Consider the following 57,671-nt stretch of genomic DNA (forward strand, 5'->3'; position numbering starts at 1 on the left):
AGTCAGCAGCATTAAATAGCTCATTACGCCAAAAAAGCAAGCTATGAATAAGGCATGTGCCAATGCAATATATAAATTCTGTCTGGAAAAAATAATAAAGGCTCCAGCGGTAACTTGTAAAAAAACGAGAATGAATGCAGAAATCCAACCGCCATATATTACTTTTTGATGTTTGTAATATTTATGTGCAATAAACGCCACGTAAGATACCCAAATGAATAATGCCCCAGCAATGGATCTGTGACCCATCTGAATCCATTCATAAAGGTTGGAAGGGAGTGCAAGGTTGTCATTTACACATAAAGGCCAATCCTTACAGATTAAACTAGATTCTGTATGTCTCACAAGTGCACCCGTATATACGACTATTAGGGTGAAAATTAGTATACCAATAATATGAAAGCTCATTCGCTTATCAACTATAAGTTTTTCAGCTTCGAACTTCTTGTCGACTTCAAAAATCAAAAGTGTTAATAAAAAGACAGAAGCAAAGGAAATTAGTGATATACCAAAATGGAGAGCCAGAACGAAATCAGATTGTGACCAAAGAACCGCTGCTGCTCCAATAAGCCCTTGAAGAACTAGAAAACTAAAAGAAATAACAGATAAAAAGCGTGCTTCACGTATATGCCCTATTTTTCTCCAAGACATATAAGATAAAATTAAAACCATGAATCCTCCAGCACCTGAAACAAGTCGATGGGAAAGCTCAATAACTAATTCAAGCGTAATTTTGTCAGGGATCAATTGACCATTACACAGTGGCCAGGACCTGCCACATCCCATGCCTGAATCCGTCTTAGTGACTAAAGCTCCACCAAGTAAGATGAAAAGCATTACAATCGTAGTTAAAACAGCAAACCATTTAAGAGACGATTTCACTAGAAGTCCCACCTTTTTCTCTGGAGCCAAATTAGTTAGTTCCATAAATTTCATAATTTAATAATAGCATAAGATATTACATAAATATTTGTCGAACTTTCTTGATATTACACAAAATAGAATGATTTTACAAGTTCAGTTAAAATTATACCTATTAAATAAAACGCCTGAAATAGTTGAAAGTTACAAGAGACTTTGATAGAAATAAAGGGAGTGTAAATCTTTAAGTAGGAGCAAAATAGAGATATAGCCTAGGGGATGATGATAATAACTGACTTTGTATGTTATTAATAAAAGACATGAAACACCAGCAAACACAGTAAAATTCATGCGACACAAATTGGTCAAAAATTATCCGAAAAAATTTCACAAAAGCTTCCAAAAATGTGTTTTAATATATTGAAGAAATGATTTTACTAAATTTTACTGTTATTAAGCATGATATAAAGAATAAAAGCTCTCAAAGGATTCCATTGACAACGGTCATTGGTAAATAGTTTACTTTTTGTTTACGCTTCCTTGGTTACAAATATCGAAAAGTATGAAATAATGTTCTATAGTATCGTAAGTAACTTTTTTTACATTTGCGTCTTTGGTGAATGATTTAAAGGAGGAAAACAAATGTCAGAAACAAGGGGTATGTCAGAAGCTGTCATGAAGGACAGTAAAGCCGCCCTTCAATCGGATATACCGGAAACAACAGTTTGGAAGGATTTTCTCTCACTTATTAAAGTGGGGATTGTCAATTCAAATATAATTACAGCTTTTACCGGCGTATGGTTAGCCCTTCATTTTTCAGGGCTTAGCTTCTTAAGTAATCTTGATGTAGTGTTTTATACGCTTGCAGGCTCGGCGCTCATTATGGCTGGATCTTGCAGTTTTAATAATTACTATGATCGTGATATCGATCATTTAATGGAAAGAACGAAAAATCGGCCAACAGTAACTGGGAAAGTACAGCCTTCAAAGGTATTGGTGTTAAGCTTTGGCTTGATTGCTGCTGGACTAATTTTACTCGCTTTGACTAATATGACAACTGCCATAATCGGTGCATTTGGCGTATTTGCCTATGTTGTCTTATATACTATGGTTTTTAAGCGGAGATTTGTCTCAAATACAATTATAGGCAGCATTTCCGGTGCTGTTCCTCCACTTATTGGCTGGGCTGCCGTTGATCCTGGTCTTGATACTATGGCGTGGGTTTTGTTCGCTATTATGTTTTTGTGGCAGCCTCCTCATTTTTATGCACTTGCAATGAGACGTGTTGAAGAATACCGTGCAGCGGGAGTACCAATGCTTCCAGTTGTGAAAGGGTTCAAGGCCGCAAAAAAATCGATTATGTTATGGATTATTGCATTAATGTTTATTCCTTTCTTTTTAACACCTTTAGGTACTCCGTTAGTTGTTCTGGCTGCTTTATTGAGCACAGGTTGGCTTATTTTGGGAATAAAAGGGTATAGAAAGAAAGATGATGTTAAATGGGCAACATCCATGTTTGTATATTCTTTAAACTATATGACCATTTTATTTGTAGCGATGGTTATTGTCACACTCATTTAGTATTAGTTAAATAATGTATATTGCAGCCTGTTCTTTGACAGGCTGCAGCTTACTTATCAATAATTGTCCACTAACCGCTAACCATACATATAAAATGAGAACGCATCAAGAGAGTACTTCATAAGAGCGGTTACATGTGCTATTTTAATAATTCCTTAGATTAGGGATTCTTTCTTTTTTTTAGAAATTGACATAGAGAGAATATTCGCAATTGCGCCCATTTTTATTTTTGTGAGAAAATTTTGACGAAAGAGGGGTTTCTGAAGCTATGAAAAAAAGGCTGCACAAATGGCGCCTAATTGCTTTGCTGGGTATTGTAGGACTTGTCCTTTCGGGCTGCGGCGAACCATTCCTATCCGCGCTGAAGCCAGCTGGCAATGTTGCGCAATCTCAGTATGATTTACTGATATTGAGTACGTTAATCATGGTACTGGTTATTATTGTTGTGGTTATTTTGTTCGTTGTAGTGTTACTACGCTTCCGCCGAAAGGAAGGCGACGAAACAATACCAAAACAAATTGAAGGAAGTCATAAACTTGAAATTATCTGGACTGTTATTCCTATCCTTCTTTTAATTGTTCTGGCTGTTCCAACTGTCGTCACAACTTTTGACTTAGCTGACACAAAAGCAATGGATAAGAAAGATAAGGATGGAAAGACGAAGGACGCACTTGTAGTAAATGTTAGAGCGAACCTTTATTGGTGGGAGTTTGAATATCCAGACCTTGGTGTTGTTACAAGTCAGGATTTGGTCGTACCAACTGACCAAAAGGTATATTTCAATTTAACTGCTTCAGATGTTAAGCATTCATTCTGGGTACCGGCTGCCGGAGGAAAGATGGATACAAATACAGATGGAGTTAATCAGTTTTTCTTAGAATTCGATAGTAAAAAGGCAGAAGATTCGAACAATTTATTTTACGGGAAATGTGCTGAGCTTTGCGGACCTTCCCATGCTTTGATGGATTTTAAGGTGGTAACAAAATCTAAATCCGACTTTGAAGCATGGACTAAAGATATGAAGTCTGCAAAAGAACCCACTGTTACTGGTGATTTAGCAAAACAGGGTGAAGACGTCTTTAATCAAAGCTGTATCGGTTGTCATGCGGTTACGCCTAATGACAGTAGACCTGAGGCTGCCCGTCAAGCTCCGAATCTGGCTACATTTGGTGAACGTGAGAAAGTAGCTGGAGTTTTGGATCATACTGAACAAAATGTGAAAAATTGGATCAAGGATCCTGAGAAGTATAAACCGGGTAACACGATGACCGGTACTTACGGTGAACTTTCAGATTCACAAATTAATGCACTTGCAGCTTATCTTTTACAGCTGAAGGTGGAAGGAAAATAGAACATTGATTAAGGAGGTTAAATCGTGAGTACGTACGCTAATAAAAAAGGATTTGGCGCTACGATTTGGGATTATCTGACAACGGTAGACCATAAGAAAATCGCCATCTTATATCTTATTTCTGGCGGATTGTTCTTTGTGATCGGCGGTTTGGAAGCGATGTTTATTCGTATCCAGCTTGCAATCCCAAATAATGACTTTGTAAGTGCCGGATTTTATAATGAAATTTTGACCATGCACGGCACGACGATGATTTTCCTGGCAGCCATGCCATTAGTATTCGCTGTAATGAATGCAGTTGTGCCATTACAAATAGGGGCTCGTGATGTTGCGTTCCCATTTTTAAACTCATTAGGTTTTTGGTTATTTTTCTTTGGAGGTATATTCTTAAATCTTTCATGGTTTCTAGGAGGGGCACCTGATGCGGGCTGGACATCGTATGCATCACTTTCTTTGCACTCTGAAGGCCATGGTATTGATTTTTACGTCCTAGGATTACAGATATCCGGACTGGGAACATTAATTGCAGGGATCAACTTCCTTGTAACCATTATAAATATGCGTACGCCTGGTATGACCTACATGCGTATGCCGCTGTTTACATGGTCAACGTTTGTTGTTTCTGCATTAATATTATTTGCTTTTCCTCCACTTACTGTAGGATTAGTGTTAATGATGTTTGACCGGATGTTTGGCTCGAATTTCTTTGATGTAGCAGCTGGAGGTAATACGATTATTTGGGAGCATTTATTCTGGATATTCGGTCACCCAGAAGTATATATTCTGATTCTTCCGGCGTTTGGTATTTTTTCTGAAATTTTTGCGACATTCTCTCGAAAAAGATTATTTGGTTATTCATCGATGGTATTTGCTACCGTTTTAATCGGTTTCTTAGGTTTCATGGTTTGGGCCCATCATATGTTTACAACTGGTTTAGGTCCTATCGCAAATGCAATCTTTGCGGTGGCTACCATGGCTATCGCTGTACCAACAGGTATTAAGATATTCAACTGGATTTTTACGATGTGGGGAGGAAGCGTCAAGTTCACGGTTCCAATGCTTTATGCAGTTGCCTTTATTCCTACATTTACCATGGGTGGCGTAACAGGTATCATGCTCGCATCCGCACCTGCTGATTATCAATACCATGATAGTTATTTCGTTGTTGCCCATTTCCACTATGTAATTGTCGGTGGGGTTGTATTAGGTTTATTGGCTGGAATCAATTTCTATTGGCCGAAGATGTTTGGAACTATGTTAAATGAAAAATTGGGGCAAATCACATTTTGGACGTTCTTGATTGGTTTCCATCTAACATTCTTTATTCAACATTTCTTAGGGCTGATGGGGATGCCTCGTCGCGTATTTACATTCTTGGACAATCAAGGTCTCAATACAGGTAATATGATTAGTACCGTTGGAGCCTTCTTAATGGCATTTGGTGTCTTGGTAATGGTCATCAATATAATCATTACATCTGTGAAAAATGAAAAAGTAGGCAATGATCCATGGGGAGATGGTCGTACGCTTGAATGGGCAATTCCATCACCACCGCCATTTTATAATTTCAAACAACTTCCGCTTGTGCGTGGTTTAGATCCTTACTGGGTTGAAAAAATGGAAGGGAAAACGGAAATGACTCCTGCAGAACCACTTGGGGATATCCATATGCCAAATTCATCTATTCTTCCTCTAACGATTGCTTTCGGTTTATTTGTAGCCGCATTCGGTGCTTTATATAATATGGATGATAAGACATGGACCCTACCTATAATCATTGTTGGACTTTTGATTACATTTGGTTCAATGTTAATTCGTTCCGTTAAAGACGATCATGGATACCATATTCATAAAGAAGACCTTATGGACGATAAAGATAAGGGAGGTAAGGCATAATGCAATCAGATGAAAGATTCACGGATGCTACTTGGCCTGCTTCTCCCGAGAAAGCGACTTTAGAAGGTAAAAATAAGTATTTGGGATTCTGGTTGTTTCTTGGTGGAGAGACGGTATTATTCGCCTCACTATTTGCAACTTACCTTGCTTTAAAGGATAAAGTTCCAAATGGTGATGCAGCCCTAGCAAAAGATTTATTCGAATTACCACTTACTTTTGTTGCGACTATGCTGTTATTGACTAGTTCATTAACTAGTGTGTATGCAATGTATCATATGAAAAATAATCACTTTAAACAAATGCAGGCTTGGCTTGTGATTACGGTTGCACTTGGTTTTGCTTTCCTAGGTCTTGAGATTTATGAATTTAATCACTATGTTCATGAATATCATCATACTTTTACGAGTAGTGCGTTCGGCTCCGCTTTCTATACGTTAGTCGGCTTTCACGGAGGACACGTTGCTTTCGGTTTGATGTGGATCATTTCGCTGATGGTTCGTAATGCAAGAAGGGGCTTGAATTTATATAATGCGCCTAAATTTTATGTTGCGAGTCTATATTGGCATTTCATTGACGTAGTCTGGGTGTTTATCTTTACAGTCGTATACTTAATGGGAATGGTGGGATAACTGATGGCGAATGAACAATCAAATTCAGCGAACCCGAATGTCGATTTAAAATATCGCCGTAAGAAAAATGCTGAAGAGATGAAACATCAAGTGATATCATTTACACTTATGATTTTCTTTACATTAATTGCTTTTGCTGCAGTAGGAATTGAAGGATTTTCACATTGGTTCATTAAACCAGTCATTTTGCTACTGGCAGCCGTACAAGTGGTTTTCCAATTGTATTATTTTATGCATATGAAGCACAAAGGGCATGGTACTATTGCATTGTTTTTATTCTCTGGACTTGCAGTCGGCTTAATAACTGTTCTTGTTTTCACAACGATTGTTTGGTTATAAACCATAAAGAAAATCGGCTATTGATTAATAGCCGGTTTTCTTATGTCTTGTTCATTTGTTAGGAAAATAATCCAAGTTTATCTATATTTGTTACTAAGTTTTATTTTAGGTATAATGGAAGTAAGAAAAAGTTTATGACGAGGTGATTTTTTGTCTATTGATATTTTCGGCTTTCGTGCTTTGTGGAGTCCATACTATTTTGCCGCCCTCGTACTTATAACGGTTGGATATTTTTGGTTGGTGACAAAATACAGAGGGAAGTTTCCGGGTGGTTCATCGCTTTCCGTAAAGCAGGTAACTTATTTCTTAATAGCAATGTTCCTTCTTTATATGGTAAAGGGTTCCCCGCTGGATTTATTGAGTCATATCATGTTCAGTGCCCATATGTTTCAAATGGCTCTGCTTTACTTGGTGATTCCGCCATTATTTATCATTGCGATACCAGACTGGTTCTGGAGATCTTTCATAGGTTCAAGGGGAGTGAAACCGTTATTTCAGTATTTCACGAAACCCCTCGTGGCTCTTTTACTATTTAATGTCCTTTTCTCGTTGTACCATATCCCGTTAGTTTTTGACTTTATTAAAACGGGGATGTGGTTTCATGCTGGCTACACGGCGATCTTATTTACGACAGCAGTTCTGATGTGGTTTCCTCTTGTTAATCAACTTCCAGAACAAGAAAGTCTATCAGGTGTTAAAAAAGTAGCTTATATTTTTGGCAGTGGTATTTTAATGACACCAGCTTGTGCATTAATCATTTTTGCTGATTATCCGATGTATGATACGTTTACGAATGCTGAATCATGGGCCAGTGCGATGGAGCTTTGCGTGCCTGCTTCAGCATTGTCCAATTTATCACTCAGTGGTCCAGAAATGTTTAATGGGCTGCCGTTGCTTGAAGACCAGCAGCTTGGCGGGGTACTTATGAAGGTTATTCAAGAAATCGTTTTAGGATATGTTTTAGGAGTCATTTTCTTTGCATGGTTCAAAAAGGAAAATGGAGAGCAAAATGGGATCGATCCGATTCCTTCAGAATTTCAGACTGTAGAATAGTCGTATCATAAAGGACTTGTCTAGTAACGGACAAGTTTTTTATGATGTTATCGCCATTACGGTAATGCCTAACGAAGACTTTAATAGGGAAAAGTGGCCACCTTTTTTTAAAATCGTAAAAGCTAGTGATTAGTCTTAGCTTTTCTATAAAAGTGAGCATTCTGTTAATAATCTTTGATTTTATTGTATTTTATGATTACCTCTTATAAAATGGTAGTTGATTAATAAATATAGAGAGGACTACAATTCTTATGTCTTTACCAATCCTTCCAACGATAAGTACAGCTTTCATTGTATTAAGTGCCATCACTGTTGCAATAGGCTGGTATCAAATTAAACAGCGCAAAATCGAGACCCATAAGAAGACAATGATGGTAGCTGCGGTTTTTGCGGTAATCTTTTTCACTATCTACCTTTCACGAACAGTCTTTATTGGTAGTACGTCATTTGGTGGACCTGATGACATTAAAATTTACTATACGATTTTTTTGATTTTCCATATAACGCTTGCTACGACAGGAGCTGTTCTTGGAATTATTATGCTTACCACTGGGTTTAAAGGCAATTTTGCCATCCATAAAAAAATTGGGCCTACGACAAGTATTATTTGGTTTTTCACTGGAATCACTGGAGTAGCCGTTTATATTCTGCTTTATGTCATTTATCACGGTGGAGAAACAACATCTTTAATAAAGGCAATTCTAGGGTTTTAAAACAAAGAAAAAGCCTGGTGCAAAAAAGCATCAGGCTTTTGTTATAGGTATTTAAAAAAGAGAGAGCATCTATAGACACCCTCTTTTTTCACTGTATTTTTTGCTAAAGGCATTTACAGGCCATTAAATTGTGTGAGTTCTTCTTTGATCTGAGCCAGGATTTTTTCACTTTGCTTCACTAATGAAGCAGGGAAGTCCTCTCCTTCGCCGTATTCAACGCCGTGTGGATAATAGTGTTTTCCTAATAGAGGAACCATTAGTTTGATGACGGCTCTGTGAGCGCCTACATCGCCTTCTGTAGCAAAGCCAAGTATTCGCAGATAGAACGTGCCTTCTTTTATTTCAAATTTACGATCGTAACTAACTCTTTCGTAATCCCATTGTTCTGCACGTATTAAACCATATTGCGGCATTAGGTCATCTAGTCGGTTTAAGTCGGCTGTGATGTTCTCGATTCCAAAGCTTTCAAATTTCACGAGTAGTACCTCCTATGTTTACATTTGAGAATTAAAATGACATACCAGGAAAATGTTATGTACATAAAATATTTAAATAATTCTCCAGTATGTTTATAATATACCATTTTATCCTATATTTTATAATAGTACGAAATGGTGGAAGTTGCAATGAACTCAAACATGGTATTTTCATCATTCACAAAAGTTACACTTTTTAATAATAAATTAAATGAAGTGGCATTCCATTGTAAATTAGAAAATTATGATTGAACAATGATATAATCAGAAAAGAAAGATGTGAGCATTGTATACATAAATTAGATAGAGAGAGGGAGTGTTCCTCTGCGCGGGTTAGGTAAGGTAACGGTATTAATTATTATCTTTTTTGTAATCGGTATTTATCTTAATATCGGCGGTGAAGATGAAGGTAATCCCCTAATTGATGGTAACAAAGGTGTTAACCCTAATGAACATATAAATGAGAAAAGTACTTCTTCTGAAAAAGAGGTGACTGAAGCTACAGAAGGTTTGGCAGTTACAATTGGGAAAAATACGAAAGAGATAGAAAAAGAATTCGGAGAACCTGATCGAATTGATATGTCCGCTTATGGCTATGATTGGTGGGTTTATAAAAAAGACTATAGTAATTATTTTCAATTAGCCGTTGAAAATGAAAAAGTGATATCTGCATATGGTATAGGTGATAAGGTTAATGTTGCGCCATTTAAAATCGGACAATCCATTGATGCCATCTATTCTAGTTTGTATGTAGAACCAACTGTTGATATTGAGGTTGGAGATAGTTCCTATCGTTTTGAATTGTCGGAGGAAGATATGAACATGAGGCCTTTGATTGAACTTGGGGATATTCATGTACAGTTGTATTTAGATAAATTCTCAGGAACGGTTTCAAGTGTTCGGTTTTTGAATGATTCTACCCTTTTAAAACAACAGCCTTATGAGTTGACCTACCATGGTAAGCTTGTGAAGGTTGAGGATCTATCTGAGAAAGACTGGGAAAAGGTGGAGGAAGGCAACGAACAGCAAATATTCGATATTACGAATATCATGCGTAGCAGATTTGATTTGAAGCCTCTAGAATGGGATGATTCTGCAGCTGAAGTTGCTTACCTTCATAGCCGTGAAATGGCGGATATTCCTGAAGGAACAAACGTCCCTGAAACAAAAGGGGATTTGGAAAAGCGTCTGAACGCAGGTCACGTTAAATACAGCTCTGCAGGTGAAAATATTGCTAAAGATTATGTGGATGCAGCGGCAGTCATGGAAGGCTGGCTAAATAGTAAGGGCCATCGGGATGCGATGCTGAATGAGGACTTTACAGGCTTGGGTGTTGGGGTTTATAAAAAGTATTATACACAGAATTTCATAAGAAAATAAAAATGGATCCCTTATGGGATCCGTTTTTATTTTCTAATTATTATATTTTCAAGATGAAAAAGTTGCCTGTCGATACCGCGCAAAGTTCGCCATCATCGCGGTATACCTTTCCTTCGACGATTATCGTTTTATTGCCTCTATGTATTAACTCACACTTACATGTCAAATGATCACCAATAGCGGGTTTTACATACCGAACTTGTATATCTGTCGTTACTGTAGCGTACCCTTCTGGAACTGTTGAGTTGGCAAGGATTCCCATGCCTGAATCTATCAAGGTAGCAATCATTCCGCCGTGGGTAATCTTCAATTCATTATGTACAAGTGGTGTGTTAGGCATGGTCATTGTAAGTGAGGTATCCTGTTGGCTTACATCCTTATTTAACTGCAATAGGCTTGAAATATAGGAATACTTCTTTTGTTCTCTTTTTGCTTGTATTCCTGAGATTATTCCCGATAAAACGGCTAACTCTGTTTCATCTGCTGACTTTGCCAGTTTTTGAAAGTCTTCGACTAAATCCCTGAAATCTATCATGAAAATACCCCCTCATTTTCTAATATTATACTATAAGGAAATGCAATTAAATTCGGAATAGAAATGCCATGCACTTTTTATTTCATTTTAGCATATGGTGAACATAGGCGATGTCTTAGTGTGAGGTGAGAGTAATGGCAAAAAAAAAGCGCCCCTCCGTCGATGGATTTCGGGAGTTTGTCAAGGAGCATCCTTATTTAGTAAATGAAGTGAGAAACAAGCAAGCAACATGGCAGGAACTTTTTGAAGAATGGTACTTACTCGGAGAAGATCATTCACGCTGGCAGGCTGACGGCAGTGTGAATGAATCTATAGTGAAGTCTGAACCTCAATCACAGCCGGTAGAAAAGGGAGATCAAAGTACGGAGTTGATAGGTTCGTTAATGAGTGCAGTTAAAAATATGGATATGGGTCAGATACAACAATATATTACAAATGCCAATCAGGCAATTGGGGCAATACAGGGAGTGCTATCGGCTTTCCAAGGGAATAAATCAGGAGGTGATTCCAATCCGCCCCCGAAGGATAAAGGGCAGAGAACGAATCCATTCATATTTAACAAAGATTAAGTAGTGAAGAGGGGAGGGCTTTTCATGCGCCAGAATGTATATGAATTTATTCAAACAAATGAAGATATGCGTAATTACTTGAGGGTTCAACCTGCATGGTACAAAAGGTTAATGCGGAATCCTCATGAAGTGGACGTATTCGAAACGGAAGCGAAATACTATTTTGAGAAGTCGATACCACATCGGGTTTCTAAATTTTCAGAAAGCGTTCAGGTTGCTTCCATGATGCTTCATATGTTTCAAGCGATGAATACTCCAGGCGAATGAAGAAAAAAAGAGTAAATTACTCCTTTTGGCGAACAATAAAGGCAAAAGGGGGACGATGATATGAAAAGATTCATTATGGTTCTAACAGTGTTGATGGCAGCGACAGGTTGTGGAAAGAAAATACCGGAACCTGAAAATTTAGGAGCAGCTCTACAAAATGTTTCTAACTTAAAAGCTGCCACCACTGTATCAACCGTCCAAAATTTGGATGAGGACTTTCAGGTGAAAACTTTTGTGAAAGGGAACTCTGTATATGTTGAATGCTACCTAAAGGATTATGGTTTTTCTGAAACAAATCCTAAACAATTGGCAACTGTGTCGGTATCTATTGATAATCAAAAGAAAAAAGATATGCGGACAGCGGCTTTTATCTTAAAGGATGTTCCAAATGGCATGCATAAGATTAAGCTGGAGATTTTAAATGGTTCAGGTAAAAAAACAGGATTACAAAAAGAGTTTGAGGTACATATCACTTCCTCTATTTAATCAAACCATTAGCATCTGATAGGAAGAAATGTTAAAATGATGGTGGAGGTGAGCTTGTTTATGCTTGCTACTATGGAAATTATCGACATTTTACAACAGGCTGACGGATTAGCTGAAATAATCCTTCATTCTGAAATAGGAGAAGAATATCTCCTTAGTTTATATAAATTACAGAGCGACAAAGTGGCACAGCAGAAGATTTCAAAGTTTACCTCTTTAAAGGATCTGTTTGAAGATGTTCAAAGGTTCGGTAAATATCATCCGGACTACAAACGTATCAATTTAGAGACTAGAGAAGCTAAACGAGATATGGATATGCATTCTACCGTTGCCCAGTTTAAGAGGGCAGAGACGGAATTGCAATCCGTTCTTGACGAAATCAGCGGTCGAATTGGCCGGGCAGTTTCTGAGCAGGTTAAAACCCCTGCGGGAAATCCATTTTTTGTATCTTCAGGTGGATGCTCAACTGGAAGTTGCGGTACTGGTGGAAGTTGTGGATGCTCTGCTTAATAGGAAAAAGCCTGGTCCTTCCAGGCTTTTTTTTTATAGCAGTGTTAACTTCTAAACAAGATGCAGTCCGGACAGAGATTCCCACAGCAAAACATCTTTTGTTGTGGTACATAAAAACGGTGACGGAATACAAATAATTGGTTTTCCTGCCGGACGAAAATGGTTTCGCAATGGAGTTGCTTGCCTCGCATTGAACGGCTTGCTGCTTTTTTTATTAAGAGAAAGAGATTATTTTTTTCGTTTTCCTTCTGAGAATAATGAATATATATAAATGGAATGCCCGTAATTTTTTTTAGCGAGGCTTGGCTTATCTCTTCATTATCTACTAGATGTCCGATAAATTGATTCCAGATTGGGTCTAAATCCATCTCTTTTTCGGCTCCTTTCTTATTATCTATATTCATAATAGTAAGAGAATTTAGTTTATAATCTTTTTTTCTTGGTTGAAAGTACAGATTCTGCTATGCTAAACTTAGTTAAAACCTTTATAAAAGGGAGTTATTGATATGCTTGGAGCGAGACAAGGAATTATCGTCTATTTACATACATTAAAACAAGCCAAAATGCTTAGGAAATTCGGGAATATCCATTATGTTTCAAAAAAATTGAAATATGTAGTCCTTTATACAAACATGGATGAAGTCGAACCACTGGTAGAAAAGCTGAATAATTATTCGTTTGTAAAAAAAGTGGACCTATCTTATAAGCCTTTTTTGAAAGTGGAATTTGAAAACTCCAAACCAGATAAAGCGAAAGAATATGATTATAAGATGGGAATTTAAAAAAAGCTGACTCATGCCGAGTCAGCTTTTTTAATTCGGGACATTTATTTTTCTTCAACCTAATGGAGGCAGATATCTATTCATTCGTAATATACCAATCAAATGCTGATAGTATAACTCGATTTCTGCAAAGAGGACCGAAGATTTTACATCGATTTCAATAATGGATTTATCTAGTTCCTCTGCTAGTTTCTCAAAAAGCTCATAGCGTTTGTTTACGGTAACATGAGGGTTCGGAATTCCTTCACGGCAAATATAAAGCGGCTGGAATTTCCCTGGATCTGTAGGTTGCATGACAATAACTAATGAAGTTACCTTTTTATCATTTATCGTAGTGTGTAGAGACAAAAGCCTTGCAACACGATGCTTTTGATTGCGTCCTACTTCAAGCAGCTCATATATATCAGAATATCCTTGTCCAAGTTCAATAAAACGTTGAATCAATTAAACCTCTCCTAACTAACTTATTATTCATTACTTTATCATTATCTCCTTTAAAAGAGAAGGACAATTTCATTGTCTAATCATGACAAAGCCCCACGAGTAATGGAGGTTTATCAAAAAAAAAGCCCTGCAAAAATCTGCAGGGTCCTTCTATGTCTAACTTAGGACTAGAAGGCAAAGGGAGAGGAGAAACCGGAGGAAGAACTTATGGGGAAACGTAAGCCTTCTCCGCGGTTGGCAACAACACCTAATAAGGAATGTTGTTATTCACATTATTGCCAAATACAACTTAAATATTCAAAATGTAAGAGATTTATAAAAAGAATGGATGAAGAATAGGTGTTGTAATTGGGTGTAGGAAAATATAATTTGATGTTTGACTTAGGAAGAAGGAATTGGCTTTTATTATTGGCTAGCTTTTTCTAATATGTTAGGATAGGAAAGTAACAGAAATTTGTCATAAAATGTGGTGAGAATGATGAGGGTCGTTTCTGGAATTTGTAAAGGAAGACCACTAAAGGCTGTACCGGGAACAGGAACCCGGCCGACTACGGATAAAGTTAAAGAATCCATTTTTAATATGATTGGTCCTTATTTCGAAGGTGGGCTCGTACTTGACTTGTTTGCTGGTAGCGGTGGACTAGGAATTGAAGCATTAAGCAGGGGAATGGATAAAGCCATATTTGTAGACCGAGACTTTAAAGCAAATCAAACGGTTAAGGCAAATTTGGAGATATGTAAGTTTTCAGACCGTGCAGAGGTTTACAAAAATGATTCAGAACGTGCATTGAAAGCTTTGGTGAAAAGGGAAATAACTTTTCAATTAATCTTTCTTGATCCACCTTATAAGAAACAAAAGCTTGTAGATTTACTTGAAGAAATACATAAAAACCGATTGCTAAGCAATACGGGGTATATTGTTTGTGAGCATGGCCATGATGTTACATTGCCTGAGCAAGTTGGCGACTTTACTGTTAAGAGAAAAGAAGTTTATGGTGTCATTGCTGTTACGATTTATCATTGGGGGAACGTAAACGAACAGGGGGAACTATGAATGTCAAAAATAGCGATTTGTCCGGGAAGTTTTGATCCAATCACATTTGGTCATCTTGATATCATTCAGAGGGGAGCGAATGTGTTTGATGAGGTATATGTGGTCATTGTGAACAATTCAGCAAAAAATTCATTGTTTACTGTAGAAGAAAGGCTGGAGTTAATTACAGAAGCAACGGCTCATATGCCAAATGTTAAGGTGGATTTCTATCAGGGACTGACGGTCGATTATGCTGAAAGCGTTTCCGCGAATGCGATTATCCGAGGATTACGGGCGACTTCTGACTTTGAATATGAAATGCAGGGAACTTCAATGAACCGTTTCCTGAACAATAACATAGAATCGTTCTTTATCATGACGAAAAATCAATATTCTTTCTTGAGTTCAAGTATCGTGAAAGAGGTTGCGAAATATGGCGGTGATATTTCTGAACTAGTGCCTCCTGTCGTCCAAAAAGCCTTGACTAAGAAGTATGAGCAACAAAAAGAATAGAAAAAAGAGCATTGCCGACCTAGGCAATGCTCTTTTTTCTATTTAAGAAAGTCCTTTGAATAGTCGTTTGGCGAATATCATGATGTAAAGGGTTAAAAAAGCGAGGGTTAACAACGGGCCAAAATCAAGCATATTCTGATAAAGAGAGCTTGCACGTTCACCTGTCGATCCACTGACTGGGAAGGCATTGAATGGGTTGCCGCTGTAATTATTGCCTTTATAGAATGGCCCCCAAAGTAATACAGTGAAAATGGATGCAAGAAAACCATGTGCAATTCTAGCTAGAAAAAATGGCATGAACCGAATGTCTGATGCGGCTATAATACTGGCTACTTGCGCCTGAATGCTGAATCCATTGAAAGCTAGGATGAAACTTGTCATTACAGTCTGCTGAAGGAGGCTCGCATTTTCGACTGAACTGGTTAATTTTGAGCCAAGAGTCATTTCAAACAACCCTGAAATAAACGGGAGGCTTAAAGAATCAGGGAAATTCATAATATGTAATATTCCTCCGACCCACGAGGCTAGCAGTCCGGTAATATTCATATGAAATAAAAGTTTATTGACTACCGAAAAAAGAATGATGAATCCACCGATCATTAGAAGAGTTTGGATGGAGGATAGAACAGCATCTCCAAGCAAACTTCCAAATGGTCTCGTTTCTTTTAGCCTGGTTCGATGCATCTGGCTAAAGGCTTGTCTAATGGAAGGTAGTTTGGTGATTCCTTTCGACTGGGACTTTTCCTCTTTCCAACGGTAAAAGCGCATTAAAATTCCTACACAAAAATTTCCTAGGTAATGGGAGAGTGCAAGGATGATACCTAATTGAGGATTATGGAAGAACCCTACAGCAACGGCAACAAACAGGAATAATGGATTTGATGAATTAGTAAAGCAAACAAGTCTTTCAGCCTCAATGCGGGTCACCTGTTTCTCTTGACGAAGCCTTACGGTGAATTTGGCTCCGGCTGGAAACCCAGAGGCAAGTCCCATCGCCCAGACAAAACCGCCCACTCCGGGTACTCGAAATAAAGGGCGCATGAACGGCTCGAGTATGACTCCAATGAATCTGACAACACCAAAACTGATTAATAACTCTGAGAAAATTAAGAAGGGTAGGAGAGAAGGGAAAACAATTTTCCACCACATATTCAGCCCACCTTTGGAAGCTTCAAAAGATTCCTGGGGGAAAATGATTAAGCCAATTGTCATCATCGTGACGGTGAGAGCTAATAATACTGTTTTAGATTTTGATTTAAGCAAAGTTCAGCCTCCTCTTGAAGGGATACTAAATAAGGGCAGTTCGTTTCGTATATATAAAATACGAACTTCCTTTTCTCGAAAAGTAATGCACAGTATGGGTTATCGATTGTAAAAACATGATAAAATGAAGATACTAAGTACTAGAAATGGCTGTAATATTTCAATTTCATTACATTGGGAGTCTTTGTTCGTGCTACCATGCTTGTTTCACTGTCAATATAAACAATATGCTTCTATAAATCTGTTTAAGACCATAACTTTGTATGAGTGTTATTTCAATATTTTGAACTTCTTACAGAGAGGGGGGATTTCTTTGTCAAAACCAAAGATTGGGCTTGCACTTGGGTCTGGAGGAGCAAGAGGCTTTGCCCATATTGGCGTGATAAAGGTGTTGAAGCAAGAAGGCATTCCGATAGATATGATTGCAGGAAGCAGCATGGGGGCGATGGTTGCTGCCTTTTATGGCGCAGGTTCAGATATTGAGAGGCTCTATAAGCTGTCGAGGGCTTTTAAACGAAAATATTATTTAGACTTTACAATACCTAAAATGGGTTTCATTTCAGGTAAACGGACAAAAGATTTAATTAGGGTATTTACATATGGAAAGAAATTTGAAGAACTTGATATTCCTGTAGCAGTGGTTGCTACGGATATAAAAACTGGAGAAAAAGTCATTTTTCAGGAAGGTCCTATTGCCCCTGCTGTCAGAGCAAGCATCTCAATTCCTGGCATCTTCATTCCGGAAAAAATCGGAAATAGACTTCTTGTCGATGGAGGCGTTGTTGACAGGGTTCCTGTTTCTGTAGTGAAGGATATGGGAGCGGATATCATAATAGGAGTAGATGTCGCTCATGTTAAACAAGATATGGAGATAAACTCTATCTATGATGTTATCATGCAAAGCCTCGATATCCTTCAAATGGAATTGGTTAAAAGCAGGGAGTTTGCCTCAGACGTCATGATCCGCCCTAGGGTTGAGAAATACAGCTCGAAATCATTTACAAACATACAGGAGATAATTAGTATTGGAGAAGAAGCTGCAAGAGGAAAGATCGATCAAATTAAGCAAAGCATTGTTACTTGGAAGGAGTCATTTGAAGATGAACCGTAAAATGTATGTACGCACTTTCCTGGTGGCCGCTATACTACTGATAGCATCTGCTCTTTATACCCTACCTTATTATGTGTCAAAACCAGGAATGGCTAAAGAATTAGAGCCAATAATTGAGGTTTCCGGCGGTGATGAAGCGGAAGGTAGCTTTATGCTGACCACGGTAAGGATGGGCAAGGCTAATATTTATTCCTATATGCTGGCAAAGTGGAGTGATTATCAGGAAATTTATCCGGAGACATCGATTCGTAGCGAGGATGAAACCGATGAAGAATATAATATTAGGCAGTTGCATTTAATGGACGGTTCTAAAAATAATGCAATCCAAATAGCTTATGAAAAAGCAGGGAAAGAAGTGGATTACGAGTACTTAGGTGTATATGTTTTGGACGTGCTAAAAGGAATGCCAGCTGCAAAAGAACTGAAGGCGGGCGATCAAATCATTCAGGTGGATAATGTGAAATTTAAGTCCGCAGAGGAATTCATGGATTACATTAATGGGAAAAAGGCTGGAGACGAAGTTGAATTAGTGTATAAGAGGGAAGAGACAGAGAAAACAGCTCATCTCTCGTTGCAGTCTTTTAAAGATGATCCAAGTAGGGTTGGGATAGGCATTTCTCTCGATGATAATCGAAGGGTCACAACGAAACCTGCCATCGCCATAGATTCTGAACAAATAGGTGGTCCTTCAGCTGGATTGATGTTTTCTTTGGAAATTTATAATCAATTAACAGAGGGAGATCTCACAAAAGGCTACGATATTGCGGGGACAGGAACGATGTCAGATGATGGAATAGTCGGCCCAATAGGAGGGATTCAACAGAAAATTGTCGCTGCCGATAAATCCGGAGCGGAAATTTTCTTTGCGCCAAATGAAAACGGAGCAGCTGGCTCGAATTATGAAGACGCATTGGTTGTAGCAAAGGACATTGAAACAAAAATGAAAATTGTCCCGGTTGACAATTTTGAAGATGCGTTGGATTATCTAACGAAATTAAAGGAAAAAGAAGAATAAAAAAAGCGCAAGCAGTTCATCTGTTTGCGCTTTTTTTTGTTAAATTTCGTCAAAAACACTGTTAACCGGTATTTTCTTTATTTAATAATAATTGGTGATTCGTATTCTCGTTTCATTAAAGAAGCTTGATATGGTTCAGGTAAGCCCAATGCATATACCTGTGCCGCCCGTAAGTCCGTTTCAATGCCATGCTTTTGATATGCTGATAGTTTAGAGATGAGCGGAACCGGCAAGTCTTTCTTGACGGTGCGAAGGTACTCCTGCCCCTGGGCATTCATGCCAAGGAGTCTGATATAAGAAGGTAGATCATTGTGTATCATTTTTCCCTTTAAGGTATGTGTGAAAATATGGACGCACATCCGCTGGAGTCGTGTCCAGGTATAGCGCTTTGTCTTCATTGCGGCCATGAAGTCTGAAAAGGTTGCAGCTTGTTTTGCCATTTCCTTAAATCGGTGCTCAATGCCTTCTTCGATTTCGTAAATTTCTGCCAACTCCATTAGTGAAGAGGATAGAATCCGGTATTTCAACATAGGCCAATACATTTCCCAGTCATGTAAGGTACGGTAGGTCGATAAATAATGCTCAAGGCCGATTCTTGTTGATTGTGGAATATAGCCAGCAACAGCCTCCAATTCCTGTTTTTGTTCCATGAGGGCTTTCCGGATTCCTGTTGCACTTGCTATCGACTCGGAAGTCAACTGTGTTTCATGGTATCCGGCCGCAACCCGTTTAATCGTATAGGGTTGAATTGAAAAACTGTTTTTTAGGGCAACACTAACATATTCTTTACCAAGAATATTATTTGGCTTCGTCAAATCCAGCACATCATCATTTTGGATTATCGATTGAAAAGCCAAGGAGGCACTTGTCGGATAGCTGTTACCGGCATCCATGGCCGATTTAATGGCTGCATCGATTGCTACAGAATTGTCAGAAAGAATTTTATGAGCCATTATGAATGGTTCAATTCGGCCATCCTCGCTTCCAAAGCAAAAAGAGTCGCAGCCAAGGTATTCCAAAAGAGAAATCGAGCCTTTTGCAAAGATCTCCGCCTTCTGGGTTGCAAAGGCATAGGGAAGCTCGATGACAAGGTCAATGCCGCCGCGTAAAGCCATTTCCGCCCTTGCCCATTTACTGACAATAGCAGGTTCACCGCGCTGTAAGAATGGTCCGCTCATAACCGCTACCACGACATCTGCCCCTGTATTTTCTCTACTTTCTCTAGCATGTAAAACATGTCCATTATGAAAAGGGTTATATTCGACTACTAAACCGCAAGCTTTCATTCCTTCACCTCAGAGAAAAACTTTGTATTTTTTCAACTTAGTGCTAAAATAGTATTTCAAGTAAAATTACTATAATGATTCTTCGTGATTTTTTGTTTAAAATGAATCATAAACTTGGATAATCAGTTAGGATGACTACATTATAGTGTAAAGAAAAAATATTGACAAACTTATAATTGAAAGCTATAATTATTTTTGTTGCCTTGAGGTGATTTCATTTGAAATGGACGATTAGTCAACTTCAAAAAATTCGGGACAAAGATTTACGGTTTGATGAACTAGTGGATGTCTTAGACATTAAGGAAAGAGACCCGCAAATTCGCGATGTTTCTCCGATTAGAGTAGCAGGAAGAGCTGATATCAACTCGACCGAGATTACTTTTCACTTGCATCTTTCAGGTGAATTAACATTACCATGCTCCCGTACACTGGTAGACGTGAAATATCCGATTGATATTGATACAAAGGAAACCTTTCTTTTAAAGGCAGATGACACTGATTTCTACGGAGATGATGTCACTGTTGTGGAAGGCGATGTTGTAGACCTTATACCGGTAATTAAAGAAAATTTATTGCTAGAAATTCCGATGCAGGTTTTTTGTGAGGATGTCGATTCGAACGAAGCTGCTCCTCAATCTGGGAAAGACTGGGCTGTTATTTCTGAAGAAGAAAGTAAACATAAGGTTGATCCGAGATTTGCAAAGCTTGCCGACTTTTTTGACAACAATAAAGAATCTTGATTGGAACGAAAAATCGTTAATTCGATTTTTCCAGCTTTTTTATATTTTTTAAGGAGGTGGGAATAATGGCTGTACCTTTTAGAAGAACGTCGAAAACTGTAAAAAGAAAACGTCGTACACACTTCAAGCTTCAAGTACCTGGTATGGTAGAATGCCCAAGCTGTGGTGGAATGACTCTTTCACATCACGTTTGTAAAGAATGTGGAACATACAAAGGAAAAGAAGTTGTCGCAAAATAATTTCTTGACCTACTTGAAAGCTTTGCTTTCTTGATGCAACACGCTAATCAAAGCACAGAGATATTTCTCTGTGCTTTTTTTACCAAGATTTTTGGCAGAATATTTAGAATTTTTTGCAGATTGACAGACAATTTATTGGAGAAGGTGTTTACATGAATCAAGTGCTAATTGTTGAAAAGGATGTACGCGGTTACATGAAGATTTTATTTAATAGACCGGAAAAAAGGAATGCTGTGAATTATCAATTAATGGACGAACTTGAGGCGGTTTTGTCAAAAGCGGCAAGCGACGATGAAGTAAAGATGCTGGTCCTGACAGGGGCAGGCTCTCAGGCATTCTGTTCAGGTGGGGATCTAAGCGAGTTTCATGACCTCTACACAGAGGAAGAGGCCTTTACCATGTTATCAAAAATGGGTAAGATTCTTTATACACTAGCGGTTTTTCCAAAACCTACACTAGCACTTCTTAATGGGAGTGCTGTCGGTGGCGGGTGTGAAATAGCGACTGCTTGTGATTTTAGATTGGCAAAAAGTGGAGTGAAACTTGGTTTTGTACAGGGGACACTTGGGATTACGACAGGATGGGGCGGTGCTTCGCTTTTACTTGAGAAAATACCAGAGCAAAAAGCGCTGAAACTATTGTTGGATGCAAAAATACATAAAGCTGAAGTAGCCAGGGAATTTGGTTTCGTAGATAAGATAATCGAAGAAGATACGAATGGATGGGAAGAATTTGTAGAAGATTTACTTCGTCATGAGACAGGAGTACTGATGGCTTATAAAAAATTATTGGTCAAGAAATGGAAGGATAGCGGGATAAAAGGAAGAATGGAAGCGGAAATTCGTGAATGTGCTAAACTATGGGCGACTGATGCACATCATGCTGCAGTCGATCGGTTTTTAAACAAGAAAAAATAAATGTTACACCCTCTATATTTCTTCTATCTTTCCTAGCATGTGCATATTATGAAGTAAAACTTGCTGGGAGGTAGAGAGATGTCACTTACGAGACAAGATGCATGGACACAGGATGAGGATTTGTTGCTGGTTGAAGTGGTATTAAGGCATATTCGAGAAGGCAGTACACAGTTAAGGGCATTTGAAGAAGTAGGGAAGCAGGTATCGAGAACATCAGCCGCTTGTGGATTTCGTTGGAATTCTTTTGTAAGAAAGCAATATAAATCAGGAATTGAGCTGGCCAAAAAGCAAAGGAAAGAACAGGCTGTAAAGGAAACCGATTTTGAAACGGAAACTGTAGTAGCAGAATTCAAGACTATTGAACAAAAGACAAACGAGGAAAGGGAAAATGAATCTATTACCCTTCAGGAAGTTATATTATATTTAACGAAAATGGATGAATTAATCCAACTTGATAGTAAGGAAAAAGAACAAATTTCTGAGCACTCACTTTTACTTGAACAGGAAAATGATCGTTTACAGGATGAAAATAGACTGTTGAAAGAAAACTTGAAAGTGGTAGAGGAAGATTATCGTGCGTTAATGCAAATTATGGAGCGGGCTAGAAAGCTCAGTGTGCTAGAAGACGAAAAGGCGAATCCGAAAGTTAGTTTTCAAATGGATAAAAACGGAAATTTGGAAAGGGTTAATAAATAAAAAAAGCGGGTGGAAATATCCGCCCGCTTTTTTTATCACCTTATTCTTGTGTATCTATGTTTATGTTCTCTTCTTGTTTGACAAATGGGCTCCAAATTAGCGGGTTTTCTCCAAGGTCCCGGTCCATATCATAGGAAACAGCAGAGAAATCCATTTTTTTCCAAAAGTCTTGTGAATGAACTCTTGGGTTCGTTTTGATTGGCATGTTCAGACTTTTAGCGAATTCAACTAAAGCTCTTCCATAACCTTTTTTCTGATAGTTAGGCAAGACTTCAAGTTTCCAAAGAACGAGGAAGTCTCTTGTATTATCAAAATACTGGTCAAAATTAGCACTTTTTTTGTACAGACTCATCCTTGCTACAAGTTTGTCACCATAAAAGATACCGTAAAAAGGTGATTGGCTGTCATTTTCAATGATGTTACCTTCTAAATCATCGAGCATTGACAGTTCCTGTATCCCGTATTCTTTGAATTTTTTGAATTCCTCAAGCGTTTTAAAATTTACAAGTAATCTCTCCACCTTGTATTCCATAAAAAAGCTCCCCCTTAATTCTGATAAACCTCTTCCAACAATACCTTTGAAAGTACCTCAATGCTAAGTTATCATGTGGAATTCCAGCTTAAGGCATAAATCTAGTGTGGCATCAATCGATTCATCCTTGCTGACTAAATGCTTACAGCCGAGTATCCCCCGCCCTTTTTCCTTCGATTTCTCGTCGGCTTAAGACTGGAGGTATCTTTTGTTCCTATAAAGTCAAAAAAACGGCTCGGCTTTTATATCTAATATACCATTAATTTATCTCATAAAGAAGGAAATAAAACTTAGGCTGTCGTATTTATAATTCGCTCCCCTTATTTTTATAGCGAGCGGAAATGAGCATGGGGATAGCGATGCAGGGGTTTCTTCGATCGAGAGGAGGAATCGCCGCAGGTTAAAAAAGAAAATGTGTTAAAATAGTAAATATATATCAAAAAGTAAGGAAGGTTATTATGAGAATTGGAATCATAGGGGGCGGGGCAATCGGTTTGTTGTTCGCATCTCGTTTGAGTGGGAATCATAGTGTTACTCTTTATACTCGTACAACGGAACAAGCATCCATTATAAATCGTGATGGTCTGTGTTTTATTGAGAATGGGGAAAGCCGGTTGCTAACAGGGATAGTTTCGAAAGCTATGGAAGAAGGTACATCGAGTGAAGATCTTATCATAATAACTGTTAAGCAATATCACCTTTCGCAAATCTTACCCGTCATTGAACGAATACAAGTTCCATTGCTATTCTTGCAGAATGGCTATGGACATATATCTTATTTGAAACAGCTGCAATCACCAGTCATCTATGTTGGGGTAGTGGAGCATGGGGCCCTGAAACATGACCAAAATACTGTGGAGCATACGGGACTCGGTATCACGCGGGTGGCATCCTTCAAAGGAAGTCTTGATCAGCTGTCGTTATTAGATGAAAAAATCAATCGTTTTCCTTTTTCTAAGAGTGAGAACTATCACTCTATGCTGATAGATAAGCTGGTCGTTAATGCAGTTATTAATCCATTAACAGCGATACTATCTGTGGAAAATGGAAAATTAATCAGTAATCCCTTTTATTATCAGCTGTTTCAGGCTCTTTTCGAGGAAATTTCTGCTATTTTAGAATTGCCAAATAAGATGGGGTCATTTGAACATGTAAAATCCGTATGCTTTGCAACAGCAGAAAACCGATCTTCCATGCTCAAAGACATAGATAATGGCAGGAAAACGGAAATCGATGCTATTTTGGGTTATATCCTCTCGGAGGCAAAGGGAAAAGAGAAAAGTGATTGCGTAACGGCTTCTCTATATAAGATGGTTAAAGGAAAAGAGTCTCAGGGGGGATGAGGGTGTGCCGAACTTTGTATCAAGTCTTGCTGCGATATTTATTACCTTGCCCTTTATAGGGTATATTCTATTTTTTATCGGTGCTAAACAATTCACTGGAAACCATAGACGATCCGTTCAATTTGCGATGGATATGAGTACATTACTTTTCGTTTTATCAGTCCATTATTTAATTATTACAATTTGGGATATACATATTCTTTGGGTGATCATGCTGATCATGATTGTCAACGCATTTGTTGTTGTTCTTGTCCATTATAAGGTGAAAGAAGAAATCATTTTTCATAAGGTTTTAAAAGGTTTTTGGAGAGTGAATTTTGCCTTCTTTTTCTGCGCTTACCTACTATTATTTTCCATTGGTTTGATTACAAGTATTACGAAGATATTGACTACATAACATAGAACATAACATCAATTTTCTGCTGCTGGGCAACTTCTTTTGTTTTCTTAAAACAGAATGTTATACTCTAAAAAGAATTGTAGTTGCAGAGAAAGGGAGAACAGAAATGGAGATGAAAGATCTCGCGTTACCATCTTTAAATCGTTTTGCATCGGACTATTTACAAAACCGTCTTGAAACTGAGGAGTATTTTCACTATGACCTGTCCAATCCGGACATATATCGTAATAGATACCTTGAATTGATGAACCGTTCGTTTTTACGAGGGGAGTTATCAGATTACATACAACAATACATGTCTCGTTTTCCAAGCAGTGATGCTGTTAATGGAAATATTGAAAGGCTGCGCAGTAACGATTCAGTGGTCGTGATTGGCGGGCAGCAGGCTGGTTTATTGTCAGGTCCGCTTTATACGATTCATAAAGTGATATCAATCATTAAGCTTGCAGAAGAACAAGAAAAAGAACTAGGGAAGTCTGTAATTCCTGTTTTTTGGATAGCTGGTGAAGATCATGATTTAGCTGAAGTCAATCATGTTTATGTGATGAAAAACAATAAACCTAATAAAAAGACATACCCTTCATATCAGCCATATAAAACAATGATTTCGGATGTGGAGCTTGATACGGAAAAGGCAGAGAAGTGGTTCGAAGAAATCATTGAAACTTACGGAGAAACAGCCTTTACGAATAAACTTCTTATTGATATTAAAGAAACAATCGAGCAATCGAACACATTCGTCGACTTTTTTGCCCGTCTGATTCACGAATGGTTCCATGAATATGGCCTTTTACTTGTCGATGCTGGTGATCCGAAACTAAGGGAAATTGAAACAGGCTTCTTTGAATCGATGATTAAAAAAAGTGAACGGATTGCAGAAGTTGTCGTGGAGCAACAATCATATATGCATGCTCAAGGCTATGCAAAAATGATAGAAATGGATAAACAGGCAGCTAATTTATTTTATTATGATACAGATAAAAAAGATCGATGTTTGCTCGAACGGGTAGATGGTATGTTCAGCGGGAAGAACGGAGAGGTTTCATTTTCTGAGCAGGAACTCTTGCAGATAGCCAAAGGTCATCCAGAACAACTAAGCAATAATGTCATTACTCGTCCGCTTATGCAGGAAATGCTTTTCCCGGTATTAGCTTTTATTTCTGGACCGGGGGAAATTGCTTATTGGGCAGAATTGAAACAGGCATTTGAGTTGTTTTCAATGAAGATGCCGCCAATCGTTCCGAGGTTAAACATCACGCTTGTAGAGCGTGGCGTTCAAACTGATCTTGAGGAAACAGAACTCGAGTTGGAGACCGTGTTGACTGAAGGAACCACGAATGCTGTTCGATGTTACCTTGATACTGTGAAGGATGAGACGATTGATCAATTATTCGGGCAGTTGAAATCGCAACTTGAAGATAATCATGAAAAGCTATCAGTGCACGCTGTTTCGTTAGATAGAGGTCTTGAGCCGATGTTGAATAAAAATATCGAATTCATCCAAAAGCAATTGGATTTCATGTATGGGAAAATTGGTGACCGTACTAAGGAACGCCACTCGGTTGTATTGAAAAAGTTTGAACGGATAGCAAATTCGCTGTATCCTCTGGAATCACCACAGGAGAGGATTTGGAATGTTTTTTATTACTTGAATCAATATGGACCAGATTTTGTTCGGGAAATTATGAAACTGGATTATCAGTTCAATAACCAGCACAAATTGATTTTTTTGTAGAAAAACTCACCTGGTTGGATGAGAGTGGTGGGCAAATGATTTTGAACAAAGAGACTCACCTACCTTTAGGAAGAATGGGACTATAAAAATCAGCAGAAAGACAGGCGACCAGCCTGTCTTTTTTTGTTTGTGGCCATTTGGCATGTAAGCCTTCGACAGTATTAGTGTGACTGTGTCTTAGTGTGCGTTAATTCGAGTGAAATGGTGTTGTCTTTAAATAAATTGGCTAAATAAACTTAAGAAGAAAAGAAGGGAATTTTTACTTATAAGGAGAAAGTAAAAACAAGTGGAGAAAGGTGGGGGAATGTGGTACATTGAGATTAGAATGTGGGGGTTGTGGGTATGTTCATGGGAGAGTACCATCATAACATCGATATAAAAGGTCGTCTGATTGTCCCAGTTAAATTCAGGGACAACCTTGGGGAACAATTTGTACTGACCCGTGGACTTGATCAATGTTTATTTGGTTACCCTATGGAAGAGTGGAAGCTGCTTGAAGAGAAGCTGAAAGCCCTGCCTTTAACAAAAAAAGATGCCCGAGCCTTTACCCGTTTTTTCTTTTCGGCAGCAACAGAATGCGAAATAGATAAACAAGGGCGAATAAATATTCCCACGCCGCTTACTTCATATGGCCAATTGGAAAAAGAATGTGTAATTCTTGGTGTTACCAATCGTATTGAGATTTGGAGCAAATCCCTTTGGGAAAACTATTTTTCAGCTTCAGAGGATTCTTTCGCTGAGATAGCAGAAAATATGATTGGCTTTGATATTTAAGGCTGCCCTCAGAAATAGAGTTACTCAATAACCGATTGGAAGGATGTCTAGCATGTTTCAACATACAACAGTGTTATTAAAAGAGACGGTTGATGGATTAAACATCAAACCTGATGGAATTTATGTAGATTGTACTTTAGGAGGGGCAGGCCACAGTGAATACTTGCTCTCACAGCTATCTGACAAGGGCAGACTTTATGCTTTTGATCAGGACGAGACGGCTATTCAGAATGCTAAGGCTAAATTAGAAAGCTATGGAGACCGTATTGTACTCGTTCCTAATAATTTTAAATACTTAAAAGAAGAGTTGAATGCCCGGGGAATCGAGAAAGTGGATGGGATTCTTTATGATTTAGGTGTGTCATCTCCACAATTGGATACGCCAGAGCGAGGATTCAGTTATAACCATGATGCGCCGCTGGATATGAGGATGGATCAGAGTGCTGCTATTTCTGCATATGATGTTGTGAATACTTGGTCATTCCATGAATTGATGAGAATCTTCTTTCAATATGGAGAAGAAAAATTTTCTAAACAAATTGCCAGGAAAATTGAAGCAGCTCGTGAAATAAAACCGATTGAAACAACGTTTGAGCTTGTAGAGCTAATTAAAGATGGAATTCCTGCACCGGCAAGAAGAAAAGGTGGACACCCCGCGAAACGAGTATTTCAAGCAATACGAATTGCTGTAAATGATGAACTTGGTGTCTTTGAAGATTCTTTAGAGCAAGCTATTTCCCTATTGGATATAGAAGGAAGAATATCTGTCATTACATTCCATTCTCTAGAAGATAGAATTTGTAAAACAGTATTTAAGAAAGCTAGTGCCTTGCCTGACCTTCCGCATGGACTTCCAGTTATTCCTGATGAATTTAAACCGCCTATGAAATTAATCACGAGAAAACCAATCTTACCTTCAGAAGAAGAATTGGAAGGGAATAATCGTTCCCGTTCAGCTAAGTTAAGAATTGCCGAGAAACAATAAATATAGAAAAATCAGTAAGGGGGAGCATGAATGAGTTCTATAGCCAAAAAAATGCAAGAACAGCAATATGAAGACCAACAGCAACAACAGACACATCAAACAGTGGTCATCCGTAAAGCGAAGATATCCATTGGTGAAGTAATCTTACTATGTGCCCTTGCTATTATGGTTACATTTTTGGGAGTGAAAATAGTTTCTAACCAAGCGGCCATTTATGAAACGAATAAAGAGATCCAGCAAGTCGAAGTATCAATTGATAAACAGAGTAAAGTGAACGAAGATTTGAAAGTGCAGGTTGATGAACTTAGTACATACGAAAGAATTTGGAAAAAAGCTGAAGAGCTAGGGTTCAAGTTAAATAAGAATAATGTGAAGGGTGTGCAGTGATAATGCAGAAACAAAAAAATATGAAGCATGGAGCAGCCGGATTATTCTTCTTATTCGGCCTGCTCTTTTTTGTATTAATCTGCCGCTTTTTGTATATTCAGGTGACAGGCACAGCCGGTGGTGAGGTACTAGCTTCGAAAATCGACAAGAAATATGAAAGAGAACAGGTCATAGAAGCTAAAAGGGGAAGTATCCTCGATACAAAGGGTGAAGTCATTGCCGAGGATACTTCTTCCTATATTTTAAGGGCTGTACTTAGTGAAAAGGAAACTGAGCATGTCAAAGACCCAGAAATGACGGCTGCTAAACTTGCTAAATATATAGATATGGATGAGCAGGACATCTATGAGCGCCTTACGAAAAAAGAGGCATACCAGGTGGAGTTTGGTAAGGCCGGCAAGGATTTGACTCAGGTTGTCAAACAGAAAATAGAAAAATTGGAACTGCCGGGAATTACATTTGGAAGAACGAATAAACGCTTTTATCCGAATGGAATCTTCGCATCTCATCTAATTGGCTATGTAGAAAAAGATGAGAAAACCGGAGAAATGGCTGGTAAGTTCGGAATTGAAAAGTACCTCAATAAAGAATTGCAGGAAACGGATGGAAAGCTGACATATGACAGTGACAAATGGGGAATTCTTTTACCGGATACGAAGGAAAAGGTGGTAGCTCCGGATAATGGTAATGATGTAATGTTGACCATCGACAAGAAAATACAAACTTTCTTGGAAGATTCGTTGAGTAAAGTGCAAGAAAAGTATGATCCCGAGCAAATCATAGCGATTGTATCCAATCCCAAAACGGGGGAAATTGTAGCGATGGGGCAAAGACCTACCTTCCATCCGACAACGAAAGAGGGGCTTACGGATACGTGGCGTAACCTTGCTATTGAAGAATCATTCGAACCAGGCTCAACCATGAAAACGTTCACCCTTGCAGCTGCTGTGGAAGAAGGGGTCTTTAATCCCAATGAAAGTTTTACTGCCGGCACTTACAAGACGGGAGCGGGCTCCATCGGTGATCACAGCGGAATCGAAAGAGGAAAAAGTATGACCTTTCTTGAAGGTGTACAACGTTCTTCCAATGTCGCTTTTGCGACATTGGCAATGGATAAAATCGGTGCGGATACCTTCCGAGAATATTTGACGAAGTTTGGTTTCGATAATAAGACGGGGATTGATCTGCCGAATGAGATAACTGGTAAAATTCAATATAAATATAAGCTTGAAAAGGTTACAACATCCTTTGGCCAAGGTTCAACCGTTACACCGATTCAACAGATCCAAGCGGCTTCGGCAATTGCCAATGATGGAAAAATGATGCAACCGTATGTGATTAAAAGTATTTCCGATCAGGATACCGGAAAAGTATTGAAAACGACAAAACCAAAAGTATCAGGTGAACCGATTTCAGCAGAGACTGCTAAGCAAGTACGTGACTATTTGGAAACGGTAATCTCTGCGAAAAAAGGAACAGGGAAAAAATATGCCATTGAAGGATACGAAGTAGCAGGGAAAACAGGTACAGCTCAGATTGCCGGTCCAACAGGCCGATATTTAGAAGGGAAGAATAACTATGTATTCTCCTTTTTAGGTATGGCTCCAAAAGATGACCCACAACTGGTCATCTATGTGGCGGTCAAAAAGCCAAACTTAGGTGCCACATATGTAGGAGCGGATCCATTGTCTGAAATATTTAATCCTGTCATGCAAAATAGCCTGCAATATTTAAATATAAAGCCTTCTGATGTGAAAAAACAAACAGCCAATAAAATTGAAGACTATACTAATCAATCTGAGAGTTCTTCTGTTAAGGAGCTGGAACAGTTAGGATATGAAGTTAGTACGATCGGAAGCGGTCGAAAAGTTCTCGATCAATCACCTAAAGCAGGGAGCACCCTCTTACAGGGTGAAAAAATAATCCTTCGAACAGAAGGTGATATGAAAGTTCCTGATATGAAAGGATGGTCCTTACGTGATGTAATGAAATTAGCTAAGGTTGCGAAGCTGGATCTCCAAACTTCAGGAACAGGTTATGTGAGTAAACAGAATATCAAGGTAGGTAAAAAGGTTAAGGAAGGGGACTCTTTCAATGTTGAATTGTCCCAACCAGAAGGCGCTGCCGATAATTTATCAAGTAATGAGAATAAAGGGTCTGATTAAAAATATAGATATTTTAAAAAAGAGGGTGATCCAAATAGATCACCCTCTTTCAGACTGTAGACAAACTCGATGAAAATCGAGTTTGTCTACAGTTTTTTTGAGGGGTTGTAAAAATTCGAACGTTGATTTCCACTCCAGGCACTCGCTTTCCGCGGGCGGTCAGGGAGCCTCCTCGGCGCCTTTGCGCCTGTGGGGTCTCCCTTGGACACGCTTTTCCCGCAGGAGTCTCGCACCTTCCGTTCCAATCAACTTTGTTTTAACAATTAGAAATAAACACTTTTGCCTACAATCTTTTTTGTTTTAAGATAAACGTATTAAAACTTGAGGTGATGAAGAATGCTTTCTAAACATGATTCTATTCAGCGAGATCAACTTGAAATGTTTACTTTGGATCAACTGGTGCCAGCGAACCATATGGTTCGTAAAATTGAGGCAGCCATTGACTTCACTTTCATTTATGATTTGGTAAAAGATATGTATTCAGAGGTAGGTCGCCCAAGTATCGATCCAGTTATTTTAGTTAAACTGACATTCATTCAATATACCTTCGGTATTCGTTCAATGCGTAAAACGATTGAAGAAGTTGAAACAAATATGGCTTACCGTTGGTTCTTAGGTTACGGTTTCCATGATAAAGTGCCACACTTCTCAACGTTCGGCAAAAATTATGAGCGGCGCTTTAAAGATACAGACCTGTTTGAACAGATATTCTATCGCATCTTAATGACAGCTGCCGATAGAAAGTTAATAAGTGCAGAGCACGTATTCGTTGATTCCACACATGTGAAAGCCAGTGCGAATAAGCGGAAATTTGAAAAGAAAATCGTTCGCAAGGAAACACGAGCGTATCAAGGACGCCTTCAAGAAGAAATAAATCAAGATCGTGAAAACCATGGAAAGAAGCCTTTCCCACCGGATAAATTTGATAAGGAAGAAACCAAAGAGATTAAAGAAAGTACAACTGATCCTGAGAGTGGCTACTATGTGAAAGATGAACGAACAAAACAGTTTGCCTATTCTTTCCACGCGGCCGCAGACCGCAAAGGTTTTGTACTGGGAACGATTGTAACACCTGGAAATACGCATGATAGTCATATATTAGAGCCACTTGTTGAACAAGTGATTGAGAAAGTTGGAAAACCCGAAGCCGTTGCGGCAGATGCAGCTTATAAAACACCAGCCATTACAAGCTATCTATTTGGAAAAGAAATTACACCGGCTTTACCCTATACACGTCCTCGTACAAAAGAAGGATTCTATCGCAAACATGAATATATTTACGATGAACATTTTGATTGTTACCTTTGCCCTTCGGGCGAGACTTTAAAGTACTCAACAACAAATAAAGAGGGCTATCGCGAGTACAAATCGCCAAAACACATTTGTGCAACATGCTCATCTTTATCACGGTGTACAGAAAGCAAAGACCACCAAAAAGTGGTGACACGGCATATCTGGCAAGCATATGTGGAAGAAGCAGATCATCTGCGTACTCATCAAGATGTAAAACCTATATATGCGAAACGTAAAGAAACGATTGAGCGTGTATTCGCAGATGCAAAAGAAAAGCATGGTATGCGTTGGACTACTTTAAGGGGACTTAAAAAATTGTCGATGCAGGCGATGCTTACTTTCGCTGCCATTAATTTAAAGAAGATGGCCAATTGGACATGGCAAGGTCCAAAAATGGCCTAACAGAGTGGGCTCGTAGTGCCCCAATATCTTAACCTTGGGCCAAAATTCAAAGGGAATTTCAAAAGGGGTTCGGAATTTTATAATTCCGAACCCCTTTTGTCTACAAACTGAAAGAGGGTGATCCAAATAGATCACCCTCTTTATTTTTTTTGATTGTTTTCTTAGTCTAGCATTGAGTAGACAAGCATATATATTGAAGCATGTATGAAATGGAGGTGCCTGTTTTTGCGTGTTTCAAATGTTACGGTCCGAAAAAGGCTGGCAATCGCATTGGCAGTAGGTCTCATTGTGTTTTTTATCATTGATATCCGCTTAGGGATTGTTCAATTTTATCTTGGGGACAAGTTGACCGGTTTGGCTAAGGATTCCTGGAGCAGGAATATACCTTTCGAGGCCAAACGTGGTGAGATTTTAGATCGGAATGGTGTAGAACTGGCAACGAATATATCAGCACCAACAGTATATGTCATCCCGAGACAGATTGAGAACCCCGGTGAGACGGCGGAACAGCTGGCTTCAATATTAGATATGACGAAGGAAAAAGCTTATCAATGGTTAACGAAACAGGAGATGAGTGTCAGAATTCCGGAAGGTAGAAAGATATCTCATGAAAAGGCAAAAGAAATTAAAGCATTAGGGATAAAAGGCGTGTATATCGCCGAAGATTCAAAGCGTCATTACCCATTTGGGGAATACCTCTCGCATGTGCTTGGCTTTACGGGTTCGGATAACCAGGGATTGATGGGAATTGAATTATCCTATGATAAGGAGTTAAGTGGGGAAAAAGGATTTGTGAAATTTTATTCGGATGCCAAAGGGAAAAGGCTTGAGAATATGGCAGATGACTATAAGCCGCCTGTTGATGGAGATAACTTGAAACTGACGATTGATAGCAGAATTCAGACAATAGTCGAACGGGAACTCGATAATGCAGAAGCGACTTATAATCCTGATGGTCTTATTGCCATTGCGATGGATCCGAATACCGGGGAAATATTGGCGATGTCGAGCAGGCCGACTTTTGACCCAGCTAATTTTCAAAATGTACCCTCTGAAGTGTATAATCGCAATTTACCAGTTTGGAGTATTTATGAACCGGGTTCGACTTTTAAGATCATCACCCTTGCTGCAGCGCTTGAGGAAGGGAAGGTCGACTTACAAAATGAACACTTTTACGATTCCGGGCATGTGGAAGTCTCAGGGTCCACGCTGCATTGTTGGAAAAGGGGAGGACATGGAGACCAAACTTTTCTAGAAGTTGTTGAGAACTCATGTAACCCTGGTTTTGTAGAGCTGGGTAACCGTCTTGGCAAAGATAAGCTGTTTAAATATATTAATGATTTCGGTTTTGGACAAAAAACTGGAATTGATTTAACAGGAGAAGGAAAAGGAATCATGTTTAATATGGATCGGGTAGGTCCAGTTGAGCAAGCAACAACTGCGTTTGGACAAGGTGTTGCTGTAACACCTATTCAGCAGGTCACAGCGGTTTCGGCAGCAGTTAATGGAGGAACATTATATACACCTTACATTGCAAAGGAACTGGTTGATCCAAAAAATGGCGATGTACTAATGAGAAAGACCCCCCAGGCGAAGAAAAGGGTGATTTCAGAAGAAACTTCCAAGAAAGTCCGTGAAGCACTTGAATCCGTTGTTGCGAAAGGAAGCGGTAAAGGAGCATTCGTGGAGTCGTACCGGGTCGGTGGGAAAACGGGTACAGCTCAAAAAGCGGAAAATGGCCGATATTTAGAAAATAATTTTATACTCTCATTTATTGGAGTCGCTCCGGCGGATGATCCGCAAATCGTTGTCTATATAGCAGTGGATAATCCTAAAGGAACGGTTCAATTCGGTGGCGTCGTTGCCGCACCAATCGTCGGAAATATCATGGAAGATTCATTAAGGGCTATGGGTGTAAAGCCGAGGAAAAACCAGATTGAAAAGGAAGCACTCTGGACGGATCCTGTTATGATCGAGGTGCCTAATGTTTTGGGTATGAGCAGGAAAGAGTTGCAAACCCAGCTCATCGATCTTAAACTTGATATTGCCGGTAATGGGGATAAAGTCATAAATCAAGCTCCGGATGCAGGGGTTAAAGTAAAAGAAGGCTCTACAATAAGAATTTATCTTGGCGAAAATACAGAATAAGTATAAAATAATATATGATTAGTTAAGGCGGCTGAAGAATCATCAGCCGCTTTGTTTACGGAGTCGTCTAAACCCCGTATAATAAAAATTGGTTTCTCGACAAGCCAAAGTTAATCACATATAATGAATTCTCAAATTAAGTTGAGAGGGATGGAAAAATGAAGCTTCACAAATTACTATCTTATTTACACTCCTTATTTAAGTATGAAGGAGAAAATCCTGAGATCACCTCCATTGAAAATGATAACCGTAAAGTCAAAGACGGAAGTTTATTTGTTTGTATAAAAGGTTATACAGTCGATGGTCATGATTTTGCCCAATCAGCTGTCGAACATGGAGCTTCGGCAGTGATCGCCGAACGGCCGCTTGACTTGAATGTTCCAGTAATTGTTGTTCGTGATTCAAGCAGAGCCCAAGCGGTCCTTGCCGATGCATTTTTCGGCCATCCGACCCAAAAGGTGCGCTTGATTGGAATTACAGGTACGAACGGCAAAACGACGACCAGTCATTTACTTGAAAAGATTTTCGAGGATCAAAAGGAAAAAACAGGATTGATTGGCACCATGTATACAAAAGTTGCTGACAAGGTGTATGAAACTAAGAATACGACGCCAGATAGCGTTACATTGCAGAAGGCTTTTCATGAAATGACCGAAGCAGATGTCTCAACGGCTATCATGGAAGTTTCTTCCCATGCGCTTGAGCTTGGGCGCGTCCACGGATGTGATTATGATATTGCCGTTTTTACAAATTTAACGCAGGATCATTTGGATTTCCATAAAACCATGGACAGATATAGGCAGGCAAAATCATTATTTTTCTCCCAGCTTGGCAATGCCTACATAGAAAATCGTCCCAAATATGCTGTGCTTAATGCTGATGATGCTGCAACAGAAGATTTCATCAAGGTGACCGCTGCTACAGTTGTTACATATGGAATTGACAAAGAAGCTGATATTAATGCCAAGGATATAAAGATTGATGCAAAAGGCACAGCATTCACCTTGACTGCAGGCAAAGAAGAGCGTGAAGTTCAACTGCAGCTAATTGGTAAATTCAGCGTCTATAATGTTCTAGCAGCCATTTCTGCTGCTCTATGCGCCGGGAACGATCTGGATGAGACCATTAAATCAATTGAGGAAATAAAAGGTGTTGCCGGCCGTTTTGAGCTTATTTCGGCGAATCAGGATTTCCCGGTCATTGTTGACTATGCTCATACTCCGGACAGTCTAGAAAATGTTTTGAAGACAGTAGGGGAATTTGCTGAAAAGAAAATTTTTGTAATAGTTGGCTGCGGTGGGGACCGTGATAAAACAAAGCGTCCAATTATGGCCGAAATTGCTTGCAGATTGGCGTCTGACCCAATATTCACTTCAGATAATCCCCGTAGTGAAAATGCCGCCCAAATCCTGCGGGATATGGAAGCTGGTGTAGCTGGTAAAGAATATACGGTTATCGAAGATCGCAGAGAGGCAATCGATTTTGCTGTTTCCAAAGCCAAAGCAGGCGACGTTATCTTAATAGCAGGAAAAGGACATGAAACATATCAATTAGTCGGTGATGAAGTGCTGCACTTTGATGACCGTGAAGAAGCAGAAAAAGCGATTCAAAGAAGGTTGGGTTCAGTCTGAATCATAGATATTTGACCCACCGGGCAAACATGAAACGACAACAAGTAGAATTTATATTTGAATTGTGTTAGGAATGAGGGAGTAAGGAATGTTGGAACAAGTAATTTTTTATACAATTTTGGTGGCGTTTTTAGTAACCGTTCTTCTATCGCCGATTTTTATCCCGTTTTTAAGAAGATTGAAATTCGGGCAAAGTATTCGGGAAGAAGGCCCACAATCGCATCAAAAGAAAACAGGAACACCTACTATGGGCGGACTGGTTATATTATTATCGGTGACCATCGCTACTTTAATAATGACTTTTAAATTTTCGGTACCATCTACCGAAACGTATTTATTATTATTCGTTACTTTAGGATTTGGTTTATTAGGTTTCTTGGACGATTTTATCAAAGTGGTCATGAAGCGGAATCTAGGCTTGACTTCGAAGCAAAAATTATTGGGCCAAATCGTGATATCAGTCATTTTTTACTTCGTCTTTAAGCAGACGGACCGTTTTAATCCGGAATTGACGATTCCTGGTACTGATTTTGCGATTGATTTTGGCTGGTTTTATCTCTTTATCGTGATTTTCTGGCTAGTCGGTTTTTCTAATGCCGTCAATTTGACGGATGGGCTTGATGGACTTGTCTCAGGTACGTCTGCTATTGCTTTTGGTGCTTTTGCAGTACTAGCTTGGAGTCAGTCACAATATGATGTTGCTATATTTTCTGTAGCAGTTGTCGGTGCTGTTTTAGGTTTCCTTGTCTTCAATGCACATCCTGCAAAGGTATTTATGGGGGATACAGGGTCCTTAGCACTTGGGGGAGCGATTGCTACCATTGCCCTGTTAACTAAACTTGAAATACTGCTGGTAATCATTGGTGGCGTCTTCGTCATTGAAACGCTATCGGTCATTTTACAAGTAGGATCGTTTAAAACCACTGGAAAGCGTATTTTTAAAATGAGTCCGCTTCACCATCATTATGAGCTTTCTGGCTGGTCAGAATGGCGTGTCGTCGTGACTTTCTGGACAGTAGGGCTACTGTGTGCGGTACTCGGAATCTATTTAGAGGTGTGGATATAATTGAAAGAGACTGTAAAGTATTCAGAGAAAAAAGTATTGGTATTAGGATTGGCGAAAAGCGGAGTGATGGCAGCTTCGCTTCTACATAAATTAGGTGCTTTCGTGACGGTTAATGACATGAAGCCATTATCAGAAAATCCGGAGGCGCAGGGGCTTCTTGAACAGGGAATCAAAGTCATTTGCGGTAGCCATCCGATCGAACTGCTTGATGAAGGATTTGAACTGATTGTAAAAAACCCAGGAATTCCCTATCGGAATCCACTTGTTAAAGGTGCTTTGGAAAAAGGGATTCCGGTTATCACGGAAGTTGAACTTGCCTATCAGATCAGTGAAGCTCCTTTCATAGGTATCACGGGTACAAATGGGAAAACGACAACGACAACGTTGATTTTTGAAATGTTGAAGACCGGTGAAAAATCACCACTTATTGCTGGGAATATTGGGACGGTTGCCTCTGGTGTTGCTGAGAAAGCAAAATCTGATGACGCGATTGTCATTGAATTATCATCTTTCCAGTTGATGGGGATTGAGGAATTCCGTCCTGAAATCTCAATCGTGACGAATTTATATGATGCGCATCTGGATTATCATAGCTCCAAGCAGGAATATGCTGAAGCAAAGGCTGCGATTACGAAAAATCAAATAGCTTCAGATTTCATGATCTTTAATGCAGATCAAGATGCTGTTTTGGCTATGGCAAATAAGTCCAAGGCTGAGCTTGTACCATTTTCAACTGAAGTAAAACATGAGAATGGAGCATATGTCGAAGATTTTGCTGTCTTTTTCCGAGGGGAAAAAGTGATTGATGTTTCAGATATCGCCCTTCCTGGAAAACACAATTTGGAAAATGTGCTCGCGGCAATTTCAGCGGCCAAACTTAAGGGTGTTGCTAACGAAGCTATTCAAAAAGTATTAAAAACGTTTTATGGTGTAGAGCATCGTCTGCAGTTTGTGGCGACCGTTGAAAATCGTAAATTTTATAATGATTCGAAAGCCACAAACATTCTTGCTGCTTCCAAAGCTCTAACATCATTTACAGAACCTGTAATCTTATTGGCAGGCGGGTTGGATCGTGGAAATGAATTTGACGAGTTAAAACCTGCTATGAAAAATGTCAAAGCCGTGATTACGTTTGGTGAAACGGCAGAAAAAATTGAACGGATAGCCAAAGAAATAGGAATAACGAATATAAAACGTGTCGATAATGTAGAAAAGGCCGTACCGGCTGCTTTTGAATTATCAAATGAAGGCGACTGTATTCTCCTCTCCCCGGCTTGTGCAAGCTGGGATCAATATAAAACTTTTGAGCAAAGAGGAGACATGTTTATGGAGGCCGTGCATAAACTGAAATAAGAGCTTTCGCAGAAGGAAGTGAACCTGCTTCTACGTTGACACCTTGGGAAAAAGCGATAATGAGCCGTTATCGCTTTTTTTTTGACTAAAGTGCTGACAAGCAATCAGCATACATGTTTTATATTCGTACAGGCTCGAAAAACTTCCTAGAGGTGGATGTCCGTGCCATTAAAAAAATCCAATCCTGATCTCATTCTCATTATCGTCACCTTAAGTCTCTTGACCGTAGGTTTAATCATGGTTTACAGCGCGAGTGCCATTTGGGCGACTTATAAATTTGATGATTCCTTTTATTTTGCAAAAAGACAGCTGCTGTTTGCCTGTGTTGGGGTTATAGCAATGTTTTTCATCATGAATGTGGATTACTGGACGTGGCGAACTTGGGCCAAAATCCTAATCATCATTTGTTTCATTATGCTACTGGCTGTCCTGGTTCCTGGTATCGGAATGGCGAGAAATGGTTCTAGGAGCTGGATTGGTGTAGGGGCCTTTTCGGTTCAACCATCAGAGTTCATGAAGCTAGCGATGATTGCTTTTTTAGCTAAGTTTTTATCTGAGCGGCAAAAGTTGATCACCTCCTTTAAAAAAGGGATGCTCCCATCTTTGGGCCTAGTATTTTTGGCATTTGGACTAATTATGTTACAGCCCGATCTTGGGACGGGAACGGTCATGGTTGGAACATGTATCGTGATGATTTTTATTTCAGGGGCAAAAATCAGCCATTTTGTTGGCTTAGGGTTAATCGGGGTACTAGGTTTTGTTGGTCTGATTTTGTCGGCTCCGTACCGGATAAAAAGGATCACTTCGTTTCTGGATCCATGGGAAGACCCTTTGGGGAGCGGCTTTCAAATGATTCAATCATTTTATGCAATCGGACCCGGGGGATTGTTTGGTCTCGGTTTGGGCCAAAGCCGGCAGAAGTTTTTCTATTTACCAGAACCACAGACCGATTTTATTTTCGCAATACTTTCTGAGGAACTTGGCTTCATCGGAGGCTCGATGATTATCTTGTTATTTTCGCTTATGCTCTGGCGGGGCATTCGAATCGCTCTTGGTGCACCAGATTTGTATGGGAGCCTTGTAGCGGTGGGGATCATTGCGATGGTCGCCATTCAAGTGATGATCAATATAGGTGTTGTCACTGGTTTGATGCCTGTTACTGGAATCACCTTGCCGCTTTTAAGTTATGGGGGTTCATCTCTAACGCTCATGCTGATGGCCATCGGTGTACTACTGAATATTAGCCGCTATTCAAGGTTCTAACCACAATAAAACATGTGTTATATCAAAAGGAAGCCCTGTTCAAACAGTAGGCTTCCTTTTTTATTCTTTAGCTGAAAACCGTGGTGGGGAAGATAGTAGCAGGTACATTGATGCAATTTAGAAATATCTGAAATGCTACATAAAAATTACCATGTATGAATGTTAGGGATTCTACAATAAATATTGGCAATACGGCTTTGTTTAGACTATAGTATAAGAGGGTTAGGCCGCACTGGCGCTTACTTCTGGTCATATTTCTGATTTTAAATAAAAGGTGTTATTATTTTTGTATAATAAGAGACCTCGTAGGGTGAGGATATGAAAATTATAATTTGGAATTTTTGGAACAACAAGGAGGTTTATCATGAATAAAATGATAAAACAATTAACAGAACTGCAAATCGGCAAAGTTCTTGAACAGGAACCACTTGCGAATCATACAACTATGAAAATTGGGGGACCGGCTGATTTATTCATCGTGCCATCATCCATTGAAAATATAGAAAAAACGATGCAGGTTATCAAGGAACATGCCACACCCTGGAGAGCGATTGGTAGGGGCTCGAACCTCTTAGTCAGCGATGGCGGAATTGAAGGTGTAGTGCTGAAATTGGGCAAAGGACTTGACCATCTTGAGATAAATGGCCCGGAGATTAAAGCAGGAGCTGGTGTGTCTCTTGTTAGCTTGTCTGTACAAATTAGCAAAAAAGGATATGCAGGTCTGGAATTTGCCAGTGGAATTCCTGGCTCAATTGGTGGAGCGGTATATATGAACGCTGGTGCACACGGTTCCGATATGAGTGAAATTCTAAAGGCGGCGCATGTCCTGTTTGAAGATGGAACGTTGGCCTGGCTTTCTAAGGAGGAAATGGAGTTTTCTTATCGAACTTCAATACTTCAAAAGAAGAAACCAGGAATCGTACTCGAAGCCATTTTTCAATTAACTGAGGGCAATAAAACTGAAATAGTAGAAAGAATGCAGAATAACAAAAACTATCGTAAGGATACCCAGCCGTATAATCTACCATGTGCCGGGAGCATATTTAGAAATCCGCTGCCACATCATGCAGGGAAATTAGTGGAGAATGCTGGCCTAAAGGGACACTCGATTGGTGGAGCACAGATTTCTCCTATGCATGGGAACTTTATCGTTAACACAGGAAATGGAAGTGCAGCAGATGTTCAAGCATTGATACAGCACGTGAAGGACACTGTGTATGACAAGTTTGAAATTGAATTGGAAACCGAAGTGGAAATAATCGGACGGAAATAAAAGAAGATTTATTTTTTATATCCAAATATTGTGGTATAATATGTTACCTGAAAAGTATAGTAATAAGTTTTTCTTAAATTTGTCATGATTTAATATAGTGTCAAAAACCATCCATTTTTTCAGGAAGAGGTGAAAGGGATGGAAAAGGGGAAAATCGTTTCTATTGAGGACCGCATCCCGAAACTAAAACAATTAAGAAAAAGTAAAGCAAACAGACGACTTGTTCTTTTGCTTTCCCTTTTCTTCATTCTGATTGCTTGTGTGTTATATTTCTTATCCCCTTTGAGCTATGTTCAATCCGTGCAGGTAGAAGGGAATCGTTATATTACTTCTAAGCAAATTGTTAAATTAAGTAAAATAAAGAAAGATCGAAGTATTTGGAAGGTTGATACAGGTTTAACAGTAGCAAATATTAAAAAAAATCCGGAAATAGCAAGCGTTAAGGTTACACCTATATTTCCCAATTCTATAAAAATTACAGTTTCTGAACATAATAGAATGGCGTATCTATCCAATGATGGGAAGTTTTCACCCATTTTGGAAAATGGTTCTGTTTTAGAAGAGTTAGCAACTGGTGAAATTCCAGTATTTGCCCCGGTTTTAATTGGCTTCAAAGAGGGTAAAGCATTAAAGTTGCTTTTAGAGGAGTTGGACAAGCTTCCTGTCGAGATTCAGAACGCTATATCGGAAATCCATCATGCTCCAACTAAAACTGATGGTTACCATATCGTAATGTTTATGAATGATGGATATGAAGTAAGTGCAACAAGTCGAACTTTATCCGAAAAAATGATTCACTATCCATCGATTGTCAGTCAGTTGGATCCGAAGGTAAAGGGTGTCATTGATCTAGAAGTCGGTTCTTATTTCAAAGCCTATAAACCCGCTGAACAAAAGGAAGACACTAATGAGGAAAATTAATAGCAAACAGGTGATTTTATCCCTTGTTAGTGTTGTTCTAGGATTTATGATTGCCTTTTCTTACAATTTAACGAAAGATGGTCAAGGAGCAGTGAAAGATAAAGCGTGGGATCAAGAATATGAACTCAGGCAGCAATTAATAGAGCAAGAGAAGCAGAACCGGGAACTACAGAAGGAACTCCTTCAAAAGCAAGCAAAAGTATCCAACATAGAAAAAGATTTAGCACAGGAAAAGCAGTTGTTTTTCAATCTAGCAAAGGATACCGAGAAATATCGGATGTACCTTGGAAAAGTGAAAGTGAAAGGTACAGGCCTTCAGGTGACACTTGAAGATGGTTCCGATATGGATTCAGAAGCCAATGTGAATAATTACCTGGTTCATGAAGAGCACGTCTTCAAGGTTGTTAATGAATTATACATATCAGGGGCAGAGGCTGTCGCGATTAACGGTCAGAGGCTAGATCATGATTCGTATATAGTCTGTAATGGACCTGTGATTACAATCGATGGTCATCAGCATCCTGCTCCATTTATCATTTCGGCGATTGGGGACCCCGATATCTTAAAGGCTTCCTTAGATATACCAGGTGGAATAAAGGAACAGTTGGTTAATGAAAATGTTATTTTTACTATGGAAAAGCAAAAGAAAATCATTTTTGATCCAATTATTGGAGGGTGAATAATCGCCGGATTCGATGAAAGATTGGTGAAACACTGGAAATGAGAAAAAAGCTATCTTTTAGTTTGATTACTTTGATTGCTGGCTTCATGCTTGCTATTCAATTCAATTTGGTAAATCAGCCAGTAGTTTCTGATACCAGAGATATGTGGCAACTGAAAAATGATTTATTAAAAGAACAGCAGTCCCAGGTTGAATTATTAGAGAGTATTAGTAAGCTTGAGGAGAAAATTGCATCCTATGAAACAAAGAAAAATGAAAGTAAAGAAGAATTATTGCGTGAAACACTGTCTGAATTTAAGACTGACGCAGGTTTGACTGAGATAACGGGAAAAGGAGTCAGTGTGTCTGTCCAACCTATAAAAGAAGGTCTCCTACTTGGTGAGAAGATAGAGTATATTTCCCCTGTATTATTAAGAAGGCTCATTAATGAAATGTATATGTTTGGCGCAGATGAAATTTCCATTTCGGGACAACGGTACATATCTACATCAGTTATTCGTGATATTAATGGGAAGCCAAAAGTAGACGGATATTCGCTCACTGATTACCCGCTTGAAATTCAAGCCCTAACCGTTAATCCCAAAAAACTAAAACAGCGTATTCAAGGTTCTGAACTAATGGATGATTTCTTTATAGATAATTTTGAAGTTCAAATTACAACTCCATCTAGTGAACTGACATTGCCAGCATATCAAAATACGATTAATGTGGAACACATGGAGCCCATTATAGATGGAGGGGAATCGTAATGTGGCTTCCAGTTTTTGGACTGTTAATTGGGATTACCCTAGGCTTTTTGGTGGATTTTGATATTCCTCATGAATATTCAAATTATCTTTCCATTGCCGTCCTTGCTGCTTTTGATACCTTATTTGGAGGAATACGGGCACATTTGCAAAATCTTTATGATGAAGTTGTATTTGTAACGGGATTCTTCTTTAATATTGTTTTAGCCGCAGGTTTGGCTTTTCTAGGTGTACATCTTGGTGTAGACTTGTATTTAGCCGCAATCTTTGTGTTTGGCGTTAGACTCTTTCAAAATATCGCACAGATTAGAAGAATATTAATTGATAAATGGTCGATTTCACGGAAAAAACAGAAAAAAAATCTATAATTTTAAAGGGAATTACCTGATAAATGACGAATAGTTTAAGGCAGTATCTAGTTTGGAAATGATATCCGTTTTTTTGAGAAGCGAACAATAACCATCATAAAGAGCTAAATCTACGAGTTTTATCCAAAACAAGATAATCTAGTTTATTATCATATTAGCGAGTTGCAATTAGGTTTGTTATTCAATTATGAATAGGTCTTTCAATATAAAAATGTTATTCTACTAATACATGTATAAAACCGAAGGAGGTGCCATGGAATGAACAGCAACGAAATTTACGTAAGTCTTGACATCGGTACATCCAGTGTAAAAGTTATCATTGGGGAAATGGTCAATGACACATTAAATATAATCGGCGTAGGGAATGTTAAATCAGAAGGGCTCAAAAAGGGTTCGATCGTCGATATAGATGAAACCGTCCAATCTATTCAAAAAGCTGTAGAGCAAGCTGAGCGAATGATTGGGATGGAGATAAAAAAAGTAATCGTCGGTATCAGTGGAAATCACGTCACGCTTCAACCTTGTCATGGGGTGGTAGCAGTATCCAGTGACAATAAAGAGATTACTGAGCATGACGTTTTCCGTGTTAGAGAAGCAGCGGAGTTAATAACGATACCATCCGACAGGGAAATTATCGACGTGGTACCGATCCATTACAAGGTTGATGAACTTGATGAAATCAGTGATCCAAGGGGCATGATAGGTGTTCGTTTGGAAATGAGAGGGATATTAATCACGGGTCTGCGGACAATCTTACATAATACTCTGAGGTGTGTGGAAAGAGCTGGGTTAGAAATAACCGATATTGCTCTTCAGCCCTTAGCAGCAGGTGCCCTTGTATTATCCAAGGATGAAAAAGAACTTGGTGTGGCACTTGTCGATATTGGCGGAGGTTCTACAACTCTGGCAATTTTCGAACAAGGCTATTTACAATATACGTCTGTGATTCCTATAGGCGGGGAGACTCTTACGAAAGATCTTTCCATCGTTCTAAGGACAACGATGGAAGAAGCTGAAAAAATTAAAGTTAAGCATGGACATGCCTATTATGATGACGCGTCTGAAGATGAAGTATTCCAAATACCAATCATCGGCAGCGACCAGCAGCTGCCCTGCAATCAGTTAATGCTTTCAGATATTATTGAAGCAAGGGTGACCGAAATATTTGAGCTGATTCAAGATGATTTGAGGAGACTTGGCTTCCAGGATGTCCCGGGAGGTTTCGTGTTGACCGGTGGTGTCGTCAAGATGCCAGGAGTCCTGGAGCTTGCTCAATATGTGTTCCAAAATCGTGTGAGGACGGCAGAACCGAATTATATCGGAGTTAGAGAGCCTCAATACACGACAGCTGTAGGTCTGATTAAACACGCATGCAAGAAAGAGAGAATGCAAAAAAACACCGCTAATAAAACTCCTGTAGCAGCTGGACAAGCACAAGAAAATAATGACCAGCGCAGTCAAAAAGTTTCTCAGAAAAGTAAAGAGAACACGGCTAAAAAACAAGGTGAAAAAGGTGAATCTAAATTCAAAAAAATCCTGGGTTACTTTTTTGAATAACAATCATAAAGAATCGGGAATTTCGTCAAAATAGGAGGATTGTCATGTTGGAGTTTGATTCTAATTTAGAACAATTAGCAACGATAAAAGTAATAGGTGTTGGCGGCGGCGGAAACAATGCGGTAAACAGAATGATCGAGCATGGCGTACAAGGTGTTGAGTTTATTTCAGTCAATACTGACGCGCAGGCTCTTAATCTATCAAAAGCAGAAATCAAAATGCAAATCGGTGGTAAGCTTACACGTGGATTGGGTGCTGGTGCCAACCCAGAGGTAGGAAAGAAAGCCGCAGAAGAAAGCAAAGAACAAATTGAAGAAGCGCTTAAAGGTGCCGATATGGTTTTCGTAACTGCTGGAATGGGTGGCGGAACAGGTACAGGAGCTGCGCCGGTTATTGCTGGTATTGCTAAAGATTTAGGAGCACTTACAGTAGGTGTAGTCACACGTCCATTCACATTCGAAGGCCGAAAACGTGCAACTCAGGCACAAGGCGGTATTTCTTCTATGAAGGAATCGGTTGACACACTAATCGTCATTCCAAACGACCGTCTCCTCGAAATTGTTGATAAAAGTACGCCAATGCTTGAAGCATTCCGTGAAGCGGATAATGTTCTTCGTCAAGGTGTACAAGGGATTTCAGATCTAATTGCCGTCCCTGGTCTTATTAACTTAGACTTTGCCGATGTTAAGACAATCATGTCCAACAAAGGTTCAGCTCTTATGGGCATTGGGATTTCCTCAGGGGAAAACCGTGCAGCAGAAGCAGCGAAGAAAGCTATTTCCAGTCCGCTCCTTGAAACATCTATTGATGGTGCTCAAGGCGTCCTGATGAATATTACTGGTGGAACGAACCTAAGTCTTTTTGAAGTTCAGGAAGCAGCCGATATCGTGGCTACTGCATCCGATCAAGACGTAAACATGATTTTCGGTTCGGTTATCAATGAAAATCTTAAAGATGAAATCGTCGTTACAGTTATTGCAACTGGGTTTAACGAGGTTGAATCTTCAATACGGCCTGCTGGACGTCCAACACTTGGACAACAGCAGCAACCTAGACCTCAGACACAACAAACGCCACAGTCAAATGTTAAGCGTGAAGTGAAGAGAGAAGAAGTCAATGAGCAGCCTGTGCGTAATACTAATCAAGGTGATGAGGCTCTGGATATTCCAACCTTCCTTCGTAACCGTAATAGAAGGCGTTAATTTCTTAACCATAATGAACCGTTCCCAATGGGAACGGTTTTTTGTGTTTTTAAAAAATCTCTGCTGAAAAGCTGGATTTTGATTGAAATCATCTGATAAGCGCATTAAATACTCTATGGTCTTCAAAGAGTTACTATCAATAGCTTTACACCGTTTCTCTGTATCTGACTAATGGATTTCTAACTAAGAGTAAACTGAGAAGTGGCTTAGGGGTATTCATTGCACTCAATGCCCTTTTAAACGTAGTAAAAACAACTAGACATTCTCATTTGAAAAATAGGTGAAGAACGTTTCCGAGCAGACGTTTTACTTGTATTTTGAACTTTCATCATCTTAAGGAGAAAAAGATAACGGGCGGGAAGAAATTCTTTATCTTTTGAAACATAAATCGACAGCAATAAAAGGGAGCAGGATAGTCTCTATGACTTAATTGAAAATATCAATAGCTGTTTTTCTACAAAAAGGGAAAAAATGACTGAAAAACTCTTAAGTTTTCAGTACAAAAAGTGACACACTTTCTAAGGGAAGGTACGCTATACTTTTTGCAAGTGGAAGGTTAGTTCCTAAAAGGAGGGGAGGGTGTTTGACCTTATATTTAGATGTGATCTGGTTGTTGAATTGGTCATTTGACTGCCTCCTTTTATATTGGTCTGCAATTATTCTCAAACGAAGGGTTGCTCTATGGCGGGTTTGTGTCGGTGGGCTGATTGGTTCCTTCATTATCGTATTGGCGTTCACTCCTTTTTATGCAATTGCCGACCGAGTTTACATGAAGATTTTAGTTTCTCTATTTATGGTTCTGGCTACCTTTGGGTTTAATAGGTTCAACCTTTTCATGAAGTCGGTGGCTACTTTATATTTTGTGACGTTTTTATCGGGAGGAATCCTTCTTGGCCTTCACTATTTGTTTGAATTTCAAATAGTTTCCAAGGACCCTAGCCAATATGCTGGAATCAATCGCTTTGGTGACCCTGTCAGCTGGATATTTGTGATGATTGGGTTCCCGCTTGCTTGGCAATTTTCCAAGCGCACACTTGAGGGGATGGAGATGACAAAGCTTACACATGAACAAATGGTTTCAGTATCGGTTAAAATTTCAGACTTTGAAGGAACATTTAATGGGCTGGTGGATAGTGGCAATCAGTTATATGATCCGATTACCCGCTCTCCAGTAATGATTATCTCCCTTTCAGGGGGGGAAGAAGGAATCCCAGCAGATATGCTAGACCTGTTTAAAAACCCTGATAACCTGGTTCAGCAGGAGGAACAGCCTGAGTATTCGTGGACTGGACGAATGCGAGTTATCCCTTATAAAGTTGTCGGTCATGAACATCAATTGTTAACTGCGATTAAGCCGGATTTTATTAAAATCGTTCAGGGTGAAAAAGAGTATCATGTCAAGCAGGGACTCGTTTCGTTTACCTTTCAGCAACTTTCTCCCGACAATAGCTATCAATCTATTGTTCATCCAAAAATGTTAACCGGCATACCGGTGCAAAATGCCTCCTGAACCACTGATTCATTCAAAAATTTTACCCATTAACCGTTTATTTAGAAGGGAGAATTATTTTGAAGAAATTCATTCTTCGACTCACTTATTTTTGGTACAAACTATTGTTCAAGCTCGGATTGAAAACGGACGAAATATTTTATATAGGAGGGAGTGAGGCGCTGCCGCCGCCGCTTTCAAAAGAAGAAGAGGCAATACTGATTAATAAATTGCCTAAGGGCGATGAAGCTGCACGATCGATTTTAATCGAACGAAATTTAAGGCTGGTTGTCTATATTGCAAGGAAATTTGAAAATACAGGTATCAATATAGAAGACTTAATCAGCATCGGTACCATAGGTTTAATTAAGGCTGTAAATACATTCAACCCCGAGAAAAAAATTAAATTAGCTACATATGCCTCTAGATGCATAGAGAATGAAATTTTAATGTATTTACGTAGGAATAACAAAATACGTTCTGAAGTGTCTTTTGATGAACCATTGAATATTGACTGGGATGGAAATGAGCTCCTGCTATCGGATGTCCTTGGTACTGACGATGACATAATTACAAAGGACCTGGAGGCAAATGTGGACCGCAAGCTGCTAACGAAGGCTCTAACGCAGCTCTCCGAACGTGAAAAACAGATAATGGAGCTTCGTTTTGGACTTGCAGGTGGAGAGGAAAAAACCCAAAAAGATGTTGCCGATATGTTGGGAATTTCCCAATCTTATATTTCACGTTTGGAAAAAAGAATTATTAAGAGGCTTCGAAAAGAATTTAATAAAATGGTGTAAAAAAAATGATGGGCGCGCAAATACCAATTAAATCAATGCTTTGAATGCAATAATGAAAAATAATGGTGATTTTCTGTTCAAGCCTTGTGCATATTTTTTTCTCCCGCGGAAATACTGTTTTTTGTACAGCGCTCCTGTGAGGAGGGAATAATTTTGTCTCGTAATAAGGTTGAAATCTGCGGTGTGGATACATCAAAATTACCGGTTTTAAAGAATGAAGAAATGAGAAAACTCTTTAAAGAACTGCAAGATGGCGATATTTCAGCAAGAGAGAAACTGGTAAACGGGAATCTTCGACTTGTTTTAAGCGTTATTCAGCGCTTTAACAATCGGGGAGAGTATGTAGATGATCTATTTCAGGTAGGCTGTATAGGGTTGATGAAGTCGATAGATAACTTTGACTTAGGTCAAAATGTTAGGTTTTCAACGTATGCTGTACCAATGATTATTGGAGAAATCAGAAGATATCTCCGTGACAATAATCCGATTCGAGTTTCCCGTTCTTTAAGAGACATTGCTTACAAAGCTTTGCAGGTTAAAGAAAAGCTCATTAGCCAAACTCTTCGAGAGCCGACAGCTGAAGAAATCGCCAAAGTGTTGGAGGTACCTCATGAAGAAATTGTTTTTGCATTAGATGCAATACAAGATCCAGTTTCCCTTTTTGAACCGATTTATAATGATGGCGGGGATCCGATTTATGTACTCGACCAGCTGAGTGATGAGAAAAACAAAGATAGTACCTGGATTGATGAAATAGCAATAAATGAAGGCATGAGACGGTTGAATGACCGGGAAAAAATGATTCTTCGAAAACGGTTTTTCCAAGGGAAGACGCAAATGGAGGTAGCTGAGGAAATCGGCATTTCACAAGCGCAGGTCTCCCGATTGGAAAAAGCAGCAATTAAGCAAATGAATAAAAATATCCAACAGTAGAAGCTGAGCATGAGAAAAAGTTGGCTGAAGCGGGTAGGGACAAAACGTCCAACTACCCGCTTATCAGCAACTTATCCATAGCGGCTTTTTTATTATGTTTAAAAACTCTGAAGAAGTATACTCCACAAACACCATGAAGGTACGTTTATTTATTGTAATCTTCATCCTTAAGTGAATCATGTCATATACATAGAAATAGGACCTTCATTTATGATGAAAATTTGAGGAGCTGAGTGAAATGACTAGAATTTCTGAATTTCAAATTAAGGATATCGTCAATATAGCGGATGGGAAGAAGTTGGGTAATATGTCAGATCTTGAAATCAATACAGCTACAGGGAAGATTGAAGCGATTATAGTCTCCAATGGCACCAGGTTAATGGGGTTTTTCGGGAGGGAACAGGACATTGTGATTCCTTGGCGAAAAATAAAAAAAATCGGTGCGGATGTCATTCTTGTTGAACATCAGACAGTATTTCAAGCAGAACTGAAAGATGAAAGGTTTTAGAGGGTGCAGGGTGCAAAAATATGATACACTAGACTAAAAATAAAGAGGTTTAAATCATGAAAGAACCATTTGTTTTAATAGAAGACCAATATTTGCTCATTGACAGCTGGAGGCATCAAAACCTCCAGCTTGTAGCGGGCTTCTCCACGAAAGATGGGGGAGTTAGTTCTGGAAACTTTAAAACGTTGAATACCGGTTTTCACGTAGGGGATAAGCTAGATGATGTCCAGGAAAACCGCCGAATTTTAGCAGAAAAGCTATCTTTTCCGCTCGATGAATGGATAGGAGCCGAGCAAACGCATGAAACATATATCCAGCAAGTGACCAGTCTCGATGCCGGGAAAGGCGCAGCAGATTATGCTTCAAGCTTTAAGGCTACAGACGGGTTTTATACGAAGGATAAAAATGTTTTATTGACCCTTTGCTATGCTGACTGCGTGCCCTTATATTTTCTGGCTCCAGCACATGGTATGATTGGAGTGGCGCATGCTGGCTGGAAGGGTACCGTTAACGGAATTGCACGAAAAATGGTTGAAGCTTGGCAGAGTAAGGGTATAAAGTCAACGGAGATATTTGCTGTAATTGGACCATCGATTTGTTCAAAGTGCTATGTTGTTGATGATAAAGTGATAGATTTGGTGCAGAATTTGCTGGAAGATAATGACGAAAAGCCCTATAATTTAATCAGCGATGGACAATATCATTTAGACCTTAAACAGCTTAATGCAATGGTTCTTCAAAAATCGGGAATTCCAAAAAGTCAGATTGACGTGACATCATATTGTACAAGCTGTAATCATGACTTGTTTTTTTCGCATCGCCGCGATAACGGAAAGACAGGTAGATTGATGAGTTTTATTGGTTGGAAGGAGGATTTAGGGAAGCAGTGAAAGTAGTAGATAATTTAAAAAACATCGAAGAAAAGATAAATAAAGCATGTGAAATTAGTGGCAGGAACCGTGATGAGATAAAGTTAATCGCGGTGACGAAATATGTTTCCATTGAGAGAGCAAAAGAGGCCTTGGAAGCCGGCATATTCGATTTAGGTGAAAATCGAGATGAGGGTTTATTGAATAAATATGAAGTGCTGAAGGATGAGCCAAACTGGCATTATATTGGCTCCATGCAAACACGCAAAGTAAAGAATGTCATTGATAAAATTTCGTATATTCATTCATTGGATCGTATTTCTTTGGCAGAAGAAATACAAAAACGGGCAATTGAGCCGATAAACTGTTTAGTCCAGGTTAACGTTTCAGGTGAAGAATCTAAACATGGAATAGATCCTGAAGAGGCACTTGATTTTATAAACGGGCTATCAACTTTAGATAAGGTAAATGTTGCTGGATTAATGACAATGGCGCCTTTGACAGATGATGAACAGTTATTGCGTAGATGCTTCCGAAAATTAAAGGGACTTCAGGTGGAAATCCAAAAAGCTGGCTTAAGACATGCTCCATGCACTGAATTGTCCATGGGGATGTCCAATGATTTTACGATTGCGATTGAGGAAGGCGCTACAATGATTCGAATTGGTACAGCACTGGTAGGCGAAGAATTATAAGGAGGTACGCATAGATGACGTTCGTATCAAAATTTAAATCTTATTTCGCGCTGGATGATGAGTATGAGTACAAGGAAGAAGTGGTGGAAGAAGAGGAGGCTGAACAAAAAGTCGTGAAATCAGGTAAACAACAGCAGTCCGCTTCTACAGGAAATAACTCCAATAAGAATATCGTAAGTTTGCAAAGCGTACAGAAATCTTCTAAAGTAGTATTGTTGGAACCTCGTGCTTATGCAGAAGCCCAAGAAGTTGCGGACCATTTGAAAAACCGTCGTGCCGTTGTTGTGAACCTTCAGCGGATTCAACATGACCAAGGAAAGCGAATCATTGATTTTTTAAGTGGAACTGTCTATGCAATCAGCGGGGATATCCAAAAAATTGGAACAGATATATTCTTATGTACTCCAGATAACGTCGATGTTTCGGGTAATATTACCGGTTTCGCCGCCGAAGAGGAGTATGAAGAAGCGAGGTGGTAATGGTTAATGGGTTTAGTGCTTCAAGGTTTATATTATTTAATTGAAATTTATTCAATGGCATTAATCGGTTACATATTAATGTCATGGTTCCCTAATGCTCGGGAAACATCGATTGGCCAATTCCTGGAAAAGATTTGCGAACCTTATTTAGAACCGTTCAGAAAATTTATACCACCCCTTGGCATGATCGACCTTTCGCCGCTTGTGGCCTTGTTGGTTCTTAACTTTGCCAGCGGATATGGAATCTATTATCTGCAAACTTTAATCGGGTGATTAAATTTTAATCTGAAAATGCGTATTTCTTACTACACAGTTGGATAATGCTCCACTGTGTAGTAGCGCAACGAAGAAGTCATTATTTATATCCTGATGACCGACCATTAATTAGACAAGTAAGGAGCATTTATTCAATCATGAGTATTTATCAGCATTTCAGGCCGGAGGAAAAGGATTTTATCGATCAGGCAGTGAATTGGATTGACCAGGTGAAAAATTCTTATGCTCCAAAACTTTCTGATTTTCTCGATCCGCGTCAGCAGGAAATCCTTTCTGCCTTATTAGGGAATGATTCGGATGCAAAGCTGCAATTTTATGGCGGGAGTGATTTCGTTGAACGAAAACGTGTGCTCATTTACCCTGATTATTACTCTCCTGAACCATCAGATTTCAATATCTCCTTATACGATATCTCCTATCCAAAAAAATTTGTTACATTAGAGCACAGGCAAATACTTGGAACCTTGATGTCTCTGGGGGTAAAACGTGAAAAATTTGGTGATATAATAGTGACAGAGGAGCAAATTCAATTTATCGCTGCCGAAGAGATGGATTTATATCTCGTAGGAAACCTAGAAAAAATAGGTAGCGCTTCCGTTACGATTAAAAGGCTTCCCATCGAGAATATCATCAAGTTGGAAGAAAATTGGGAAGAGCAAGTAACTACTGTTAGTTCTTTAAGGCTTGACAGTGTGTTATCGTCCGTCTTGAATATTTCTCGTCAAAAAACACAAGTGCTGATAACTTCGGGAAAAGTAAAGGTGAATTTTAAGCAAACAGATAATGTTTCGGAAGAATGCCGCGAGGGTGATACACTTTCTATCAGAGGTTTTGGTAGATGTAAATTAGCCTCAATAGATGGAAAAACCAAAAAGGATAAGTGGAGAATCTCATTAGGCAGACAAAAATAATTCAATCGCAAGCAGGATTCATACATTTATTGTCGAATATAGAGTTTTAACATACTAGAGTAGAAACCGTTCTGGAGGTGCCGTAATGCCCTTAACCCCGATAGATATACATAACAAGGAATTTGGTAAAGTATTTCGAGGGTATGATGAAGATGAAGTAAATGAGTTTCTCGACCAGGTCATTAAAGATTATGAACTGATTTTGAGAGAGAAAAAAGAACTTGAAGAAAAATTAAACGAAACTTATGATCGTTTAGGACACTTTACGACAATTGAGGGTACACTTAATAAGTCGATTATTGTCGCACAGGAAGCAGCAGAAGAATTAAAGCGCAATGCTCAAAAAGAGGCCAAGCTGATCATTAAGGAAGCTGAGAAAAATGCTGATCGGATCGTCAATGAGTCGCTTGTGAAAGCAAGAAAAATAGCGATGGATATTGAGGATTTGAAAAAGCAGTCAAAAGTATTCCGGACACGTTTTAAAATGCTTGTCGGAGCACAGCTTGATTTGCTGGACAATGATGATTGGGATCATCTTCTTGATTATGAAGTAGATGCGACTGAAATAGAACTAAATGAAAGAGTGGAAGAGGAAATTTAAAGGTTTCCTTGACTTTAAACACTTTTTTCGCATATAATTTTTTAACAATACTATTCATGATGACATTAGACGATGACAGGGACAGTAGATTCTTCAAACACTTATATTTAGCGAGCCGGGGATGGTGCAAGCCCGGAATAAGCGAAGAATTTGAATATCACCCTTGAGTTCTGAGTTGAACCTGCTGTTGCAGTAAGTAAACGATGCGTTTCATTCACGTTACGAATGCTCGAGAGGATGGATTCGCTTTATTGTGAATCTTTCTAGCCAGGGTGGTACCGCGGGAAGCAAAGCTTTCTCGTCCCTTTTTTAGGGATGAGAGGGCTTTTTATTTTGTCCGGATATCAAGTCATCGGTTCGAATGAATTTGTGTAAAGACGGATGGAGGATTTTATAATGGAATATAAAGATACCTTATTGATGCCTAAAACTGAATTTCCAATGCGTGGTAATTTGCCGAAACGTGAGCCAGAAATCCAGGAAAAGTGGAAAGAGATGGACATTTATAAAAAAGTGCAAGAACAAACTGAGGGACGTCCTTTATTCATTTTGCATGATGGACCTCCATATGCAAACGGCGATATCCATATGGGCCATGCAATGAATAAAGTTTTAAAGGATTTCATTGTCCGCTTTAAATCAATGAGCGGTTTTCAAGCACCATATGTACCGGGCTGGGATACGCACGGACTACCGATTGAGACGGCACTAACTAAAAAAGGTGTAAAGCGGAAAGAAATGAGCGTAGCTGAATTCAGAAAGCTATGTGAAGAGTATGCGTACGTACAGATCAACAATCAACGTGAGCAGTTTAAACGTATTGGGGTTCGCGGAGATTGGGAGAATCCTTATATTACCCTAAAACCAGAATATGAAGCACAACAGATCAAGGTTTTTGGTGAAATGGCGAAAAAAGGCTATATCTACAAAGGAAAAAAACCTGTTTATTGGTCTCCTTCAAGTGAATCAGCCCTAGCGGAAGCTGAAATTGAATATCAAGACAAACGTTCTGCATCTATCTATGTTGCTTTTGAAGTCACAGATGGAAAAGGTGTAATTGAAGAAGGCGTAAAAATCATTATTTGGACAACAACACCTTGGACGATTCCAGCTAACCTTGGAATCTCATTGCATCCACAATTAAATTATGTGGTGGTATCTGTCGAAAATGAAAAATATTTAGTAGCTGAAGCTCTTCTTGAATCAGTTACAGAATCTCTAGGCTGGGATAACCCAACTATTTTGAAATCGGTAAAAGGTAGCGAACTGGACCGTGCCGTTGCTAAACACCCTCTTTATGACCGGGAATCACTAGTGATGTTGGGTGAGCACGTAACAACTGAGGCTGGTACTGGTTGTGTTCATACTGCACCTGGACACGGGGAAGATGACTTTATCGTCGGGCAAAAATATGGCTTGGATGTTCTTTGTCCTGTAGATGAAAAAGGTGTCATGACAGAAGAAGCAGGGGAATTTGCAGGATTATTTTATGATCAAGCAAACAAACCAATTACGGAAAAATTAACAGAAGTGGGCGCACTATTGAATTTGACGTTCATTACCCATTCTTATCCACATGACTGGCGGACGAAGAAACCGACTATTTTCCGTGCAACGGCGCAATGGTTCGCGTCAATTAAAGACTTCCGTGGTGAACTGCTAAAAGCGATTGAAGAAACGAAATGGGTACCGGCATGGGGTGAAACACGCCTATTTAATATGGTCCGTGACCGCGGAGATTGGTGTATTTCCCGTCAGCGTGCATGGGGCGTGCCAATTCCAGTATTTTATGCAGAAAATGGTGAACCAATCATCACTGATGAAACAATCAACCATATTTCAGAATTATTCCGCGAACAAGGGTCAAACATCTGGTTCGAACAGGAAGCGAAAGATCTTCTTCCAGAAGGGTTTACCCATGAAGGCAGCCCGAACGGTATCTTCACGAAGGAAACGGATATCATGGATGTATGGTTTGACTCAGGTTCTTCCCATCAAGCAGTACTTGAAGAAAGAGATGATCTGCAGCGTCCTGCTGACCTTTATTTAGAAGGTTCGGATCAATACCGCGGCTGGTTTAACTCATCGCTTTCAACAAGTGTGGCTGTAACAGGAAAAGCACCATATAAAGGTGTGTTAAGCCACGGGTTCGCTTTGGATGGTGAAGGCCGTAAAATGAGTAAATCGATTGGGAACGTTGTACTTCCATCTAAAGTCATGAACCAACTTGGCGCAGATATTTTACGCCTTTGGGTTGCTTCTGTGGATTACCAATCAGATGTAAGAGTTTCAGATCCGATTTTAAAACAAGTTTCTGAAGTATATCGCAAAATTCGCAATACATTCCGCTTCCTGTTAGGTAATTTGGATGGCTTTAATCCTGATACTGATAAAGTGGCATTCCAAGAATTACGTGAAGTCGATCAATATATGCTAGTAAAATTGAATAAGCTGATTACTCAATCGAAACAAGGCTATGAGAATTATGAGTTTGCTACAATTTATAATATGGTCAATAACTTCTGTACGCAGGACTTAAGTTCGTTCTACCTTGATTATGCGAAAGATATTTTATATTGTGAAGCACCTAACGGTAAAGATCGTATGGCGATCCAAACGGTTCTTTACGAATCATTGGTCAGCTTAACGAAATTGGTGTCACCAATTCTTTCTCATACAGCTGATGAAGTATGGGCGTTCATTCCAGGTGTAACGGAAGAAAGTGTACAATTGACATTGATGCCCGAAGCAATTTCAATCGATAATGCTGAAGCCATTGAAGAAAAATGGACGGCATTTATGGATGTCCGTGATAATGTCTTAAAAGCATTGGAAGAAGCTCGTAATCAGAAAGTTATCGGAAAATCACTGAACGCAAAAGTGATGGCATATGTAAATGAAGAAACAAAGAATCTGCTTGATAGCATCGAAGAGAGCTTTGAACAGTTATTCATCGTATCCGAGTTTGTAATCGCTGGCGATGTGGCAAGTGCCCCAGCAGAAGCGGTAAAACTTGAGGATATTGCTATTCTTGTAACAAAAGCAGAAGGTGAAACGTGTGAACGTTGCTGGAATGTTTCAAAAGAAGTAGGCCAAGTGGAAGAACATTCAACACTTTGCCCACGCTGTGCAACTGTAGTGAAAGAGCATTATGTGAATCAATAATTTAAAAGGAGGGCCGGTTCCCATTAGATGAGGG

At 39.2% G+C, this 57,671-nt stretch carries 60 protein-coding genes (1 of these 60 running past the window's edge); 52 read left to right on the top strand and 8 right to left on the bottom strand.

Features of this window, described 5'->3' with window-relative positions; translation table 11 throughout:
- Positions 1-882: the 5' portion of a COX15/CtaA family protein gene (locus AKG34_RS05770; protein ID WP_053345200.1), read on the bottom strand. The gene continues 105 nt to the left of window position 1, outside the view; only the first 882 of its 987 coding nucleotides appear in the window; the start codon lies at positions 880-882; its stop codon lies off the left edge, out of view.
- A 621-nt stretch (positions 883-1,503) separates the two neighbouring features.
- Between AKG34_RS05770 and cyoE the strand changes: the two genes are divergently transcribed.
- The 7 genes from cyoE to AKG34_RS05805 all read left to right on the top strand — a co-directional run bounded on the left by cyoE (position 1,504) and on the right by AKG34_RS05805 (position 8,423).
- Positions 1,504-2,442: a heme o synthase gene (gene cyoE / locus AKG34_RS05775; protein WP_053345201.1), complete on the top strand. Its 939-nt coding sequence runs from the start codon at positions 1,504-1,506 to the stop codon at positions 2,440-2,442.
- Positions 2,443-2,710: 268 nt separating this feature from the next.
- Positions 2,711-3,793 (top strand): cytochrome c oxidase subunit II, encoded by a 1,083-nt coding sequence (gene coxB / locus AKG34_RS05780; RefSeq protein WP_053345202.1) that lies wholly within the window; start codon positions 2,711-2,713, stop codon positions 3,791-3,793.
- Positions 3,794-3,817: 24 nt separating this feature from the next.
- Positions 3,818-5,689: a cytochrome c oxidase subunit I gene (gene ctaD, locus AKG34_RS05785; protein WP_053345203.1), complete on the top strand. Its 1,872-nt coding sequence runs from the start codon at positions 3,818-3,820 to the stop codon at positions 5,687-5,689.
- Positions 5,689-6,318 (top strand): cytochrome (ubi)quinol oxidase subunit III, encoded by a 630-nt coding sequence (locus tag AKG34_RS05790; RefSeq protein WP_053345204.1) that lies wholly within the window; start codon positions 5,689-5,691, stop codon positions 6,316-6,318. Before ctaD ends, AKG34_RS05790 begins: the two co-directional genes overlap by 1 nt.
- 3 nt (positions 6,319-6,321) lie before the next feature.
- Positions 6,322-6,657, top strand: coding sequence for a cytochrome c oxidase subunit IVB (ctaF, locus tag AKG34_RS05795; protein ID WP_053345205.1), 336 nt, complete (start codon positions 6,322-6,324; stop codon positions 6,655-6,657).
- A gap of 150 nt (positions 6,658-6,807) precedes the next feature.
- Positions 6,808-7,710, top strand: coding sequence for a cytochrome c oxidase assembly factor CtaG (gene ctaG / locus AKG34_RS05800; protein WP_053345206.1), 903 nt, complete (start codon positions 6,808-6,810; stop codon positions 7,708-7,710).
- 251 nt (positions 7,711-7,961) lie between these two features.
- Entirely contained in the window at positions 7,962-8,423 is a 462-nt protein-coding gene (locus AKG34_RS05805; RefSeq protein ID WP_053345207.1) for a DUF420 domain-containing protein, read from the top strand.
- A 113-nt stretch (positions 8,424-8,536) separates the two neighbouring features.
- On the opposite strand, the gene AKG34_RS05810 is transcribed toward AKG34_RS05805, so the two are convergent.
- On the bottom strand, positions 8,537-8,899 hold the full coding sequence (locus AKG34_RS05810; RefSeq protein ID WP_053345208.1) for a YugN family protein: 363 nt from the start codon (positions 8,897-8,899) through the stop codon (positions 8,537-8,539).
- A gap of 510 nt (positions 8,900-9,409) precedes the next feature.
- On the opposite strand from AKG34_RS05810, the gene AKG34_RS05815 reads away from it, so the two are divergent.
- Entirely contained in the window at positions 9,410-10,279 is an 870-nt protein-coding gene (locus AKG34_RS05815; RefSeq protein ID WP_236694877.1) for a CAP domain-containing protein, read from the top strand.
- 40 nt (positions 10,280-10,319) lie between these two features.
- On the opposite strand, the gene AKG34_RS05820 is transcribed toward AKG34_RS05815, so the two are convergent.
- Complete coding sequence (locus AKG34_RS05820) at positions 10,320-10,814, bottom strand: PaaI family thioesterase (RefSeq protein ID WP_053345210.1); 495 nt, start codon at positions 10,812-10,814, stop codon at positions 10,320-10,322.
- Between the two features lie 134 nt (positions 10,815-10,948).
- Here AKG34_RS05820 and AKG34_RS05825 point away from each other — a divergent pair, with 134 nt between their 5' ends.
- The 4 genes from AKG34_RS05825 to AKG34_RS05840 are packed head-to-tail and all read left to right on the top strand — an operon-like array spanning position 10,949 to position 12,646.
- On the top strand, positions 10,949-11,383 hold the full coding sequence (locus tag AKG34_RS05825) for a YlbD family protein (protein WP_053345211.1): 435 nt from the start codon (positions 10,949-10,951) through the stop codon (positions 11,381-11,383).
- Positions 11,384-11,407: 24 nt separating this feature from the next.
- Complete coding sequence (locus tag AKG34_RS05830) at positions 11,408-11,650, top strand: YlbE-like family protein (RefSeq protein ID WP_053345212.1); 243 nt, start codon at positions 11,408-11,410, stop codon at positions 11,648-11,650.
- Positions 11,651-11,710: 60 nt separating this feature from the next.
- Complete coding sequence (locus AKG34_RS05835; RefSeq protein ID WP_053345213.1) at positions 11,711-12,136, top strand: hypothetical protein; 426 nt, start codon at positions 11,711-11,713, stop codon at positions 12,134-12,136.
- Positions 12,137-12,196: 60 nt separating this feature from the next.
- Positions 12,197-12,646, top strand: a complete 450-nt coding sequence (locus AKG34_RS05840; protein WP_053348009.1) for a YlbF/YmcA family competence regulator — start codon at positions 12,197-12,199, stop codon at positions 12,644-12,646.
- Between the two features lie 44 nt (positions 12,647-12,690).
- On the opposite strand, the gene AKG34_RS05845 is transcribed toward AKG34_RS05840, so the two are convergent.
- Positions 12,691-13,014, bottom strand: a complete 324-nt coding sequence (locus AKG34_RS05845; RefSeq protein ID WP_053345214.1) for a hypothetical protein — start codon at positions 13,012-13,014, stop codon at positions 12,691-12,693.
- 138 nt (positions 13,015-13,152) lie between these two features.
- On the opposite strand from AKG34_RS05845, the gene AKG34_RS05850 reads away from it, so the two are divergent.
- A complete protein-coding gene (locus tag AKG34_RS05850) occupies positions 13,153-13,428 on the top strand; it encodes a YlbG family protein (RefSeq protein ID WP_048684554.1) in 276 nt (91 codons plus the stop codon).
- 54 nt (positions 13,429-13,482) lie between these two features.
- Here AKG34_RS05850 and AKG34_RS05855 read toward each other — a convergent pair whose 3' ends face one another.
- A complete protein-coding gene (locus AKG34_RS05855) occupies positions 13,483-13,872 on the bottom strand; it encodes a DUF7147 family protein (RefSeq protein WP_053345215.1) in 390 nt (129 codons plus the stop codon).
- A 478-nt stretch (positions 13,873-14,350) separates the two neighbouring features.
- Between AKG34_RS05855 and rsmD the strand changes: the two genes are divergently transcribed.
- Together rsmD and coaD are read left to right on the top strand one after the other, a co-directional pair.
- Positions 14,351-14,926, top strand: coding sequence for a 16S rRNA (guanine(966)-N(2))-methyltransferase RsmD (gene rsmD / locus AKG34_RS05860; protein ID WP_053345216.1), 576 nt, complete (start codon positions 14,351-14,353; stop codon positions 14,924-14,926).
- Positions 14,927-15,418 (top strand): pantetheine-phosphate adenylyltransferase, encoded by a 492-nt coding sequence (gene coaD, locus AKG34_RS05865; RefSeq protein WP_053345217.1) that lies wholly within the window; start codon positions 14,927-14,929, stop codon positions 15,416-15,418.
- Positions 15,419-15,460: 42 nt separating this feature from the next.
- On the opposite strand, the gene ylbJ is transcribed toward coaD, so the two are convergent.
- A complete protein-coding gene (gene ylbJ, locus AKG34_RS05870) occupies positions 15,461-16,681 on the bottom strand; it encodes a dipicolinic acid transporter SpoVV (RefSeq protein ID WP_053345218.1) in 1,221 nt (406 codons plus the stop codon).
- A 313-nt stretch (positions 16,682-16,994) separates the two neighbouring features.
- On the opposite strand from ylbJ, the gene AKG34_RS05875 reads away from it, so the two are divergent.
- Positions 16,995-17,792 (top strand): patatin-like phospholipase family protein, encoded by a 798-nt coding sequence (locus AKG34_RS05875; RefSeq protein ID WP_053345219.1) that lies wholly within the window; start codon positions 16,995-16,997, stop codon positions 17,790-17,792.
- Positions 17,782-18,807, top strand: coding sequence for a SepM family pheromone-processing serine protease (locus tag AKG34_RS05880; protein WP_053345220.1), 1,026 nt, complete (start codon positions 17,782-17,784; stop codon positions 18,805-18,807). Before AKG34_RS05875 ends, AKG34_RS05880 begins: the two co-directional genes overlap by 11 nt.
- Positions 18,808-18,884: 77 nt before the next feature.
- On the opposite strand, the gene AKG34_RS05885 is transcribed toward AKG34_RS05880, so the two are convergent.
- A complete protein-coding gene (locus tag AKG34_RS05885; protein WP_053345221.1) occupies positions 18,885-20,093 on the bottom strand; it encodes a nucleotidyltransferase in 1,209 nt (402 codons plus the stop codon).
- 218 nt (positions 20,094-20,311) lie between these two features.
- Between AKG34_RS05885 and AKG34_RS05890 the strand changes: the two genes are divergently transcribed.
- From AKG34_RS05890 to AKG34_RS05905, 4 genes are all read left to right on the top strand, one after another.
- Positions 20,312-20,833, top strand: coding sequence for a YceD family protein (locus tag AKG34_RS05890; protein ID WP_053345222.1), 522 nt, complete (start codon positions 20,312-20,314; stop codon positions 20,831-20,833).
- 65 nt (positions 20,834-20,898) lie between these two features.
- Complete coding sequence (rpmF, locus tag AKG34_RS05895; protein WP_034313929.1) at positions 20,899-21,072, top strand: 50S ribosomal protein L32; 174 nt, start codon at positions 20,899-20,901, stop codon at positions 21,070-21,072.
- Between the two features lie 152 nt (positions 21,073-21,224).
- Positions 21,225-21,989 carry an enoyl-CoA hydratase/isomerase family protein gene (locus tag AKG34_RS05900; RefSeq protein ID WP_053345223.1) on the top strand — a complete coding sequence of 255 codons (765 nt, stop codon included), beginning with the start codon at positions 21,225-21,227 and terminating at the stop codon, positions 21,987-21,989.
- 78 nt (positions 21,990-22,067) lie between these two features.
- On the top strand, positions 22,068-22,685 hold the full coding sequence (locus AKG34_RS05905; RefSeq protein WP_053345224.1) for an RsfA family transcriptional regulator: 618 nt from the start codon (positions 22,068-22,070) through the stop codon (positions 22,683-22,685).
- A 40-nt stretch (positions 22,686-22,725) separates the two neighbouring features.
- On the opposite strand, the gene AKG34_RS05910 is transcribed toward AKG34_RS05905, so the two are convergent.
- Positions 22,726-23,217 (bottom strand): N-acetyltransferase, encoded by a 492-nt coding sequence (locus AKG34_RS05910; protein ID WP_053345225.1) that lies wholly within the window; start codon positions 23,215-23,217, stop codon positions 22,726-22,728.
- Positions 23,218-23,675: 458 nt separating this feature from the next.
- Between AKG34_RS05910 and AKG34_RS05915 the strand changes: the two genes are divergently transcribed.
- The 31 genes from AKG34_RS05915 (at position 23,676) to ileS (ending at position 57,637) form a co-directional block, all read left to right on the top strand.
- Positions 23,676-24,560 carry a 2-dehydropantoate 2-reductase gene (locus AKG34_RS05915; RefSeq protein WP_053345226.1) on the top strand — a complete coding sequence of 295 codons (885 nt, stop codon included), beginning with the start codon at positions 23,676-23,678 and terminating at the stop codon, positions 24,558-24,560.
- A gap of 4 nt (positions 24,561-24,564) precedes the next feature.
- Positions 24,565-24,957 carry a DUF3397 domain-containing protein gene (locus AKG34_RS05920; protein ID WP_053345227.1) on the top strand — a complete coding sequence of 131 codons (393 nt, stop codon included), beginning with the start codon at positions 24,565-24,567 and terminating at the stop codon, positions 24,955-24,957.
- A 109-nt stretch (positions 24,958-25,066) separates the two neighbouring features.
- On the top strand, positions 25,067-26,695 hold the full coding sequence (bshC, locus tag AKG34_RS05925) for a bacillithiol biosynthesis cysteine-adding enzyme BshC (protein WP_053345228.1): 1,629 nt from the start codon (positions 25,067-25,069) through the stop codon (positions 26,693-26,695).
- A gap of 342 nt (positions 26,696-27,037) precedes the next feature.
- A complete protein-coding gene (mraZ, locus tag AKG34_RS05930) occupies positions 27,038-27,469 on the top strand; it encodes a division/cell wall cluster transcriptional repressor MraZ (RefSeq protein ID WP_053345229.1) in 432 nt (143 codons plus the stop codon).
- 52 nt (positions 27,470-27,521) lie between these two features.
- Positions 27,522-28,454, top strand: coding sequence for a 16S rRNA (cytosine(1402)-N(4))-methyltransferase RsmH (gene rsmH / locus AKG34_RS05935; protein WP_053345230.1), 933 nt, complete (start codon positions 27,522-27,524; stop codon positions 28,452-28,454).
- 30 nt (positions 28,455-28,484) lie between these two features.
- Entirely contained in the window at positions 28,485-28,841 is a 357-nt protein-coding gene (gene ftsL / locus AKG34_RS05940) for a cell division protein FtsL (RefSeq protein ID WP_053345231.1), read from the top strand.
- A gap of 2 nt (positions 28,842-28,843) precedes the next feature.
- Positions 28,844-31,006, top strand: a complete 2,163-nt coding sequence (locus AKG34_RS05945) for a penicillin-binding protein (RefSeq protein ID WP_053345232.1) — start codon at positions 28,844-28,846, stop codon at positions 31,004-31,006.
- 336 nt (positions 31,007-31,342) lie between these two features.
- On the top strand, positions 31,343-32,701 hold the full coding sequence (locus tag AKG34_RS05950) for an IS1182 family transposase (RefSeq protein WP_053345233.1): 1,359 nt from the start codon (positions 31,343-31,345) through the stop codon (positions 32,699-32,701).
- 225 nt (positions 32,702-32,926) lie between these two features.
- Entirely contained in the window at positions 32,927-34,849 is a 1,923-nt protein-coding gene (locus AKG34_RS05955; RefSeq protein ID WP_053345234.1) for a stage V sporulation protein D, read from the top strand.
- A gap of 158 nt (positions 34,850-35,007) precedes the next feature.
- Entirely contained in the window at positions 35,008-36,480 is a 1,473-nt protein-coding gene (locus AKG34_RS05960) for a UDP-N-acetylmuramoyl-L-alanyl-D-glutamate--2,6-diaminopimelate ligase (RefSeq protein ID WP_053345235.1), read from the top strand.
- An 88-nt stretch (positions 36,481-36,568) separates the two neighbouring features.
- Positions 36,569-37,546, top strand: a complete 978-nt coding sequence (gene mraY / locus AKG34_RS05965) for a phospho-N-acetylmuramoyl-pentapeptide-transferase (RefSeq protein ID WP_053345236.1) — start codon at positions 36,569-36,571, stop codon at positions 37,544-37,546.
- The gene (gene murD / locus AKG34_RS05970; protein ID WP_053345237.1) at positions 37,547-38,899 is read left to right on the top strand and encodes a UDP-N-acetylmuramoyl-L-alanine--D-glutamate ligase; all 1,353 of its coding nucleotides are present in this window, start codon (positions 37,547-37,549) and stop codon (positions 38,897-38,899) included.
- Between the two features lie 156 nt (positions 38,900-39,055).
- The gene (spoVE, locus tag AKG34_RS05975) at positions 39,056-40,162 is read left to right on the top strand and encodes a stage V sporulation protein E (protein WP_083450687.1); all 1,107 of its coding nucleotides are present in this window, start codon (positions 39,056-39,058) and stop codon (positions 40,160-40,162) included.
- 364 nt (positions 40,163-40,526) lie between these two features.
- On the top strand, positions 40,527-41,435 hold the full coding sequence (murB, locus tag AKG34_RS05980) for a UDP-N-acetylmuramate dehydrogenase (protein WP_053345239.1): 909 nt from the start codon (positions 40,527-40,529) through the stop codon (positions 41,433-41,435).
- Positions 41,436-41,573: 138 nt separating this feature from the next.
- Positions 41,574-42,356 (top strand): cell division protein FtsQ/DivIB, encoded by a 783-nt coding sequence (locus AKG34_RS05985; RefSeq protein ID WP_053345240.1) that lies wholly within the window; start codon positions 41,574-41,576, stop codon positions 42,354-42,356.
- Complete coding sequence (locus AKG34_RS05990) at positions 42,343-43,035, top strand: DUF881 domain-containing protein (protein ID WP_053345241.1); 693 nt, start codon at positions 42,343-42,345, stop codon at positions 43,033-43,035. Before AKG34_RS05985 ends, AKG34_RS05990 begins: the two co-directional genes overlap by 14 nt.
- A gap of 41 nt (positions 43,036-43,076) precedes the next feature.
- The gene (locus AKG34_RS05995; protein WP_053345242.1) at positions 43,077-43,787 is read left to right on the top strand and encodes a DUF881 domain-containing protein; all 711 of its coding nucleotides are present in this window, start codon (positions 43,077-43,079) and stop codon (positions 43,785-43,787) included.
- Positions 43,787-44,152 (top strand): small basic family protein, encoded by a 366-nt coding sequence (locus tag AKG34_RS06000; protein ID WP_053345243.1) that lies wholly within the window; start codon positions 43,787-43,789, stop codon positions 44,150-44,152. The genes AKG34_RS05995 and AKG34_RS06000 overlap by 1 nt, the downstream gene beginning before the upstream one ends.
- A 258-nt stretch (positions 44,153-44,410) precedes the next feature.
- A complete protein-coding gene (gene ftsA / locus AKG34_RS06005) occupies positions 44,411-45,709 on the top strand; it encodes a cell division protein FtsA (protein WP_053345244.1) in 1,299 nt (432 codons plus the stop codon).
- A gap of 44 nt (positions 45,710-45,753) precedes the next feature.
- A complete protein-coding gene (gene ftsZ / locus AKG34_RS06010) occupies positions 45,754-46,911 on the top strand; it encodes a cell division protein FtsZ (protein WP_053345245.1) in 1,158 nt (385 codons plus the stop codon).
- Positions 46,912-47,494: 583 nt separating this feature from the next.
- Complete coding sequence (gene spoIIGA / locus AKG34_RS06015) at positions 47,495-48,421, top strand: sigma-E processing peptidase SpoIIGA (protein ID WP_053345246.1); 927 nt, start codon at positions 47,495-47,497, stop codon at positions 48,419-48,421.
- Between the two features lie 59 nt (positions 48,422-48,480).
- The gene (sigE, locus tag AKG34_RS06020; protein ID WP_053345247.1) at positions 48,481-49,200 is read left to right on the top strand and encodes an RNA polymerase sporulation sigma factor SigE; all 720 of its coding nucleotides are present in this window, start codon (positions 48,481-48,483) and stop codon (positions 49,198-49,200) included.
- Positions 49,201-49,353: 153 nt separating this feature from the next.
- On the top strand, positions 49,354-50,133 hold the full coding sequence (sigG, locus tag AKG34_RS06025) for an RNA polymerase sporulation sigma factor SigG (RefSeq protein ID WP_053345248.1): 780 nt from the start codon (positions 49,354-49,356) through the stop codon (positions 50,131-50,133).
- A 238-nt stretch (positions 50,134-50,371) separates the two neighbouring features.
- Positions 50,372-50,641, top strand: a complete 270-nt coding sequence (locus AKG34_RS06030; protein WP_053345249.1) for a YlmC/YmxH family sporulation protein — start codon at positions 50,372-50,374, stop codon at positions 50,639-50,641.
- A gap of 56 nt (positions 50,642-50,697) precedes the next feature.
- On the top strand, positions 50,698-51,531 hold the full coding sequence (pgeF, locus tag AKG34_RS06035) for a peptidoglycan editing factor PgeF (RefSeq protein WP_053345250.1): 834 nt from the start codon (positions 50,698-50,700) through the stop codon (positions 51,529-51,531).
- Positions 51,528-52,205: a YggS family pyridoxal phosphate-dependent enzyme gene (locus tag AKG34_RS06040; protein ID WP_053345251.1), complete on the top strand. Its 678-nt coding sequence runs from the start codon at positions 51,528-51,530 to the stop codon at positions 52,203-52,205. Before pgeF ends, AKG34_RS06040 begins: the two co-directional genes overlap by 4 nt.
- A gap of 14 nt (positions 52,206-52,219) precedes the next feature.
- Positions 52,220-52,684, top strand: coding sequence for a cell division protein SepF (locus tag AKG34_RS06045; RefSeq protein WP_053345252.1), 465 nt, complete (start codon positions 52,220-52,222; stop codon positions 52,682-52,684).
- 6 nt (positions 52,685-52,690) lie between these two features.
- A complete protein-coding gene (locus tag AKG34_RS06050) occupies positions 52,691-52,957 on the top strand; it encodes a YggT family protein (protein ID WP_053345253.1) in 267 nt (88 codons plus the stop codon).
- Positions 52,958-53,097: 140 nt separating this feature from the next.
- Complete coding sequence (locus AKG34_RS06055) at positions 53,098-53,871, top strand: YlmH family RNA-binding protein (RefSeq protein WP_053345254.1); 774 nt, start codon at positions 53,098-53,100, stop codon at positions 53,869-53,871.
- Between the two features lie 85 nt (positions 53,872-53,956).
- Entirely contained in the window at positions 53,957-54,472 is a 516-nt protein-coding gene (locus AKG34_RS06060; RefSeq protein ID WP_053345255.1) for a DivIVA domain-containing protein, read from the top strand.
- A 396-nt stretch (positions 54,473-54,868) separates the two neighbouring features.
- Positions 54,869-57,637 (top strand): isoleucine--tRNA ligase, encoded by a 2,769-nt coding sequence (gene ileS / locus AKG34_RS06065; protein WP_053345256.1) that lies wholly within the window; start codon positions 54,869-54,871, stop codon positions 57,635-57,637.
- Positions 57,638-57,671 lie beyond the last annotated feature (34 nt).

It is taken from the genome of Peribacillus butanolivorans (assembly GCF_001273755.1).
Taxonomy (GTDB): Bacteria; Bacillota; Bacilli; order Bacillales; family DSM-1321; genus Peribacillus; species Peribacillus butanolivorans.

Excerpts from the sequence above, each read along its gene's own strand:
- cyoE (WP_053345201.1), top strand. The coding sequence starts at position 1,504 with ATGTCAGAAACAAGGGGTATGTCAGAAGCTGTCATGAAGGACAGTAAA.
- coxB (WP_053345202.1), top strand. The coding sequence starts at position 2,711 with ATGAAAAAAAGGCTGCACAAATGGCGCCTAATTGCTTTGCTGGGTATT.
- AKG34_RS05790 (WP_053345204.1), top strand. The coding sequence starts at position 5,689 with ATGCAATCAGATGAAAGATTCACGGATGCTACTTGGCCTGCTTCTCCC.
- ctaF (WP_053345205.1), top strand. The coding sequence starts at position 6,322 with ATGGCGAATGAACAATCAAATTCAGCGAACCCGAATGTCGATTTAAAA.
- AKG34_RS05805 (WP_053345207.1), top strand. The coding sequence starts at position 7,962 with ATGTCTTTACCAATCCTTCCAACGATAAGTACAGCTTTCATTGTATTA.
- AKG34_RS05820 (WP_053345210.1), bottom strand. The coding sequence starts at position 10,814 with ATGATAGATTTCAGGGATTTAGTCGAAGACTTTCAAAAACTGGCAAAG.
- AKG34_RS05825 (WP_053345211.1), top strand. The coding sequence starts at position 10,949 with ATGGCAAAAAAAAAGCGCCCCTCCGTCGATGGATTTCGGGAGTTTGTC.
- AKG34_RS05830 (WP_053345212.1), top strand. The coding sequence starts at position 11,408 with ATGCGCCAGAATGTATATGAATTTATTCAAACAAATGAAGATATGCGT.
- AKG34_RS05835 (WP_053345213.1), top strand. The coding sequence starts at position 11,711 with ATGAAAAGATTCATTATGGTTCTAACAGTGTTGATGGCAGCGACAGGT.
- AKG34_RS05840 (WP_053348009.1), top strand. The coding sequence starts at position 12,197 with ATGCTTGCTACTATGGAAATTATCGACATTTTACAACAGGCTGACGGA.
- AKG34_RS05845 (WP_053345214.1), bottom strand. The coding sequence starts at position 13,014 with ATGGATTTAGACCCAATCTGGAATCAATTTATCGGACATCTAGTAGAT.
- AKG34_RS05850 (WP_048684554.1), top strand. The coding sequence starts at position 13,153 with ATGCTTGGAGCGAGACAAGGAATTATCGTCTATTTACATACATTAAAA.
- rsmD (WP_053345216.1), top strand. The coding sequence starts at position 14,351 with ATGAGGGTCGTTTCTGGAATTTGTAAAGGAAGACCACTAAAGGCTGTA.
- coaD (WP_053345217.1), top strand. The coding sequence starts at position 14,927 with ATGTCAAAAATAGCGATTTGTCCGGGAAGTTTTGATCCAATCACATTT.
- AKG34_RS05880 (WP_053345220.1), top strand. The coding sequence starts at position 17,782 with ATGAACCGTAAAATGTATGTACGCACTTTCCTGGTGGCCGCTATACTA.
- AKG34_RS05885 (WP_053345221.1), bottom strand. The coding sequence starts at position 20,093 with ATGAAAGCTTGCGGTTTAGTAGTCGAATATAACCCTTTTCATAATGGA.
- rpmF (WP_034313929.1), top strand. The coding sequence starts at position 20,899 with ATGGCTGTACCTTTTAGAAGAACGTCGAAAACTGTAAAAAGAAAACGT.
- AKG34_RS05900 (WP_053345223.1), top strand. The coding sequence starts at position 21,225 with ATGAATCAAGTGCTAATTGTTGAAAAGGATGTACGCGGTTACATGAAG.
- AKG34_RS05905 (WP_053345224.1), top strand. The coding sequence starts at position 22,068 with ATGTCACTTACGAGACAAGATGCATGGACACAGGATGAGGATTTGTTG.
- AKG34_RS05910 (WP_053345225.1), bottom strand. The coding sequence starts at position 23,217 with ATGGAATACAAGGTGGAGAGATTACTTGTAAATTTTAAAACGCTTGAG.
- AKG34_RS05915 (WP_053345226.1), top strand. The coding sequence starts at position 23,676 with ATGAGAATTGGAATCATAGGGGGCGGGGCAATCGGTTTGTTGTTCGCA.
- bshC (WP_053345228.1), top strand. The coding sequence starts at position 25,067 with ATGGAGATGAAAGATCTCGCGTTACCATCTTTAAATCGTTTTGCATCG.
- mraZ (WP_053345229.1), top strand. The coding sequence starts at position 27,038 with ATGTTCATGGGAGAGTACCATCATAACATCGATATAAAAGGTCGTCTG.
- rsmH (WP_053345230.1), top strand. The coding sequence starts at position 27,522 with ATGTTTCAACATACAACAGTGTTATTAAAAGAGACGGTTGATGGATTA.
- ftsL (WP_053345231.1), top strand. The coding sequence starts at position 28,485 with ATGAGTTCTATAGCCAAAAAAATGCAAGAACAGCAATATGAAGACCAA.
- AKG34_RS05945 (WP_053345232.1), top strand. The coding sequence starts at position 28,844 with ATGCAGAAACAAAAAAATATGAAGCATGGAGCAGCCGGATTATTCTTC.
- AKG34_RS05950 (WP_053345233.1), top strand. The coding sequence starts at position 31,343 with ATGCTTTCTAAACATGATTCTATTCAGCGAGATCAACTTGAAATGTTT.
- AKG34_RS05960 (WP_053345235.1), top strand. The coding sequence starts at position 35,008 with ATGAAGCTTCACAAATTACTATCTTATTTACACTCCTTATTTAAGTAT.
- mraY (WP_053345236.1), top strand. The coding sequence starts at position 36,569 with ATGTTGGAACAAGTAATTTTTTATACAATTTTGGTGGCGTTTTTAGTA.
- spoVE (WP_083450687.1), top strand. The coding sequence starts at position 39,056 with ATGTCCGTGCCATTAAAAAAATCCAATCCTGATCTCATTCTCATTATC.
- murB (WP_053345239.1), top strand. The coding sequence starts at position 40,527 with ATGAATAAAATGATAAAACAATTAACAGAACTGCAAATCGGCAAAGTT.
- AKG34_RS05985 (WP_053345240.1), top strand. The coding sequence starts at position 41,574 with ATGGAAAAGGGGAAAATCGTTTCTATTGAGGACCGCATCCCGAAACTA.
- AKG34_RS05990 (WP_053345241.1), top strand. The coding sequence starts at position 42,343 with ATGAGGAAAATTAATAGCAAACAGGTGATTTTATCCCTTGTTAGTGTT.
- AKG34_RS05995 (WP_053345242.1), top strand. The coding sequence starts at position 43,077 with ATGAGAAAAAAGCTATCTTTTAGTTTGATTACTTTGATTGCTGGCTTC.
- AKG34_RS06000 (WP_053345243.1), top strand. The coding sequence starts at position 43,787 with ATGTGGCTTCCAGTTTTTGGACTGTTAATTGGGATTACCCTAGGCTTT.
- ftsA (WP_053345244.1), top strand. The coding sequence starts at position 44,411 with ATGAACAGCAACGAAATTTACGTAAGTCTTGACATCGGTACATCCAGT.
- ftsZ (WP_053345245.1), top strand. The coding sequence starts at position 45,754 with ATGTTGGAGTTTGATTCTAATTTAGAACAATTAGCAACGATAAAAGTA.
- AKG34_RS06030 (WP_053345249.1), top strand. The coding sequence starts at position 50,372 with ATGACTAGAATTTCTGAATTTCAAATTAAGGATATCGTCAATATAGCG.
- pgeF (WP_053345250.1), top strand. The coding sequence starts at position 50,698 with ATGAAAGAACCATTTGTTTTAATAGAAGACCAATATTTGCTCATTGAC.
- AKG34_RS06045 (WP_053345252.1), top strand. The coding sequence starts at position 52,220 with ATGACGTTCGTATCAAAATTTAAATCTTATTTCGCGCTGGATGATGAG.
- AKG34_RS06050 (WP_053345253.1), top strand. The coding sequence starts at position 52,691 with ATGGGTTTAGTGCTTCAAGGTTTATATTATTTAATTGAAATTTATTCA.
- AKG34_RS06055 (WP_053345254.1), top strand. The coding sequence starts at position 53,098 with ATGAGTATTTATCAGCATTTCAGGCCGGAGGAAAAGGATTTTATCGAT.
- AKG34_RS06060 (WP_053345255.1), top strand. The coding sequence starts at position 53,957 with ATGCCCTTAACCCCGATAGATATACATAACAAGGAATTTGGTAAAGTA.
- ileS (WP_053345256.1), top strand. The coding sequence starts at position 54,869 with ATGGAATATAAAGATACCTTATTGATGCCTAAAACTGAATTTCCAATG.